Genomic DNA, 57,671 nt, shown 5'->3' with positions numbered 1-57,671 from the left:
ATCATGGAGGTGGTCATCATGGCAGAAAGGCATACTAAATCCGCTTCAGTGTTTAACTGCTTTTCTACAAATGCCTCTAGAGGTACATCTGTTCCTAAATCATGTACCTCAAAACCGGCAACATCAAACATTATCTTAACTATGTTTTTGCCAATGTCATGAACATCTCCCTGAACTACACCTATGATTGCTATTCCTGTAATTCCATACTCATTGCGATCTATATGGGGTCTAAGTATATTAAGGCCAATATACATTGCATCAGAACATAGCAGCATTTCCGGAACAAAATACTCCTGTTCTTCATACAGTCGACCAACCTCTTCCATTCCAGAAACTAATCCCTCAAAAATCGCTTCGTAAGCATTGAATCCTTCCTGTATGACTGCTTCTGCTGCTGCAGCTACCTTTTCTTCATCATAATGAATTACACCCTTCTTTAATTCCTCTAATAATTCTTTTTCTCTTCTCATAGATAACTTTTCTCCTTTCATAAAAAGAAAATACTTTTCTCAAGTAAGGTAATGTATAAAATAATTACTTTTTTAGTACTACAGAAAAAGGTTACTTATTGTGAACTACACCGCTAAGTCACGGGGACGCTATAACCGTCTGTTACCGTCCCCGTGGCACCGCTTATTTGCCAGTTTTCGCTGTAATATTAGACAATAGAAAACATACTTAACTAACAATCAGAATAAACAGCTTCTTTCGCCACTTTTAGGTTTATAAACTCTGAATTAAGATTTTTTATTTCTCCTTTAACTAAAAATACAGTTAACAGGAAAGCAAGAATATCAGCTATGGGGAAGGAAAACCATATCCCCTTGAGTCCAAAAAAAGCAGGAAGAACTAAAACAATTGGGACAAAAAAAAGGACCTGACGGGAGGTAGCAAGTAGAAAGGCTGGAACAGCTTTTCCTAAAGCCTGATAAAAGCCCGCTCCAACAAGTTGAAATCCCACTAGAGGTAGGGCAATAGAAATAATTCTAAGCGCTTCAATACCAATTATATTTAATTCTTTATCGCTACTAAATATAGAGATAAGCTGTTCTGGAATGAACATGAAGGCTAAAAAGGTAAATAATGATATAGCCGTAGTAGTCTTAAAGGAAAGCTTTACAGATTCAACTACCCGGCTAAACTGACAGGAACCATAATTATACCCTACAATAGGTTGTAGCCCCTGTACAATGCCAAACATGGGCATATACGCAAACATTACCAAGCGGTTCACAGCACCATAAGCAGCTATAGTAATATCACCTGCATAGATAACTATTATATTGTTTATTAAAACTATCATAAAACTTGCTGATGCTTGACGGGCAAAGGAACTGGTTCCTAATGACAGAATTTCTCTTAGTAAATTCCACTCAATTTTTATTTTCTCCAACTTGAGCTTTAGTGAACTTTTTCCTCCAAAAAAATAATATCCAAGGTACAGCGCCATGCTTACCTGAGCAATTACAGTTGCCAATGCTGCCCCCCTTATTCCCATTCCAAAACCAAAAATAAACAATATATCCAACACTGTATTTAATCCAGCAGATATTAACATTGTATTCATAGCAACTTTAGGATTACCTTCGGCCCTGGAAATATTATTTCCAGCAACAGCAAAAACAAAAAACGGAATCCCAATTATAATTATTTCAAGATATTCTTTTGAGTAAGGTAAAATAGTACCCGTAGCTCCAAATACTCTTAAAACAGGTATCATAAACAGTGACAATATCAATATTAAAATAGCACTCAATATAATAACTAGAGAGAGGACATTAGTAAAGGTAATATGTGCCCTATTAATATTACTGGCTCCGAGATTCCTGGAGATAATAGATGAGCCGCTAACTCCTATAGACTGGGCAAAGGCCAGTATTAACATTTGAATTGGAAAAACAATAGTAAGGCCTGCAATACCCATAATCCCAACGGTTCTACCTACAAATATAGTATCTACGATATTATAAAGAGCCTGTACCATCATGGCCACCGTAGCAGGAACCGACATTTTCATTAATAATTTTGTAATCTTTTCTGTCCCTAGATAATCACTATAATCACCCATAGTTTTGATTCTCCCACTTTTTTTTACAAAAGTTACAATTTAAATTCTCTGGCCGCTTTTATCATCGCATGTAGATTTACTGGTGGGGTAGTGGGAGATATTGTACAGGAAGGCATTAGAATAAAACCCTCTGGATTATGCATCATTTTTTTTAAAATAGCCCCCGCTTCTAGAAAAACCTGTTGAGGATTACCCATCTGAAGCAAAGATGTTGACAGATTACCACCTATGATACATTGTTCACCAAAAATATCCGCTGTTTCTTTAATATCCATTTCATGCCCAATAGTAAAAACAGTTCCGGATAGTAATGGGATTTCATTAACCCAGTAACAAAGATTTTTTTTATGGTCACCGCACAAATGAATTACCCACTTTTTAATTCCAAGCTGAATTAAGGTTTTATGTATTTCTATAACATATGGCAGGCTAAATTTTTCAAATATTATTGGCGACACTAAAGAATGACACTCCCAAGGGTAAGTAGAAAAAGCCGAACAGTTCTCAGCTCCAAATTCTTTAATTAGTTCTCTGGATATTTCTAATATATAATCAGTTGATAGTCTTAAAATGTGGTGCACCAAACTTGGTTCCTTATGAAACCAACGCAGCAATAATTCAGGTCCTAAGATAGACCCTGTTATTCCTAAAGGTGACCCGGCAGGTAATGACACGCCAAATCCCTTATCTATTGATATTTTTGAAAATTTAAACTTTCTGCTGGCAAAAGGAGCCATTTGGATTTTTGGAATTTCAAGTTTTTGAATATCATTAGCATTATTTACAGGACGCTTCACTAAATATGGGTTAGCATACTTAGGAGAGGAGGGGAATAATAACTCCCCTCCAAAATCCCATCCACCCCAATGTGGAATACTATATGATGGCTTCCCATCAATCTTATGAAGATCATAGACCCAGAGTTGTAAATCCATTGCTTTTTGTGGATCAAGGCAAAATTCCTTAAAAGGAACACCTGAAACATAAGCACTATAAGCAAAAGCAGAAACACCTACTCTAACTCTATCAGGCTTTTTTGATGACAAATTCAATTTTTCAAATGATATTGGTTTGTCCACCTACATGAAACACTCCTTATCATGTTTGCTTATTTTTATAATCCCTGTCAAAAATATTTAATTTAGTCTTCGATTTACTTTACAAAACAACCTTATATTCCTTACTCAAATTATGCAAAGCACTATTTCAAAGAACCTTTGAATATTCTGTTTATTAGCTTTTGCATTTATAAACTCTTCTTCATCAAAAAGAAATTTTACACCAACAATTTTTCTCTCAAGCTTCAAGCCATAATTTGCTTTTAATACAGCTTCTTTTACTATTTTTTTGTTCACAATATCATCCCTCAAAACACATTTAATAATTGTTTTTACAAATACTTCTTTGAATTTTGTACTTTTTTTATTAAAATAATAATTAAGATCAAATATCAAGCCCCAACAACGCCGCCCCCAACGCCCCGGTGAACTGGCAGCCCTCAGGCACTACTACTGTTCTTTTCAATTCTTCCTCCAGAGCCCTGCGGACTCCGGCGTTTTGGGCTACGCCGCCGGTGAATACTATTTTTTCCCTGGCGCCCAGGCGGCGGGCCATGGAGGCTACTCTTTTTCCTACTGACTGATGGAGGCCGGCGATTATGCCTCCTTTGGATATGTTTCGGGCCAGGAGGCCAATAATTTCCGACTCTGCAAAAACTGTGCACATACTGTTTATGGTGACCGTTTCTGATGGGTCTTCGGATGCGGCCAGTTCTGCTACATCCATACCCAAAGTGTTGGCCATAACCTGCAGGAATTTTCCGGTGCCGGCGGCGCATTTATCATTCATGGCAAAATCCAGGACCTTCCCCTTTTCGTTAATACTAATCACTTTGCTGTCCTGGCCCCCGATGTCAATGATGGTCCTGGCTTCAGGGCAGAGGGCTGCCACGCCCCGGGCGTGGCAGCTGATTTCCGTAACGGTCTTGTCCGCTTGTCCAAAGGAGACCCGGCCGTAGCCGGTGACGATAATATAATCTACCTCTTGCCGCCCTATACAGGATTCTCTAAAAAGGGTAGACAGGATTTTTTCTCCTGCATCCCGGGGGCTCCAGCCGGTGGGCAGCACAGTGGAAAACCTTTTTTCCCCGTTGAGCAAAACCCCTTTGGAAGCTACGGACCCAATGTCCACACCAACTGTTATCACTTTTCAATCATCTCCAGCATGGCTTCTATTCTTACTTTCAGGCTCTCTTCGTCAGAGGAGGAATAATCGCTTTCCAGGTGCAGGAAGGGAAGCCCTTTATCCTTAACCACCTTCTCCACTTCATGGGATTCAATGTTATAGGTATGGCAGGCCTGCCAGGTAAGGTCAATAACCGCTTCAGCATTAAAATCATCAATCATCCGGCCCAGCAGTTCCATTCTATAGGGGTTGGGGCTCATACAGGAACAGGGGATATTAAGATACTTTTCGGCTAGAGCTACAATGGGGTCATCTTTTGACCTGTCAGCCATAAGTTCCAGGGTTTTATATCCGGTGCAGTTTTCCATGGCTACCACTGTGGCTCCCAGCTCGTCCACCAGGCGGACCACCTTTTCAGAACCCAATCCAACAGGACAGCCGGTAAGTAATATTCGAGGTTTTTTGGCAGATTTCGGGTCAACCTCTCTGGATTCCAGGGTTTTTTTCAGCTCTTCCAGCATCTGAACCAATTCCTTCTTATCAAAACTAAAACCCCCGGACCAGACCACTGTTAATAGTTCCAGTCCGCTCATGGGTGGTGGTGAATTCCGGTTTAAATCGCTGATTTCCTTTAATGCTTTCTTCTCCTGGTTTACCAAGTCAACAGCTTTCCAGATATCTTCATCTTTAATTTCCAGCTGAAATTCCTCTTCTATCTTGGTTTTAAGGCTCTTAATTTCGTCTATCCAAAGGTCTAAAGAGGCACCGGCTTTATGATGGTGGGGCAGCTGCATCACATGCACGGGCTTTAATTCCTGCATGATTTCAAACATCTTCTTTTTCCCGTCACAGGTGGTTTCCCCCACGATAAGGTCGGAAAAATTAAAGAAGGGGCAGGTATCAGTTACGGCAAAACCATAAGAAGATTTAATCAGGGGACATAGATTTCGGGGTAATACTTCCTCCGCAGCGGGGATGGGTTCTTCCCGGGTACCGCACAACCCTACAGGGATTGCTCCGGCGGCCAACACCAGCTCCTGGGGACAAAAGGTACAATAAATTCCCACCACTTTCATCCCTCTTTCCTTTTCCTCCAGCATCTTGGCAACGGTAGCTGCCCGGATGTCCATAAATTGTTCCACTGTGTTATTTTCCATTTTCCTCTCCCTTTCGATATAATTTTTACTTCTAAAGCTTTTGAAGTATCTAACAATAACTTATCAATACTCATTTTTAATTTTGCAAAAAAAATCCTATTGTCAGATAGCTCCCACTTTCAACAGGCCTGTCTTATTATGGACCATATCATTTTAAATCATAACATATTTATTGTTATATCAATAATCACATTTTGTTATATTTAGACTAATTTTATATGCACTTTAGTTATACTAAATATTAAATTTTATAGTTTATGTCGACAAAAAAATCCCCCATACTGATTAACACAGGATTAGGGATTTATGATAATTATTTTTTTATTTTTAATTTTTAGTAAAGTCATACTCATGTGCTGGCTGCATTAGACATAAATTTCAAAGGAGATTCCGTAGACTTGAACTTGAATAATGCCATTTATACTATCCCAAAGTAAACACCTTATCCGCCTCTGCCATTTTTTCAGTTATGGTATACATATTACTGATACTTCCCACCGCCAGCTTCTCTTTTAATTCAAAGAACTCAAGACACGTGCCGCAGGAAAGTATCTCAACGCCGCGGCTTTCCAGGCCTTTCAGTTCATCTAACACTTCTGACCCCTGAGTGGTGAGAATAACTCCGCTGTTTAGAAATATCATACTGCGAGGGAGATCTTCCCCCTCAGACAGGGTATAAATATAACTCTTCATTAAAACTTTCCCCAGCTCTTCATTGCTTCCAAGAACATTGCTGCCAAAAACTATTACCGTTGCTTTTTCGGTGGAAAATATTTCACATAAATTCTCCCGCCGGGTAATGGTAATGTAATAAGCCCCTTCTTTCTCTTCAACCTCTGTCCCGCAGGACTTGCTGGAGGCCAGGCTGCATACGTTTCCCCTGGCTGCATCGTTATCCACGACGACCACCAGGGAACCTTCCTTTAATTCTTCCAAAGCCTTTTTGGTGAGAATGACCGGTTGTGGACAGGCAAGACCCCGGGCATCTAATGTGTTTTCCATCTCAATACCTCCCCATTATTAATCCTAAATTTTAATAATATAATTGTTTAATACTTTATCCTATAATGTCCTGATTAACAAATCAGTAAAAGAATGCTTAACAGATTATAACAATAGAAAGTAAGATTACTTCCTGCTAGTTTCTCCTAACCCTTTAAAACCAATTAATTATTTTCTTGAAATACTTTTTCCTCAAATGCAGCCAAAACTAATGAGGAACGAATATTAAACCTTATTTTTTCTCCGGGCTGGTATCCTCTATCCCCCACAAACAAGTCCATTATTATGGGATTATTTTCCGAAAAGCCTTCTACTTTAAGACGATAGCGGGTGGTGGGGCCACAAAAAAATTTCTGCAGTATTTCTGCCTCCCAGGTTCCATTTTCTTGGGGAATCACGTTTTCCGGACGGAAAAAGACTTCTACCGGTTCCTTTTCTAAGTATTTCCGTTTTTGGTCAGGCTTTATTAACATCTCCCGCCCCCAAAGGCTTACCCTTATTTTCTCCGGCGAATTGGCTATTACTTCCCCCGAAAACAAATTGCCCCAGCCTATAAACTGGCCCACAAAAGAAGTCAATGGGTTTTCATATACTTCCTCGGGAGTGCCTATCTGTTCAATCTTTCCATCTCTCATAACTGCCAGCTGATCAGCAACAGCCAAGGCTTCCTCCTGGTCATGAGTTACATAAACTGCGGTAATTTCAGTTTCCCTTTGAATCTTTTTAATTTCCTCCCGCATCTCCACCCTCAGCTTGGCATCCAGGCTGCTCAAAGGCTCGTCGAACAAAATTACCTGGGGATTAATAACCAGGGACCTTGCCACTGCCACCCTCTGCTGCTGCCCGCCGCTGAGTTCATGAATTCTTCTATCTTTTAATTCTAAAATTTTCAGCATGTTTAATACCCGAGTTACCCGCTCTTTTATTTCCTCTTTTTTGATGTGGCGGGTCTTTAACCCATAAGCAATATTATCAAAAACACTGAGATGGGGGAAAAGGGCATACTCCTGGAAAACAGTTACGGTAGGACGCTGATTGGCCGGCTGCTGCGTAATGTCCTGACTGTTTAAAAAAACCTGTCCCTGATCAGGGCTTACCAGGCCGGCGATCACTCTTAGTATGGTTGTTTTCCCGCAGCCGCTGGGCCCCACTAGAGCCACAATTTTCCCTGAGGGAACAGTTATGCTCACATCATCCACAGCCACTGTTTGGTTATATTTCTTGGTAATGTTTTTCAGGACTAGTTCCATGGTTCCTCACCCTCCTTTCCCTAATTGATTTCCATAAAACAGGGAGCTGCCAGGGAAGATTTAGTAGAAATAACCCTGCAACGGTCATTACAATCAAGATAAAAGCAAAAGCCGCTCCTTCTCCCAGGTTTCCGCGATTTATGGCCACAAATATCTCAAAGGTAAGCACCTTATTCCGTGGCGTAATTAAAAAAATAATAGCTCCTATGGTAATCATGCCGTGAATAAAGGCATGGATCATTCCCACCCGGTATGCGGGGGCCATCAGAGGAAGCACAACCCGGGTGAATGTATCCCAACTGTTTGCCCCCAAATCCCTGGAAGCCTGCTCCAGATTTTTGCTCACCTGTTCCAGAACTGCCTTGCCCGCATTAAAACTGATGGGAAGTTCCCGAATCATACAAATAATTACTATGATTAGTGAGGTTCCCGTCAACATAAGGGGTGGATGATGGAATGCCATGACATAGGCAATCCCCATAACCGGTCCCGGCACAGCATAGGGTAAAATACTCAAAAACTCAAAACCTTTGCTTAATATACTGCGGCGCCGCTTGAGATAATAGGCGGCACACATTCCCAGAAATGGACCAAAGATAGCTATCTGAACCGCAAACCTCAAACTGTTCTTAACGCTGGAAAACCCTTGAGCCCATACCGAGTTCATATGCCGCAGGCTGAAGGTAAAATCATATCCCCAGATGTTAGTAAAGGTTCCGATGATTATCAATGCTAAATGAGTAAAGGTATAAAGAGCAAAAAGCAGGCAGACCAAATATAGGGCTGCGGATACTGCCGGGTGAAACCGCAGCTCCCTGTCCAGGCTGCCTTCATCGGAAAGCACTGAGGAGGTAAAAATTCTATTCCCCAGGATCAGCTTTTCTAAAAATATTATGGATAGACAGGGGACTAACAGTATGAAGCATAACGCTGCGGCAAAACCCATGTTAAAAAGAGAAATCACCTGAAGATAGGCTTCACTGGCCAATACCCTAAATCCCCCTCCTACCAAAATAGGAGTCCCAAAGTCTGCCAAAATATTGGTAAATACCAGGAGAAAAGCTGCGGTAATGCCCGGCAGCAGCAGGGGCAGGGTAATGGTGAAAAAAACTCTTGATTTAGAAGCTCCCAGGTCCAGAGCACTTTTTTCCATGGTCCTGTCCAGCCTCTTCAACACATTGGCAATAATTAAATAAGCAATACTGGCATTCCCAATGGTCTGCAGGAAAAAAACTGCCTGCCAGCCTATAAAGTTTACATCCAATCCCAGCAGAGTATTAGTTATAAAACCCCTGCGCCCAAAAAGCATAATATAAACGATAGCTGAAACGAATGGCGGGGAAATGATATGCAGTATTGCCGCAAAGTTAAATATCTTTTTACCCGGCCATGAACTCCTCACCACACCAAGGGCCAGGATTAACCCCAGCAGGGTAGCACAAAAGGTAGACAATAAGCTCAGGTAAGCAGTATTCCAAAGCAGCTTAACCTTTTCTGTCAAAAAAAGCTGTTCATAAAACTTTAAAGTAAGCTGACTTCCGTCATAAATGCTGGACCAGGACACTTTCAATACCGGATATAAAACAAAAATTAGCAAAATAACAGGGACAGCAATGGCCATCCCCAAAAATATAAATTCTGTAAGCCGGTCTTTAGTCCTCCAAAAATTTAGTTCCATGATAAAAAACCTCATCCTCTATTAAATAGAAAGAACAATACGTCTTCTGCCCATTGTGCAGGTCCGTCATCTTCCCTAAAAACTCAAGGGTTCGCGGAGGCACTATAGGTTCTCATGATTTGGCTTTTATACTTTCACTATAAAACTCTCAAATTTAGTTGAAATAATTTTAAACAAATGACCGATTAAGGGTAACTGAATATCCCTTAACCGGTCCTTTAATTATAGTATTAGTTGGAGTACCTTTCACTCCACTGGTCAACGATAGCGTCCCTCTTCTGGGCCGCTTCATCAAAATCATACTCCACCAGATTCAAAGAATCCAGATCCGGCACATCCTCCGGCAGCTCCACGTTGGGCCGAGTGCTGGGCCGGGGGCTTTCCTTGGCCAGCACAGCCTGCCCCTCTGCAGTAAGGGTCCAGTCTACAAATTTCTGAGCCGCTTCCAGGTTGCTGGTCCCTTCTATAATAGCCACGGGGGAATGCCACCAGGCGGTTCCGTCGGAGGGATAAATCACTTCCACAGGATATCCTTCCCTCTTGGTACCTATTCCGTCGGGGCTGACTCCGATCATCACTTCTCCCAGGGCTGCCTTTTGGGGAGGCTCACTACCTCTTTCTGCATAATAAGGTGCATTTTCATCCAGCTTGTCCAGGTACTCCCATCCTTTTTCTTCACCTAATATCTGTAATATTGATGCAATAAAAGTATAGGCGGTACCTGAAATCCCCGGGTTAGGCATCAGTATTTCCCCTTCATACTTACTGTCTATCAGCTCTTCCCAGGTTTGGGGTATAGGAATCCCTTTACTTTCCGCCAGATCTTTGTTTACCACCAGGGTAACCAATACAATGGAAACCCCTGTCCAGTAACCGTCAGGATCTTTAAATTTCTCATCAATGTACTGGGCTTCCGGTGAAACATAAGCTTCCAGCAAACCATCCTCTGCCGCCACCATGAAGCTGTCCACTCCGCCTCCGAACCAAACGTCTCCCAAAGCTCTGCCCTGTTCGGCCCTCATCCTGGAAAGTACTTCTCCAGAGGACATGCTGATATATTCAGCTTCGATACCGGTGGCTTCCGTAAAGGCAGCCATTATGTTGTCCAGACCACCATAGGCAGCATAAATCTGGAGAGTTTCATATTCCTTCTGCTCCTCTTCCTGTTCCCCTACGGCACCATTTTCTGTCTCTGTATCGGTATCGGTATCACCGTCGCACCCGGCGAACATGGAGAACATCAAAGCGAACACCATAAAACAAATTATTAACTTGGCACTCCTGCTTTTCTTTAAAAACAAGTCCAGCTTAATCTTCAATTTTTCTCTTACCCCCTCAAATGATATATTATGATCTTTTAAATCAAACATTCTTTCTTCCATAGAAAACAAACTTTAACTGTTTTTTTGCTAATACTTCACCCCCTTGATGAATAGATTAAAGATGATTATAAACTTAAAGTTAATGATATTTCCTATATATCTTTAATCTTATCACAGTTATTTTAATACTTAAAATTACTTTATGTTATATTAAGAGGGGGTAAATATATAAAAATGTTATACTAAAATAGATAAGTTACAGAGTAAAAGTGTCAAAAAGACTGTCAGGCAGGTAATTGAAGAGAGAAAAATGATAACTATAACAAGATTGCACTATATCCAAACCATAGCATAACAAAAAGTAATGTTATGAATAATGATTTTAATAGTTTTTTGGTGTATACTATAATCAGTAAAATAATAAACGATTACTGAAAAGGAACTCATGAATATATGAACATTGACATGCACGTCCACACAAATATCTCCTCCGCCTGCAGCTGTATCGATATTTGCCAGATGATTGATTATGCCAGGTATATCGGCCTTGACGCTATCTGCGTAACAGATCACGATACCCTACATGGAGCCAGGGTGGCTCATAAAATTGGCAGAGAAAAAAACTTTTTAATCTTAAGAGGAATGGAAGTTAACGCTGTGGAGGGTGATTTCCTGGTTTTTGGCCTGGAGGAAGACATTGAGGAAGGAAAGTTCACTGCAAAGGAAGTACTTCAAATGGTTTCTTCTGCCGGTGGCGCTGCCATAGCCGCCCATCCCTACCGGCGTTTTGAGAGGGCTCTGGGAGATAAAATTTTCAGCCTGACTGATTATCATGCCATTGAAGTAAAAAACGGTAACACTCCGGGTATGCTTAACGAAATGGCCCGAAACGCTGCTTTACAATTAAATCTCCCCGGCATAGGGGGAAGCGATGCTCACCGGCTAAATGAAGTTGGACGTTATTATACCCGTTTTAAAACTCCGGTAAAAAATGAACGGGAACTTATTGAAGCAATTAAATTAGGTGAGTACGAAGCCATGACCAGAACTGATGAATACAGCTCTAAATTAGCTGGAGTGAAAGGGATTTCCATTCAAAAGGTTAACAAATAAACTGGCCTTATTTACCTTCTCTTTATATTAAGGGCACCTGACATAATTGTCAGGTGCCCTTAAATTTTCTCTAATTATATTAAAAACAATCTACTATTAAATGGTAACTAATGAAGTATAGGAATTTGAAAGACATGGAGACAGATCCTGCATCCCCATGTCTCTCATCTGGATAATATTAACTTTTCTTACTGAATAGTTACTGAATTGTTCCTATGATATATTTTCCTCATTCTTGCCAGATGCTTTCTTTTTCATAAATTCCCCCATAAACCCGATGGTAAGTCCCAAGGCGGCCAGGGTTTTTACCGGAGCCAGAGCCACGTTCCAGAAGTAGGTGGAAAGACTTACCTGCGGGTCAGCGGGCAGACCGTATTTCTCCGGTGCATCTGCCAGCGCATATATGACCCCAAGACCTCCCAGTTCATCCTTACCGTAAACTTGCGCATTTGAAAAGCCCATATCCTTTAGTGTATTAACTCTTTCTTCCGCCTCAGTTATTTTGTCTTCCTTTTCTCCAAAGGTTACAGCCCCGGTGGGACAGGTTTTTGCACAGGCGGGAATTTGACCATTGCTTACCCGGTCAAAGCATTGAGTACATTTCATCATTTTTGTATCGATTCTGGGAACATCAAAAGGACAGGCTGACTGACAGGCTCCACAGCCTATACATGTGTCGTAATCCACATTCACAGTTCCAAGACTGGTTATGGATATGGCATTTACCGGACAAATGGTTTTGCAGGCTGGATCTGAGCAGTGCATGCACTGGTACTTGGAAAAGTACCACTTTACACTATCTTCGTCATACTCGTTAAATTTTATCCGGCACCAGGTTTCCAGGGAAAGATCCGGTGGATTCTCGTAGGTTCCAGTAAATTTCGTTTCCACCGCAGGAAGCTGGTTCCAGTTTTTACAGGCTGACTGGCAGCCCCGACAGCCTATACATTTACTGACGTCAATGAGTTTTACTTTGGCCATTTATCCAACCCTCCTTACGTTACAGACAAAGGCTTTATACTCTGGTATAGTGGTATTGGCATCACCAATGGATGGAGTAAGATCATTAGCTGTGGGTCCTGTGGACTTGCCCATGTAACCCCAATGCCAAACAATACCGACAATTTCCGTATCCTGCCCATACACATTAAGTGGTTTTAACCGGGGAGTTACACAGGCTACCGCCTCATACTGACCCCGCTTACTGGATACCTCCACTTTGTCTCCATTTTGAACATTTATTATATCTGCCAGGGAAGGACTGATTTCCACAAAGATTTCCGGCATCAGTTCATTGAGCCAGGGAATATTTCGGGTCATGGTACCCGATTGGTAATGTTCCGTCAAACGATATGAAGTGGCCACATAGGGAAACTCTGTGCTGCCCACTTCAGCCCTTTCTTGGGGATACCATACCTGGCTGCAGGGGTTAAATTGGACAGAGGACATGATATTATCATAGGGGCTTTCCCAGGGCTCATAGTATTCGGGGAAAGGTCCGTCTGCCATACCCGGCCCAAAGAGCAGCGCCTGCAGCTCCGGCCTCATGATAAAGGGTGTGTTCACATTTTCCTCCGGGGAAACGGTGGCATTGAAATCCGGAATATCGTTTCCTGTCCACTCCCCGTTATCGTACCACATAACCGGGACATCAGGGTTCCAGGGTTTCCCATCGGCATCACAGGAACACCGGTTATAGAGAATTCTCCTGTTTACAGGCCAGGAAAAGGACCAGTCTGAATGGTTTCCAATTCCCTCAGTCTCCCGGATACGCTTCTTGCAGGGGGGATTGCTCTCATCGTTATAGTATCCGCTGTAAATCCAGGACCCGCAGGTAGTGGAACCATCATCGGCCAGGGCGGTAAAGTTATTTAACAGATTACCGGTAGCCGTTTCATACCCGTTTATCTCCTTGGCTACTTCTGCTGAATCAGCATCCTCACCATAACCCCAATGCATTTCTAAAATGGGATTGGGGAAAGGTCCGGGATCAGCCTCGTAAGCCTTCTTAACGGCTTTAAACAAGCGGTCCACAATCCAGAGATCCGGCTTGCAGTCTCCAGGAGCTTCCACAGCTTTATTCCGCCATTGTATCCAGCGTCCGGTGTTGGCTATAGTTCCATCCCTCTCTATATGGAGAGCTGCCGGCAGAAGAAAAACCTCCGTATCAATATTTGCAGGATCTGTTCCCGGGGCTTTCCAGAAGGCAGCAGTTTCGCATTCAAACAAGTCTACACACACCAGCCAATCCAGATTCGCCATACTGCTGCGCTCTTTAGAACAGTTAGGACCGCTCACGGCAGGGTTATCCGCCCAGTTAATAAATCCTTTGATTTCCCCGGCACCCATATAATTGAATATTCCAATATGGGATCGGTCTTTCTGATCCAGCTTGGGGAAATAATCATAGCAGAAATCATTTTCTGCCGTGGCATTTTCTCCCCAGAAGGCTTTCAGCAGACTCACTAAGAATTTGGGCTTATTGCTCCAGTATCCAGTGGCCGGGGTTTCTTTTTCATTGTAATCATTAAATGTAGGATGCAGGTTATCCCTGATCATTCCCAGATAACCGGGGATAATGTGATACAGGTTGCCCATATCGCAGGCACCCTGCACGTTGGACTGTCCCCTTTGAGCATTCACTCCGCCCCCGGCAATTCCCAGATTCCCCAAAAGAAGCTGCAGTATTGCTGTGGAACGAACGTTAGCAGCGCCGCAGGTGAACTGGGTCTGACCCATGGAATAGGATATGGATCCGGCTTTTCCCGGTTCCCCGGTACTGCAGAAAAGTTCCGCTGTCTCCCTAAATTTATCCTGGGGACAACCGGTAATTTCACTTACTGTTTTTATGTCGTAACGGGAATAATGCTCTTTCATTAATTGGAACACGCAGTTGGGATCTTCCAGGGTTTCATCCTTCAAAATGCTGCCATCCCCATTTCTTTGGTAAGCCCAGGTGGATTTATCATACAGCACATGTCCCTCAGAATGTTTTCCCGCACCGGAAAACAGGCCATCCTCAAATTTAAAATCGGGATTAACCAGGTAAGAAGCATTGGTGTAATTAACCACGTATTCCCTGTGATATTTTTCATTTTCCAGGGCATATTGAATCAGTCCTGAGAGGAAAGCCACATTTGTCCCGGGACGCAGGGGAGCATACAGGTCAGCCACCGCAGCAGTTCGGGAAACCCGGGGATCCGCCACGATTAATTTGGCTCCTTTGGTATCTCTGGCCCTCTGAATCCACTTCATGGAAATGGGATGCATCTCCGCCGTATTTCCTCCAATATTCATTACTACATCAGAATGCTGGAAATCATTTATATGGTTAGTCATGGCACCACGGCCAAAGGTATTGCCCAGACCAGCTACCGTAGAGGAGTGGCACAGGCGGGCACAATGATCAAAATTGATGATACCTAAAGCCCGGGCAATTTTATGGAACAAATAATTTTCCTCATTGTTGACCATGGCACTGCCCAGCCAGGCAAGAGCTTTGCAGCGGTTCACGGTAACACCATTAGAGTTGGTCTGTTCAAAGTACTCATCTCTGGTATTCTTTATTCTGTCCGCTATGGTCTCCAGAGCCCAATCCCAGTCCTTCTCCTCCCAATCCGAAGCCTTTGGCGCCCGGTAAAGGACTTTAGTAATCCGACTGGAATTAATGTCTGGTTCTCCTTTTACTTCATCGTACTCATAAGCCATATTGAACAAGGCAGATCCTTTGCTGCAAAGGGTCCCTTCATTTAGGGGATTGTCACCGTCTCCCTCGGTGCCTATGAGCTTTCCATCCTCCACAAAACATAATATTCCACATCCCACTCCACAGAAAGGACAGATGGTGGTTACAGTATCAGCATATTGAATCCGCAGCTCTACAGCGTCATCAGTTTTTGGTTGTTCGGTATCGGGTGAGGGATCGGCAATTTCCTCATCATCCGGCTGACATCCCAGTTTTGCTGCCAAAGAACCGGTAAGAGCCGCCAGGCCTGAGAGTTTTAAAAAGTTCCTCCTGGATATCTTCATTAATAAATTTACACCTCACTTATCAGGTATTTTTCCAAAAAAAAACAGTTGGTGTATCTATTCCTTTTAAATGCTTAAACCTTCTCCCCAAATGGAGATTAAATAAGTATTCACTCACCTTTTACGATTCATCTATCGTCACCCCCTCTGAAACCCTCTGCCCGTACATAAGGCGGGGCCTCTATATAAAACAGGATGTTAATTAAACATCCAAGTAAATTATAATAAACAATGGAAAATTATGAAATTCTTATTATAGATAAAGGAGATTGATACGCATAGATAGAATGAATGCATATGCATATGAGGATACAGCAATTAATGTCACTATAATTAGTTGAAGAATAATTAATTCTAAGCATGCAAATTTATAAATCTATATTTTACAAAAGCACCCCATATAAGAGGAGGTACAATAACCATGCAGTTTTATCAACTTCAAGCATTTATCAAAGTAGCGGAAAAGAGGAGTTTTTCCAGGGCGGCAGAGGACATTTTCTTAAGTCAATCCACGGTAAGCACCCATATAGGCAGCCTGGAAAAACATTTCGGGCAGAAACTATTTGACAGGCTGGGTAAAGAAGTAACCTTGACCCCTTTTGGAGAAAAGCTTTTTTACTGGGCCCGGGAAATGATAAAGATGCGTGATATGGCTTTGTGGGATTTAAAAGAATGGACGGGAAAAACGGAAGGGAACATTCATATTGCTGCCAGCACAGTACCCGCACAATTTATGGCCCCTTTTCTAATATCATATTTCGTAAAAAAATACCCAGGTATTCAGTTTACCCTTACCCAGAACAGTTCGGAAATTGTAGCTGACTGCCTGTTAAAAGGGGATGCAGACCTGGGAATGCTGGGAGAAAAATATTATTCTGAGAAGATTGAGTATATTCCCTTTTTAGATGAGAAACTAGTCCTTATCACTCCGGCAGACGTAGTTTTTAACAATCCTATATCCATTACCGAGGTTCTGGACTATCCCTTTATCTTTCGCAAGCCCGGATCCGGTACCCAGGCGGTGGTGGAGAAAATTTTTAAAAAAGAAAACATTGATATTTCTCGATTAAATGTAGTAGCTTACTTCAACAACGTTCAATCCATTAAGCAGGGGGTCAAGGAAGGGGTTGGGGTTTCTATCATTTCAGAAATTGCCGCCATGGATTACAGCCACAGCAGTTTAATTAATTACTATCATCTCAAAGAGCTAAAAAATAGAAGAAGTTTTTACTTTGCTTATAATCGCCAAAAAACATTGGCTCCTTATATTCAAGAATTTATTTCCTTGGGCAGAGATTGGCCCCTTTAAACTAATGAACTACTGCCTGTTAAAGGGGTAATTCTTTATCAATCTATTAAAACAAATTTTCATCTGAAATCAATAACTTCTTCTGTATTGACTATGAAAGTTAATAACAATCTACAAAGATAATAAGTAACAAAGTTGATGATATAGATAATATAGATTCATAACTGATAAAACTTTAACTTTTCCTAATTATTACAATATTTTTTGAATAACCCGGATTATCATAATAAAACGTTATGCTTAGTATAAAGGAACGCGGAGAAATAAGTAGAACATTACTCTCAAGAGACAAGTTCTGGCGAAGTGCATAAGTAGTAGAAGTTTAATAATTTAAATGCGCCGGAAAGAAATAAAACTTGGGAGGAAAAAGAAAATGAATGTAATTAAGCTAACGATTAACGGACAACCAGTAGAAACGACAGTGGGCACAACAATCCTGGAGGCAGCCCGGCAGGCAAAAATAGATATACCTACCTTTTGCCATGACCCGCAGTTGGTAGGAACCGGTGCCTGCCGTATTTGTGTGGTAGAAGTAGAAAATATGAAGAACCTGCCGGCTTCCTGTGTAGCTCCAGTATATGATGGAATGGTGGTACATACTGAATCGGAGCGAGTGGTTCAAGCCAGAAAGGCAAACCTTAACCTTCTCTTAGCCAACCATCCCCTGGACTGTCTCACCTGTGAAAAGAACGGAACCTGTAAACTTCAGGATTACTGCTACCGGTATAATGTAAAAAATACCGATTTTATTGGAGAAAAAAAGAATCTTCCCCGGGAGACAAGTAACCCATTCTATGAGAGGGATATGAATAAATGTATTCTCTGTGGTAAATGTGCCAGGATCTGCCATGAAATAAACGGTGCTGGAGCCATCGATTATGCTAATCGCGGGTTTAATTCCACCATATCTACGGCCTTTGATGAACCTTTGGAAAACTCCACTTGTGTTTTCTGTGGTATGTGTGTGGATATATGCCCAGTTGGTGCACTAACTTCTAAAATAGGCCTGGGAGCAGCTCGGGCCTGGGAAGTTAAAAAAGTCAAAACTACCTGTCCTTACTGCGGAACCGGATGCAGCTTTTACCTGCATGTAAAAGAAGATAAGATTGTTGATGTTTCCCCTAATTATGAAAGTCCGGTAAACCGAGGAAATCTTTGTGTAAAAGGCCGGTTTGGTTGGGACTTTGTACACAGCCCGGAACGGCTGACCAAACCCTTAATCAAAAAAGATGGAAAGCTGGTGGAGTCTACCTGGGAGGAAGCCTTGAGTTTTGTGGCTGATAGAATAAAAGATACAATTAAAAGTCATGGCCCGGATGCCATAGCCGGAATCAGTTCAGCCCGCTGTACCAATGAAGACAACTACCTTTTACAGAAACTGTTCCGTATGCTGGGCACCAACAACATAGACCACTGTGCCCGCCTCTGCCATGCCCCTACCGTAGCTGCTCTGGCCACCGCATTTGGCAGCGGGGCCATGACCAACAGTATCTCCGAAATTGAATTTTCTAACTGCCTTCTGGTCACCGGTTCCAACACCACGGAAACCCATCCGGTAATCAGCTATCGCATACTGAAAGCAAAAAACCGGGGAACCAGTTTAATAGTAGCTGATCCCCGCCGTATTGGCCTGGCGGAAGTGGCAGATATTTTTCTCCAGCACCGGCCCGGTTCCGATGTAGCCCTATTTAACGGCCTTCTTCACGTAATTATTAAGGAAAATAAATTGGACCAGGATTTCATTAAAAATCGAACTGAAGGCTTTGAAGAAGTAAAGAAAACTGTGGAGAAATATACTCCGGAATACGTAGAAAAAATCACTGGAGTGCCCGCTGAACTAATTATAGATGCAGCGTTAATGTATGCTGAAGCGGAAACTGCTTCCATTCTATATACTATGGGAATCACCCAGCATACCTCCGGTACAAATAACGTAATGTCCATAGGCAACCTGGCTATGGCCACCGGGAACCTTGGCAAATTAAACTCTGGCGTGAACCCTCTCCGGGGTCAAAATAACGTTCAGGGAGCCTGTGATATGGGAGCTCTACCAGGAGTTTTCCCCGGATATCAGGGGGTAACAGATCCTAAAAACATAGAAAAGTTTAACCGCTCTTGGAATGCGGTTCTCAGCAGTAAACCGGGCCTTACAGTAACAGAAATGTTCGATGCCGCTGAAACAAGGGAAATAAAACTTATGTATATAATGGGAGAAAACGTCATGCTCAGTGATGCCAATGTTAATCATGTGGAAAAAGCCATAAAGAATCTTGACCTTCTGGTGGTGCAGGATATCTTCCTAACAGAAACTGCACAAATAGCTGATGTCGTTTTCCCAGCCGCTTCCTTTGCGGAAAAAGACGGCACCTTTTCAAATACTGAGAGAAGGGTACAACGAATTAGAAGGGCCGTAACAACCCGGGGGGAAAGCCGGCCGGACTGGCTGATCCTCAGTGACCTGGCCAACAAACTGGGATTTTCTTGGGACTACCCCCACCCGTCTTATATCATGGAGGAAATTGCATCCTTGACTCCCAGTTATGGTGGCCTCAGTTATTCCCGTATTGAGAATGAAGGGCTGCAGTGGCCCTGTCCCTCCCCAGAACACCCGGGCACGCCCTGTATGCACATTGACAAATTTGTAAGGGGCCTGGGCAAATTTCATGCAGTGGAAAATGAACTCCCCGCAGAAGTGCCAGATGAATCCTATCCCCTGGTTTTAACCACAGGAAGGATGCTGTACCACTACCATACCGGGACCATGACCCGTAGGAGCAGAAGCCTGGAGGAATTTAAGCCTGAGGATTTCTTGAAAATTAATCCCCAGGATGCCGAGAAACTCAATATAACTCAGGGAGAAAATGTCAGAGTATCCTCCCGCCGGGGTGAAATTGAAACCCGGGTAGAACTAACCGATATGGTCCCCCAGGGAGTGGTTTTCATGACCTTCCATTACCATGAATCCCCAGTAAACAAATTGACCAATAGTGCCATAGACCCCATAGCTAAAATACCTGAACTTAAGGTTTGTGCGGTGAAAGTGGAAAAGATAGAAACAGATGACCCTGGACCGATAATATCAAATACGAAATGCTGCTGACCTGTCAAATGGTGAAAGGGCGCCTGCTAATAATAAGCAGACGCCTTTTTTAAAATTACCCTGCTGGCCTGTTCGAGCCTTCTATGCCGGGAGGGTTAATAATGAATGGTTTTAAAGTTTTTAAAAACAAAAAGCCCTTATGTAAAGGACTTTCCATGAACCGCAGTAGTTCCCATTAATCCCGTAATGTAGAGGGGATTATCTCAAAAACATCGGGGCGAACGGTGCAAGATTATTTCATCCCCACTTGAGCCAAAGTCTGCCTTAATGTGTCCAGTTCTACGGGTTTAGCAAGTTGTCTGTGAAAACCCGCCTCCTTTGCCCGCTGAACATCTTCTTCTCTCGCATACCCTGAGAGAGAAATCAGATATGTTCCTTTCATTTCTTCAACTGCGCGTAAGGCTTTGGCCACCTGGTAGCCATCAATATCGGGTAGTCCAATATCGCAAATCACAACTTCGGGTCGAAACATCTTCGCTTTTGCAATACCCTCTTTTCCGCTATTAGCTACCATAACCTGGTGGCCTTCGTGTTCCAGCAGATTTTTAAGAATCTGTGCCACATCACTGATATCATCAATCACTAATACACGCCGACTTATCTTATGAAGAGTATCTTGAAAAACCTCGGTAGCCCCACCATCAGTTTGGTCGCTTGCAAGCGGCAACCTAATAACAAAGCGTGAACCTTTACCCAAGCCGTCACTGTGAGCAGATACTTCTCCCCCATGCAACTCAGCCAAACCTTTAACCAGCACCAGGCCCAGCCCAAGACCCCCATCCTCATGTTTAATAAATTCTTTTACCTGCACAAAGGGTTGAAATATGTTAGACAACGTTGCAGATTCCAGGCCAATCCCGTTATCTACAATATGTATAACTGCAGATTGCTCCACGCTATCCTTTAAAACAACAACCTCAGCACTGCCACCGCTATTAGTGAATTTAACGGCATTATGAAGCAGGTTTCCCACCATCTGTGTCAGGCGCGCTGCATCCCCTTCCACATAGGTCTGAATATCAGCAAGTTCCAATTCCAGATTAACCCCTTTTTTTTGAAATAAGTCCATGTAATCCTCTACAATTCGCTTAATCAACCCATTAAGTTCAAGCCGCTTTATTTTAAGGTCGATTTTATTCTGGTTGATACGGGTAACATCCAGCAAGTCGTCTATAAGACGGGATAATTGCACAACCTGGCGGCTCATAATTTCTCGGGCCTGCACAGCCTTTCCCCCACATGGATCCACACTGCTTAGGAGCGACAACCCCATCATTATGGAGGCTAGGGGATTGCGAATTTCATGGGAGAGAAGGCCGATAAAATCATTCTTCTGGCGGTCGGTGTCCTGAAGTTTCTCAACAAGGACCCGGTATTTCTCTTCACGCTCTCTTAGGGCTTCCTCTGTCTCCTTGAGGTCTGTAATGTCCACAATCACCGCACGGCACACAAAGCCCTCCTGACTATTCACCACCGTCATTTCCAATCGCACCCATAAGCGATCACCGTTTTTATGAATAATCCTAACTTCAAAAACCGATGGCTTTTGTGTCTCATACATTTTTTTTAAATTAAAGTAATAGACTTCCTGATCTTCCTTGAAAATGAAATTAGTGAAGGGCTTACAGGTAAGGTAACTCCTATCCACGCCAAGCAGATTAGCAAAAGTCATATTCGCTTCCTCAATCAATCCTTTGGCACCAAGGGTCACATAACCAACGGGTGCCGTATCGAACAAATCAAAATACTGGGTGCGGGATGCATCCAACTCCAATTGTGTTTGGCACAACTCATCATTTTGCATCTCCAACTCTACCTGGTAAACCTGGAGCTTGTGGAGCAGCTTATGCGCCTCTTCCAGCGATAAATCCTTTATGGTAACACTGGGTTTTCCCTTTACTTCATCCTCTGCCCGCTTGCGCAGGTTCCGTAAATCTGTCACCTTCATTCTCCTCCAATCCCAAACTGGCCTCAGTCGCTTTCCCTCACAGTGGTGGCAATGGCATAGGGTTCATCATCCTTAACCAATAATGTGGCATTCATCCATACTTTCACGGTTTTACCCTGCTTTGTAAGGCGTTGGGTTTTAGCAGGTTCTAAACTCTTTCTTTCTGTTAGCTCCTTTACCGTTTTCAATGCATCTGTACGCAGCTCTTCTGGTATGGTGTCCCGTATATTCATTGCCAAAGCCTCGTTCTCGCTCCAACCATAGAGCTTTTCCGCTCCCGGGTTCCAGGCCAGGATTTTACCTTTAAGGTCCTGCAAAATGAAGGCATCGAGAGAATCCTGGACGACTACGGCCAAGCGGCTTAGTCTCTGTACGTTTTTCTGCTCTGTAATGTCAATAAAGTTAACAACCGCTCCTTCAATGGCATTGCTTAATGTGCGGTATGGCAGGATGCGCATCAAGTACCAATTGCCGTTCTTGCTTTGGACTTCTACCTCTTTCGGTACCAGGGTGTCCAGAACCGACTGCACATCTTCCACCAGGTTAACATAGTCGTTCAGGTTGGAAGCAATGTGGTTGACCGGGCGGCCTACGTCGCTAGCAATCAGGTTGATGATTTGGGTAGCGGTGGGTGTAAATCGTTGGATACATAGATTGTGGTCAATAAAAATCGTGGCCACACCTGTTCCAGCCAGCAAGTTGTTTAAATCATTATTCGCTTGAGTTAGTTCTTCGATTTTTTGCTGCAACTCGGTATTGACGGTCATCAGTTCTTCGTTGAGTGATCCCAGTTCCTCCTTAGAAGTCTCCAGCTCCTCGTTAGTAGACTGAAATTCTTCGTTGGTGGACTGCAGTTCTTCGTTGGACGTTTCCAGTTCCTCTATAATGGTTTGCAAGTATTCATCTTTGTTTTGGAGCTCCTGTTCTATGGCTGCCATCTTTTCGTCTATGCCATATTGGCTGGTAGCGGCTATTTCATTCAAACTCACTGACTCCGGGAGAACAACGTCTTCAAAGGACACCATAATTAGTTCAGAGTCTTCATTGACCGGTGTTACTTTCAAGTTGATGGTGGAGGTTTGACCGTTATCCGATACGTGAAGCCCCTGGAAGTATGAGGACTCTTTTTGTACGGTTGCTTTGCGGATAGCGGTTGCCAGTTCCACTTTGAGCCCTTTACGGGCCATCTGAAAAATGTTCATGTTGGCGTCACCCTGCACCGGTTCCAGGTATTTCCCCGTACGCCCATGAAAATAAAGGATGTCTCCGTAATTACTGGTGATTACACTGGCAGGGGCATAGTCTCTCAACAAGGTTTTTTCAGCGATCTCTCTGATGCTGACCATTTTTTCTTGCTGATGATGGGTATTGATTCTCAAAGGGACTCTTTTAATGTAAGGTGCCGAATAGTTTTTCAATGTTTGGTAAAGGGCTGCATTTCCTTTGCTTTGGTAAATTCTCCATTTACGGTCCACGACGTTGAAAAAGTCCATAAACTCTCCTGTAGTTTCCGATGTGCCCAGAAAGAGGAATCCATTATGCTTTAAGGCATAATGAAATAGATGCAGTACCTTGCTTTGCAACTCTCTGTCCAAGTATATTAACACATTGCGACAGCTAATTAGATCAATGTTGGAAAAAGGGGGATCCCCTGTGATGCTCTGCTCTGCAAAGATAACCATTTTCCGGATTATACTATTAATATGGTAGGTGTTACTATCTGTGCGAGTAAAAAAACGCTTTAACCGTTCCGGGGAAACATCCGAAACGATGTTGGCGGGGTAGAGGCCGTTTCGGGCATACTCAACGGCCCGCCTATCGATATCAGTGGCAAAGACTTTTACCTGGAGAGGTTGTCTTGTTTTTTCCATATGTTCATGGAGGAAGATGGCAAGAGAATATGCTTCTTCTCCGGTGGAACAACCGGGCACCCATACCCGAATGGAATGACTCTTGTCTTTCCCTGCAAATATTGAGGGGATGACTGTTTCCTGAAGTTTTTCAAAGGCTTCTGCATCGCGGAAAAAACAGGTTACTCCCACCAGCAAATCTTGAAAGAGGGCCTTGACTTCCAGGGGGTTTTTTTGTAGATAGCGGAAATAATTACTCGAATTTTTAATTAGATTGAGGTTGAGGCGTCGTTCAAGGCGGCGGGTTATGGTATTCAGCTTGTAGCCGGAAAAATCATGGCCTGTCTGGGTGTGAAGTAAGGCTAGAATTTTTTGCATTGAGGCATTATCTTCGGGAACGGAGGGAGCCAAGAAACGTCGTCTTGTTCCAAAAGCATGGCCGATATATTTCATTAAAATTCCCGGAATTTCCTTTGGCGGCAGAATATAGTCCACCATTCCTGTGGCAATAGCACTGCAGGGCATACCCTTATGTTCGGCCGAATCAGGATCCTGTACCATGGCCATCCCGCCTTCGCCTTTTATCGACTTTAGACCTAAGGTTCCATCGGTGCCAGTTCCGGAAAGCACAATGCAGATAGAACGGTCCTTTTGGTCATCAGCTAGAGAGCGGAAAAAACCGTCAATGGGCAGGTGCAAACCTTGAGTTTTTCTAATCTCCCTTAAAAGCAACCTGCCCTGGGACATTGTCATGTCCCGATTAGGAGGGTTAATGTAAATTACATGAGGCTCTACTTCCATCCCATCCCTGGCCTCGCAGACGTGTAAATGGGTATACTTCTTCATTAAATCACACAAGTGGCTTTTGTGTTCTGGGTGCATATGCTGAACCAGGACAAAAGCACTGGGCACGTCGGTTTTTACAGGCAAATGAGTGAAGAACTCTTCCAAGGCCTTCAACCCGCCGGCAGATGCACCTATCCCGATGATAGGAAATTTGCCCGGAGAATCGAGTTCTTTCGGGGTTCCATGGTCTTTTGGGTGTGGGGGGTTGACAGATTTCTTTTGTAAGTTAATTGTTTGTCACTCCATTCCAAGCCTACACTGGCATAAATACTGTTTTTGGGAAAAATGCAGTTTAGGTTGTAAAATTAGAAGCTTCGAAAGTGTAGTTGTACCTATACCTGCGGCTTCCATAAACTCTATTTTTTTCATTTTCTTATCTATTAGAATTTTCCAAAGCTTATTATAGCTAATTGCCATATAACTACACGTCCCTCTGTCATTTTTTCATTTTACCATGATATACGTGGCATTACAAGAAATATACTTATTTTAACTTATTTTAGGAATATTAATTTGTATTATAGAAATGGAATAGATAATTCAGAAAGGTCGTGTACAGGCTTTTGCATTTTATTTGACGACTCTTCCGCTTCTCATCTATTTCTGCTAAATTGTTTGTATTCCGGCGCCATTCCTAGAATAATTCGTAGCTTTCAAAATGGTTTTTCCAAATTGAATATTCACTTATTTTCTTCCCGATACATACTTACTAGGACAGCTTAATTACACCCAAGAAACAATATAATCTAACCCAGTTAGATCTAGCCCGGGAGTAACCTCCTGCCACCGGCCTTTTATCCCCAGCTGGCCGGCTGCCAATTCAAAATGGCACATGGCAATCCCCATGTCAATATTTTGTAATCTAATTTTACCCAGGGCCCTGTTATAGAAGGAATTCTCCTGCAGGTACAAATGGTACAGGCCCTTATTATCTTTAATCACCCGCCAGGGCTGACGGTTGGTAGCCGATGGCCCCAGACGAACCGCCTCCAAGACCTCCTTATAATTACCTGCATCCTCTTTCCTCAAGGGTGTTTTTCCATCCTCTTTAAAAAAGAGTTCTTCCCAGGGCTTCCTATGGCGTGCTTTCACCCCAAAACGCATCATTCGTTCCACCAGGGCTGCCTTCTCTGCAGGATAACCCACCGGAATAATGGCCGGGAGAAGTTCATCTTCCGACAGCTGCATCTGTTCAGCAAAACTGCTTCTTTTAAAAGTTCCCGCCAGCCAACAGGTTCCCAGTCCAAAAGAGGTGGCTTTTAGGATAATGTGTTCCATACAGTATCCCACATCTTCCATACATCGTGTTCCTTCTTTTACCGCTGCCAGGATATAAAGTTTGGCGCCCTTTATCACACCATAGGTGCCCAACTTCCGCATCTCGCCAATTTCCAGGTTTCCCAGGTCCAGCAGTCTAAATCTCATTATGTTATTAAAGGGGCCTTTTTTGTGTTCCTCAAATATTTTCTCCAATTTTTCCTTAGTCTCGGTGCCAACGGAAATATTGGAATACGTGCGAACAGACCTTCTCTTTTGTATTATTTCGATGGCTTTCATCAAAAAACTATCCTCCTTATTTCTGCATTAGATAATAATAGTAGGATTTCCTGACTTCTTTATAATATAATGAATGTAGAAACAACATCTTATTTGCCAGGGTAGGGAGGTTTTAAGCTTTGGCTAATGCGCTGAAAAAAGAAAGATTTCAGTCTGCTTGGTACGGACTGTTAAAAAAATCAATAAGACTTCCCGGGACCAGGGTGAACCGGGAAGAGTTTTTGAAAAAAGAACTCCATCACTTTTACAAAAGTGATATGGTAGAGCAGGCAGCAGCTGCCTATCCACAACATACGGCCGTTTCCAGTGAAGTCCTGGAACAAGTAGCCCGGCGGTGCATAAACCGGCATGCTGTAATGATTACATTTCTGTCTTTTTTAGCGGGTATGCCAGGGGGATGGTGGATGCTGGTAACCATACCCATGGACCTAACACAGTTTTATTGCCAGACCCTCCGGCTTTCTCAAAAGCTGGCCTATTTATACGGATGGCCGGACATTTTCGAAGGATCCGGATCAAAAGAACCGATGCTGAAAATGAACCTTCTTTGGGGAGCAATGTTTGGTTCCAGGGAGGCTGCCCTTCTGGCAGGAAAGCTGTCCAAGCGCCTGACAGTCCAGGCAACCAAGGAGATAACACAGAGGTTTGCTGCCCGGGTTGGACTATATAACTTGTTTGTTCAGGGGGCCAAGTGGATTGGAGTAACCTTCACTCAAGAATCCCTGGAAACCGGATTTGTCCGTACAGTTCCTCTTGTAGGTGGTTTTGTTTCCGCTGTGATTTCCCTTATTTTAATTAAAACCATGTCCTACAACCTGCTAAAATTTCTCAGAGACAAATAGGGACAAAAGGTACAGGCCGCTTGTCCCGCTTCATCGGCTGCTCCCCTATATTTTTCCCTTGTTCAATTGTACTACTAATCATATTAAAACATCTATTTGAACCTCTTATTTAATATATATCCAACAAAAAAATAAAATGCTGTTCCAAATAGTGCTGCATTAACAGCTGCCCCTAAAAGAAAAGTGGAGCCGAAAAAATCTAGAAAACCAAAAAGCTTTTCCTGGATATTTCCCAGTTTTAAAATTATTGAGTACTGGCTGATCACAAATTCAATAATGTTTTCTTTACCTGAAACCGGAGTCAGAATAAATCCTCCAATAACCAGGTTTAGAGCGTACATTAAGGGAATTAAAGGTCCGGTAACGAGACTGGTTACAGCCGCGCTGGCCCGGTTAACCCTAAAAAGCACTGCCAGTACAAAGGCAAAAATAAAACCAATACCAATAGTAGGAAAGAAGTTTATTCCTATCCCAAGAGCGCACCCCAGCGCAACTTTATATGGTTTTTCGTTAATCTCTAGAATCTGTTTCTCAATAGTATCGTAGAATCGACTTTTAAAGTTTTTCCATTTTGCCAAGTAATTTTGTCCTCCTATTACCACTATCTTTAGGCGGTTAATCCTTTATATCCTATATTATAACAGATATGAGCCAAAATTTTTATATTTACCCTTCTTTTTAGCTCTCATAATGGAAAATTGCATTATCATAGCAGGGAAACGCATATTAAAAATTTTGGGAAGTAGATTCTTTGGAAAAATATATGCCATACTTATATTTCTAAATGCTCCCATGCCCTTTTAAAAATTTTTCTTGCTGCAAAAGAAGCTGCCAATACTGTTGCAACAGAAACTGCAACTGTAACAGGAAGGCTTAACAATCTACTTATGCCCGACAAAATCCGGACATCTGAAATAAAATCTTCAGCAAAAAACAAAGCTATGGTTCCTGCCGATAAAACCCCATAAAATACAGGAAGAATTATGGTAAGAAGATTCCCAAGAAACGCATTCTTCTCAAAAAATTCTGTTAATGCTAAGAGTTCAACTGAATTGTATATTGCTGAGCTGCCATAAAGTATGGCTTTTAAGACCAATGCTGACAAAAATATTACAGGAAAGCTTAGACCATTAATTATTGAATAACATATAATACCTGCCAGACTTATTATATAACCGGGAATAAGAAACATAATACACTGTATGTCAAATACTTTTCCCCCTTCCAAAGGCATAACCTTAAGAAGCCACAAACGGTTTTTCCAAAGACCCTTATCCGATGCTATTTCTATAGGCAAAAAAGGTATTGAGACAGCCATAATATTGAATATAGAAGCAACTGATATGAGTATATAAAGGCCCAACATGGGTTCAGTAGAAAAATATCCTTTATATACAAATATAAAAGTGGTAAATAAAAAAAACATCAGCATAAAAACACAACCCATAAGCATTTCCTGATTTCTGATTGCCATTCTCCATTCACCTTTTATCCATTGAAATATAACACTGCTGTTAGATTCTTTATTGTATTTTGAAGCAGTAGTGCTTTTTCTGTGAACTGCAGCAACAGCAGTTTGGTTTTTCACCCACACCTCAAAAAATAACTTCTTTGATAAAACAAAAGCCGCTGCAACAAAGAATGCTGAGATTATCAATAGAAAGACAAGTGCTTGCAGAAAATTCTCTCCAAAAACCGTAGAATAAAAAAGCCTTGTCCCTGCTGTAACAGGAATCAAATCAGACATCAATGGTTTTTGCATGAATTCAACTATCCTTATAATATGGTCTGGAGAAATCTCCTGTACTCTTGAAAAAAGAACTACAAATACTATATTTATAACGAATGAAATAATTGATGAAATTATTCCAAATGCTTTGGACGATAAAATTCTCACTCCTACCATGGCAACACCAACACCAATTGTACACGGAATAACAGATACAATAATATAAAATGGTATTAAGGCCGCATAGTAAAACCATGGGGCTTTTACCGACAGTCCTATTGCTGCAAGGAAAGGGAAAACTACAAAAATTATGCCTTTGATGCTGTTTATAATATACTCAGAATATTTAAATAAAAAAACATAGTTTAAGGGAACAGGTATTGAGATGAGGTAATTTAAATCAGGTGATTTTAAAAAATGGCGGACAAAATTGCTAATACTTTGAAAAAATGCTATAAAATAGATCCAAATTACAGCAACAAAGAAAAGTATAAGAAGCACAGGTCTCACTTGTGCATCATTTGCTGGTATTACGCTGCTGAAAATATACTTTTTTAATAAGTAGGCCAATAAAAACTGGGCACATAAGATAAGGGCTGCAATTATCAGAGTCCTCATGATTGTCTTTGCATCTTTCCATAAACTGTTTTTAAGGGTTAAGAATCTCAGTTTCAAAAACCACAGGATATAATTCATCTTATATCACCCCTCTGCCCTGTTCTTATTGGTTAAATTCAAAAAAATGTCTTCAAGTGTAGTGCCGGGATATTCAGATCTTTCTTTAAGCTCTTCAAATGTGCCTTCAGCAATTAATTCACCCTGATATATAATACCTATTCTATCGCACAATCGCTCCGCAATCTCTAATACATGAGTTGTAAATAAAATTGCTGAACCTTCATCGGCATGCTTTCTGAACAAGTCTTTAGCTGCTTTCGCACTAGAAGCATCAAGACCTGTTGTAGGTTCATCAAGAAAAATAACAGATGGATTATGTATAAGCGCAGCACATATAGTAATCTTTCTACGCATACCATGTGAATAGGCCCCAATGAGTTTATCTGCTTCATCTGTCATCTGCAGCTCTTTTAATAATTCATCTATCCTTTTTACTGCACTATATCTTTTGTCTTTCATATAAATACCTGAAACCATATCCAACAACTCTCTTCCTGTAAGCTTATCAAACAAATAAGGGTTTTCAGGTACATACCCGAAGTTTTTCTTAGCTTCCAGCGGCTCACTCACTATATCATATCCACATATTCTAACACTTCCTGATGAGGGTTTTAAAAGACCAGTACATACCTTTATAGTCGTAGTCTTACCCGCTCCATTGTGTCCTAGAAACCCGTAAATTTCTCCCGGTTTTACTGACAGGCTTATTTTTTTTACTGCTTCCTTCTTACCGTAATTTTTTATAAGATTATTTATCTCAAGCATTATTTCTTCCTTTCTCATCAAGTATTATTTTTTTTAGATATATGCCTAAAAGGCATGTAATCTCTATGTAATTTAAATATTATGCTATTCTATATTTTTTCTTTCCCAGAAATATAAAATGGTTTTATAAAAAATAAACAGAAAAAGAGTACTGAAATACGCTCTGCCAAATACAAGTAATAAATAATTAAAGCCATCTACCAGCTTGAAGAAGAAAGAAATCATAACAGCCAGGAGCCCTGAAAACAAAGGAACTAATAAAATAAAATACAGCTGTTCTTTTTGGTTCATTGAAACAGGATATGTAATTGGAATACCACTGACCGCAAGAGTAAAAAACTGAACCAGCGATGCTATTACCCATACTAAAAAAATATCAAGAGTATTCATAAGTGTTTCATTGACATAAAACCACCGATATAAAAGTGACGCAAAAATACCAAACCAAAATATTGTGTAACCAAGGCTTTTAGCCTTCTTAACATCCATATTTATTCTTTCATCATTTTCCATCGTCATCCTCCTCTAACCAGAAAAGTTGATCAAGAGATTTATCCAAAACTTGGCATAGCTTAAGACACAGTGCTATCGTAGGATTATATTGCCCCTTCTCTATAAGCCCTATCGTCTGCCTTGTTACACTCACCTTTTCAGCAAGCTCCTCCTGAGTTAGCTTTTTTTCAACACGATTTAACCGAACACTGTTTTTTACTATCGAAATCACCTCAGCTTATAAAGCTAAATATGCAAAATATATATTGCATATTAATGTAATATATATTTTGCATATTGTCAAGTAAAAATTTCAGGTGGTTCAGGGGCACCCTCAATTAAAAAGTGTTTTACACAACTCCCTGAGTGCATTACTTTACAACCTGCAAAAGCATTGTAACTCCAGATATTTCGTTTTCCAGCTCATCACATTCAGCTTGCTGGCTCTGAACATAACTTTCAAAAAGACTCGCCTTTTCTGGATGAATTTTCTTTAATTCATTGGCTCTCCTTAATATGAATGCCTGCTGCTCAACATTTATACTGCGTAATTCATCGTCATCAATCAGCTTTTCATCAATTAACCTCAATCCTGAATTTTGAAAAATCATAAGCCATTTTGCCCTTGTAGGATACCTTATATCAGAATCGTCCTTCCCATAAACATCATCAATAAAAATGTATCCACTGTTTTTAACTGTACTCTTTAGCTTAATTAATGTTTCTTCCGGACTCCCCAGCACATTACCGACTGCTCCAAGAATAACGATATCGTAATCCTTTTCATTCTCTACTGCCACATTGATATCACCCACCGTAAACTCACAGCAGGTTTCAACACCATATTCTTGAGCTTTTTTATCGGCAAAGACAATAAACTCAGAAATTATATCAATTCCTTTTACCTTGCAGCCCAAATCCTTAGCTAAATGGATGCTTACAGCGCCTTTACCGCAAGCCAAGTCCAACACCTTAGTTTTATTGGATGTATTTATGTGTTTTGAAACCATGTAAATAATATCCTTAGGTGATGAACCAAGCTCCCATAAATCCTGCAGCAAATACGGGAGATAGGGTATCAATTCGGTGGATTCAGCTGTTAATGACATTGCTAGCTTTTCTTCAACATTTGACATAAGATAATCATCCTTTCGTGAACCTTTCACGACTAAAGTCGCGAGCTTTCTAGAAGCTTCTAGTATCACTACTATAATTTCCTGTTTCTTAGACCGACCTTGCTGCATCGTATTCTCCACAGTCGTTAATTAGTGTCTTCCCTACCATACATTTATCTATCGTTATGCTAACATTCGCATTCCTTCTTGTAAGAAAGCTGGTAGATTTTGATGCCTTCTCCATGTCTTTCGGCAACTGTTTTGTAACCAGACTTCTCATAAATCAAAAAAGGAACCTTAGAAAGAGGGGGTCGGATTTCGGCTCCCATCCACCGCCAGGGTGCATTTTAATCTAAATATGTGATTTTAAAGGGCCTGTGTATGCCAACCGAAACCGGCTATTGAAAGCCAAGTTACCCCAACACAAGACGATGGAAGGCCTTCTTCTACCTTCTTCTACCTTCTTCTACTGATTATGTAGAATGCTAAACACTCTAATCTAAGCAAGCATTAAACATGTCTACACTTTCCATGTCCAGTGCTAGGATTAAATAGTTTTACCTGTTATAGAAATAATGTTCATGTACCTTCCATTATCTACAGCAATCATTTCTTTATCTTCTATCGCATAGGGATTTTCAGTAGATAACCAATCACTCCACGCTTTATCAAAGCACTTCATCTCTTTAATTTCAAAATCTTTCACTTTATTTTCAAGTTTTCCTTTCCACCAATCAATAGAGTGCCACATTTCTAAGGCTTCATTATCCCAATATTTCTTCATTTCATCAGGTATATCCTTATGCACCTCATACTTCATTCCGGGAAAGGCTAACGCAACTAATGCATCTTTCTTTAATAAAGGTCTAAGTTTTTCAGAATAATATTCATCATTATTTCCAAAGTAATGATATGCATCAATACTTATGACTGCATCAAAATAATTCTCAGAAAAAGGTAGTTCATGAGCATCTGCATGTATGGGAATCACCAAGTCATCAACATCCATTTGTTGCAATCGCTTATAATTATCAGTTGCAGATACCCATAGATCAACAGCAAAAACTTGAACCCCAAATTCCCTTGCCAAGAAAATTGAACTCAATCCAGTACCACAACCTAAATCCAATACTCTCATACCATTTTTGATTGATACATTTTCCAAAAGCTCTTCAATAACTATCATTGAATTGGGACCCATCATATTTTGAGCTATAAAATTACTATCGTAACTTTCAGCTTTATAATCCTTGTTCATATTAATATCCTCCAATACTTCATTAATTTCAAAATATTTTAATAAGATGTGACATCCTCACGGGGTCAATAGACCCCGTGCATCCTGGTAGTTCAGGATGACAGATCGACTTTCGATCCTTTGGTTTGCGCCAGTTACAGGGTTAAAACGATAACTGACGATACTGAGCACTTCGCCCAGGCCATGCCACATGGCATAATTATCGTTTTTTAAAAAATTAAGCACCGAGTTAATATCACGTTCCACCTTAAAGCCACACTTTGGACAAAGGTAAACCCTTTTGTTTGGTGGCATCTGCTGTTGGCTGCCGCAACCGGAACAGGTCCTGGTTGTACCCCTCTCATCGAATTCTTCGACCTGCTGAGCGTTCATAATGGCTTTGTAACACAGGTATCCGATGAGTTTCTTGACAGGGTTGTTATTTTAAACCTGACAGTTGATGCGCTTGTCTACGATAACGATGCCCGTAGCAGCAAGGGTCTGCCCTTTGTTCCAGTTACCTATCTTAAAGTTTGTATCCGGGTGGTCTTTTAATATCTGGTTAGCCAGTTTGTGCAGGTAGTGTTTGGTCTGGGTGCGTATTTTGCGGTACAAGCCGCTGATTTTCTTGTTCAGCCTGCGCCAACGCCCGGAGTGTTTCTGTTTTTTATCTCTTAGAGACTTTAGGTGATCGATTAGCAGGTAATGCTTTAAGTTTAGCTCTCTTAAGGGGTTGATGTCATACTCTACAACTGAATAATCTGTCTTTATACCGGTCAATGTCATCTTGCAACCTGGGTCAAAATAGATAGTATGGGCATTGACCCGTTTTTCGGGCAGCTGGACATGACGATTCAGCGATACGTACCATTTCTTGTCCCGCTGGTCATAAGAAACAACAACATTCTTGACCGCCTGGAAATCATACTCCGGTTGTGGTAATTTAATCTCGATCCAACTGGATTTATTCTTACCGTAGGCCAGGCGCAAGATGCCGCAGTGGATTTCAAAGGAAACACCCTGCTGTGGGTATTTCTGGGTGAAGAAATATTTGTATGATTTGAACCTCGGAGGCTTAACACATGGATCACCTTTTTTATGCTTGGTGAAATACATCTGCCAGCTGGCATTGAGGGATTTGACTACTTCCTGTAAACCTGGGAAGAGGGCACTTTCAATGCAGGGTGTTGTTGTTTTAGCAGTGGAAGCTGTTTTTTCTGATGATAGTAGTTGGTTTTCTTATCCCTATCATAACGCTCTCCGTTCAATCGGTTCCAGACGTCTTTGCAAGCATAAGAAACCGCCCAAAGTTTGTCTATAGCTTTTTTGTTCGGGGTAATGCGTATTTTGTCTGATAAGTAAAAGGCACTCACTATTTCACCTGCTTTTTGATTTTCAATATATCTTTGGATAGTTTCCTGTGTAATACATCCTGCAGTTCCATAATACGTTGATGGGTTCCATATTTGATTTTTCCAATATACTTTCCTTAACTCAAGGGAACTGTATGAAAAGCTTCCTGCCAGAAATTCCTTTTAGTTTTTTTACAATATCTCCAGGCGCTTTTTTGGGATGTGCAGTCACAAAAAGATGTATATGATCCGGCATATTTCCATGTTGGCTATTTGAAACTCAAACTCATCAGCGATTTCATAAAATAGCTGATGACAGTAATCGGCTATTTACCGGTTAAGATCTTTTTACGGTATTTAGTTGACCAAACAATATGATACCAGATGTTGTAAACGCATGTCCTGGAACGTATGTTCTCCCTACAAATAGTATAGCATGCTCATGATGCAAATGCAAGTGTTGTATCCATTCATTTTGCGACATATAGTAGCTTTTCCGGCTTTCATCTCGGGGTCAATAGACCCCAAGGATTCCCGCCGGTATTTTCTAAACTTTCCTTTATCTAGAAACGATCTCGTGCAAATATGCAGAAAGCCAAATTATAGTCACTGATGCAGATTATTTTATTACTGTGAATTATACATTTTGCTAAATCATTCAACTATCCAAGCAAAACTCCACACCATAAATCAATATATAAAATCTCTTTTTTTTAGGGTATACGTCCCCACCCCTAAGCGTTAGCGTAGGTGGTGCTTTTAATCAGGTGGAGTAGAGTCTCCACCTGATCCGATGTTTTAGCTTGCTGAAACGAGTTCACTTTTATTTCCAGCACCTCTAATATGTATTTTCCCGCTCAGCCTCACTAGTACAAGTATTTAATAGTAATTTCTAGTAATTTATAAAAATTCCTTTTATAAAATTAAATGGCGGCATATAACCGCATTTATAAAAGTCGAATTCTTAGTAAATCAATGACCAGACAAGTCCCTGTCCCCTTGTTTGAGAGGTATCTTTCCGGCAGCTTTCAGGATTTCACGGTGATGTCGGATGTCCATACCGTCGGAGTGGATTGTGCTGCCAAAAAAATGAATGCAGAAATGCCCTGGGAAATTATTGTCATCTATCTTGCCGCTCCCATGTGGCATACCGTTCATAGATGCCGCAATCCGGTAACCTCTAACCTCAACAATTATCCCTTTGCGCTCCCAACTCCACTGACCGTCATATATTTTTTTCATGATTGCCGTATCTTCTGCCGTCAAGGGTTGGGCATCCACATGGCTACTACCTTCTCTACGCTGTACATAAAAAGACCCGCCAGTATATATATCCGTTATCTTGGCCGTGGCATACATAGGAAAAATTTCGTCCACTTCCTCCCAGACGATCAATGCACCATAAGTATTGTAAATTTCCTGCCTGTATAACGCTGTAAGGTCCAATAACACTTCTTTTAAATAAGATGAAGGTTCAAGCATGTGATTCTTATTATATATCTTATTTAAGGCAGGGCTGTAATATATAATAACCTGCTGCTCATCTTCATATAAAAACATATACGTATAATAATCATAATGAGGCATATCGATTATTGGTGAGGTGGTTTTATAAAATAGAAGCTTTTCCTTAAAGATAGTAGAATATGGTTTGTCGAGAAAATAGGAGAAATATGGATATTCGGTGGAAGAAATTTGTACGTCCCGAAGTCCTTCTATTTTTATATGTGTGCTGATTCGCTCTTCCTGAAAGCTTTTTAAAAACCAAAGAAAAGTTAGAAGGAGAACTACTAGACACACCAGTTTAAGCGTGGTTCTCTTTACCAAAATGATCTTTTTTGTTGAAAAGAACATACTAATTTGCATATAGGAAGCACCTATTTTAGAATTTTATACCTTTTAACATTAACACTACAACGAAAGTTATTTTGCTCTAAATTTCTAACAATAGTTACAAAATGTCTCCTTTAATGGTTATTTCGTTACTGCTTATTTTATGCTAGAGAAACAACCTCTGACTCGCTCTTGCAAAATCTCGTTTAAAGCATAAGCTATAATTAGTAAAGTTTTGTTTTTTTGAGAACAATCGAATTAATGAATATATTCTCTGGGATGAATAATAGAGATGAAGATAAAGAGCAGTAGTAATTCCCAGAATTGAAGCTAACAGCATGCTAATTCTTTTTAAAAGCATGTATGATTAGGTAGTTAGGCAATATCAAATATTGATAAGTCAAACAAAACGTCCCTCTGACTTCCCTGACTTCCCTGACTTCCCAGTGTATCAATTTTTTAGGAAGCAAGGTTATAAACTGCTGAGCATTTCCATCGCATTTTTTTCTATTTCGGCGGTTTCACTGCAAATTGTCGACGCTTTTTCAAGATGTATTCTTTCACCTGTCAGACCAGCTTTATGAATAAGAGCTGCAATCTGGACCCAGTTTGAAGCCGCAAGTTTGTAAAGCTCAAATGCCTTTTCTATTTGTTGGTTACCCGGTAAATATTCCAGGCTTTCCTTTAAAAAATCTCGATAAAAGTTACGGAACAATGCTCCTCCGGTTCCTCCATTTTCCATTATATCTGCTGAAGCAATAAGATCCTCTTCCGGATTGGGTGCCATGTCAATCCATTTTACAACCTCACTACTCAATTTATGGATGCCTTTGTAACCAAAGTTTTTTATAGGTGGATTAAGAAATTCCATAGCAACAGCTTTGATAGCTCTAGGAATAATATCCTGCAAGGCCGGTTGTTTTTGGTCTAACTGCAGGGTCCATGATCTGGCTTTTGCAGACATGGGGCCTTTTTCAAAGCGGGCGTTTTCTAGGTTTTCCAATGCAGTTTTATAGAATGCTCCCGTATCAACAAGGTATGCATGAGTGTCGTCATAGCCATATACACAAACAAAATGTCCGGCAAAATGAAAAGCTCTGTTAAAATGCTCTAAGTGATAACAATCAAGCTGCAGAGCTACAGGAATATTCTGATCAATAAAATCTGTAATATTTGCCCATGCTTTCTTCTTTGAACCGGTTTCCCTGGCATCCAGGGTAATATTGAGGTTATCACAGAAAGTATGGGTAAGCTCAAAGGGCTTTGAACGGCCTCCTAAAAAGGGCAGATTCATTATACTCATTTTCCAGTATATAAAACCGAAGCTCTGTCCAAGACCGATTAACATTGGTTCACTCATTTCAGTTCCTGCATGCTTTAACAAGCACCCTGTGGCAGTGGATTCACAATGGTCACCGTTAATTAACTCAAAATTTTTTATGATCATCATTTACCGTCTCCTTTTCCCAGTTATTTATTAGATTATTAAGAAAGGTGATTTCACTCTTTATGAAATGAAGAGTATGTTTAAATAAGAGTGCGCCCTGAAACGATATTTGTTGCTGCTGTCCAGAATACACCTTTGAAATTCTTTTTTGCTCCGATTCTAAAAATTGCATACGTTTGAAAAATAAGGATAGTGCTGTTTCTGAGGATAACACATCCATGGTTGAAAGGGCTAAATCGAACCTGCGGTCTCTTTCCCTGGTTTCAGACAATCCTTTTCCCGTTTCCTCTTTCAACATATTTACTCCTTCATCTGTTAAAAAGTATTCTTTTGCTGCTGGGCCCTGGATAGTTTTATTAGTCGTGAGCTGCCCCTGAATCAGCCCCTTTTGTTCCAGTTTTTTTAAGCCTCTATAGATTGAAGTCATACCAACATCCGCCCATTGGCGGTAACCCCGGTTTTTGATAATAGTATTTAATTGATAACCGGAAGCCGCTTTTCTTTCTCGGATTAATGAAAGAAGCATAAACTCGGTATTGCTTAAGTTGAACATATTATTCCTCCAGTTCATTAATATTGCATATACACATTATTACACATGCGAAATATTAATGCAAGGGCAGCGAAAGTACTGTGATTCTAATTCCAGTTTATAATTAAAGCCTGATATCATGCTATTTACGTTCTAGCAGAATCATAATCTCGACATGAAATCTTCAAGTACCATCATTATTCTTTCACCGTCAACTAATTAACGTTAAAAAGTATGCACCGCAGGGTGCAAACCTTATAGCGTTAATACGCGCCAAAAAACGTTCTTTTTAAGTATACTTTTAAGCTAAAACAGCAAAACCCCTTGAAATTAAAGGATTTCATCGTAGCAATATTAGAGTTTAGATTTTGCGGAAGCGATGGGTGTCGAACCTATCATTTTAATATTCATCTACCCACATCTATCCTGTCTCCACAACCTATACAAAAATGACCGTTATCTAGTCTGTCAACTCAACCCTCTCTCATTTAACACCGTTGACCTATTCCCACATAAACAAAAATAGGGCTTTCCAGTTAATCTGCTGCCAGCTATTTTTATAGCAATAAGCAGCAAACGCTGGAAATCCCTTTATTACTGGGTTTCTTCGTCTATTATGTATCCACCCTTGACATCAATACTACGTACTCAACGTGGCTCGAGAGGATAGCATTGATGTCAAAGGGCCATTTTTGCACACGACGTATGCGGGAACATATCAATCGGTTTTCCTGCTTTATTAATTTTTAATTTATGTCGTAACTACTAAAATTAAAAAGGTTATTAACCCTTAAAGTAATTACCTATATTTTAACACAGGAGTCTATCAATTTAATCCTTTGAAATTCTCTGCTTATAAGTATTTTCAAAATTAGATTGCTGTTGTTTACTTTTCTACCATCAATCTGTCCACTTTCTCTTTCAGCACGTCTACTTCTTTTTTCAGTGCTCCTGCCTGCGCTATTGCCGCCAGTGCAAAAACAAAAGCTGTGGGTGCCAGTAGTCCTACAAATCCAATGTATTCCATATTTTTTCATCCTTTCATTCATTTTCAGGAGACAGCCTATCCTTCAGCTATCTCCTGAAATACTAAGTTTAATCTTCCAGGAAAGAGGAAATTAATTCCTGCCGGCATTCCATCCTCTGTCAAACCTTATAATCTAATACAATATATCTTTTTTCTTAAAAGTCATGAAGTTTATCACTGTAAACACCAACATGTAGGCGCCGATTACAGCTAAATTGCCCAGTAGTTCTTGCCAATCCAGCGCAGGCGTCAAAGCCATCCCGCCCATATAGTAGTAAGTATTCAGTATGGCCGGCTGCAGTTTCTCGAAAAAGCCCCCGGTGAACAGCGGCATAAAATGGACTCCTATGGCGGCCCCGGTGGCCACCCCGCTGTTGGCAAACATCATGGAAAAGAACAGGATGATAAAAGCATAAGCAATGAAAGGAATCATGGTTAGCAGGTAGAATCCCAAGACTTGAGTTACACTTTTCACCATAAACATCTGCTCCCCAATAATAACCTCTTGTTCCCACCCGAAGATCAGTGTCCCTGCGGCATATCCCCCCAACAGGGTAACAGCCATCAAAACTACCACCATCACCACTGCTGCTGCCATTTTCCCTACCAACAGTTCCCCACGGCTGATGGGCATTAAAAGGGGGAGTTTTAACGTTCCGTCCCTGTATTCATCAGCGATCAAACCAACCAGGAGTACTACCAGCATAATGGGAAGAAGGGTATCTGAAAGGTTGACTAATAAAAACACTGGGAAAATTTGACCGGTCATGTGTAACTTGTGGGCCTCCTCCCATGCTGTTCATGAGATTAATCCCCACCGCCAGCATTAGACTGATTCCCACTGTCTCGCCTCCTATATTTAATGCTGCTCTTTGGCCTTTTCAATTACTATTATAATTTCCAGTCCTTACACCCCGCTTATAAAGTTATTAACAAATTATTAAATGGAGTAACTAACCTGCAATTCTAGGAAAAAACTGTCCTTACGGATAGATTAAAGTTATAATTTCATCATATTCCTCCTGTGTCTTTTCAGAATTTTAAAATTAAGAATGATTGTCTGCTCATCTGTATGCAGGTACAGGTAGGGCCCATCATTAGCATGAAGATATAACCGGGCCCTATCAAATTCATCTATAGAAAAAGTACCTTTTTTTATATTTAAAAAATTAAGAGCATTTATTTTTCTATGAACCTTAGGGATGCTGTTCCTGATCTCCACATCCTTCATATCTTCTAAGTTGATTTCTGTACTATATAATCCAGTAATTTTTATAGACTGCTTATCCTTTATAATACTACTCTCCCGGCTTCCTATAAAGAAAACAACAACTACCGCCAGGATAACAATTCCACTTAACAGATTTTTTTGGATATTTTTATTCATTAATCTTCCTCCCTCCATAATTTTATATAGTGCTTATTAAAGCATTTGACATCTGCCAGCTCTTTGAACGCGCTTTTCCCCTCCTTTAACTTTAAGCTCTAAATATATCATAACTGTAACTGTATATTTTGAGACCTAACGAAAGTTGGGTTGGGGGTATTTCATTTAAGAGCCTGACTTTTAAAAACCCCTCCCCACTTACACTTTTAATTTAAAAGTAGGGGTTTTAAGGAATTATCATTGGGATAAATTTTACCTTTCGGTTCAATTAAATCAATACAAACTAAAAAAGTATTAATTTAATGATTTGTTAATAATTTGATAAGAGGTGTGTAAGGATTAAAATTTATAATGAGTTATGAAAAGGAAAAAATATTAATAATTAGAAATAAAAAGAGGGGGAAATTATTTGAGTGAAAAACCGTGCTGAAAGTCTTTAATCTCTGTAAATCATTTAAGCGCAGGATTAAGTAAAAAATATTCCAAGGATGAAGAACGTAGACCTACTGAAAGAGGAAGTTGCTAGGCTGATGGAAGAAAGATAATGTGCAGAGGAGTGATTTTAATATGAGGAAAAGTTATGGTAAGTGGATTTTGTTAATACTACTGACGGTGCTGCTTCTAACGGGTACTGTATTTGGTCAGGGTACGGTAATTAATGAAGACATAAACAAGGCCGCCGGAAGCCTGGAAATCCCTAGAAATACTACTGTCAATGGAAATGTCACTGTAAACATGGGAGAAATAGAAATTGAAGGTATCATCAATGGAGATGTGGTCTCCAATATGGGAACGGTTTCTGTGTACGGGGACGTAAACGGTAATGTAACCGCAAACATGGGGGAGGTAGTTGTGCCCGGTAGAGTCTCCGGAAACGTCAATGCCAGTATGGGATCGGTTTCGGTGGATGGAGACGTAGGAGGAAACCTGAAGGCAGGCCTGGGAGCCATCAAAATCAGAGGAACTATAGGCGGTGACGTGAACCTGGATTTGGGAGATTTACAGATCATGGGCCATGTGCTGGGCAATGTGACCAGCCAGGGTAAAATGATCTGCATCACCGGGCAGGTGGACGGTGACGTAACCATGCCCCGGGGAATCGTTGAACTTGGACCTGATGCAGTAGTAGGCGGCAGCGTTTTAGTTGAGCAGGGGTTGGTTCAGGCCGATGCTGGAGCCCGGGTAGGTTCCATTGTAGTGGATGAAGAACTGAGCCGGAGAGAAGTCGATGATATGTTCTCCCGGGGATATAACTTCAAAGGCATAGACCACTTAATTAATATACTTCCCTTTACCGACGGTGAGTTTTTCCGAAATTTTGACTTTACCATTCGTCCCGGAAACCACCGAATGTTTCCCTTCTATACCCCCTTTACCGGATGGTCCGGTCGAGCAGCATCTCGAGTCTTGGGGATGGTAGTGATCTTTGCCCTGGCCGCCCTGGTACACACCCTGTTTCCCAGGAATACCAATAATATTATGCGGGCGGTGGAACAAAAAACCGGCTCTGCAATTCTCTGGGGAGTGCTGGCGGTTATTCTGGCGGCACCTCTAGCCATACTCCTGGCCATAACTGTTATAGGAATACCTCTGATCCTGGTGGAATTACTGCTTCTGGCCATAGCCTGGATCATGGGCTACACTGGTGTGACACTGTGGTTAGGCAGTCGGGTTCTGAAGCCCTCTTCTACCGAAGAAGCAAATCCTCTAGGAAAAATAGCCCTGGGTGTTCTGCTTTTGGGCATCATTGGATTTATCCCGATACTGGGAGGACTGGTGGGAATCGGTGCATTCATGTTGGCCGTAGGCACTGCCCTGTCCACCCGTTTTGGGACAGAAAATCTTACGGAAAGTTGAGGAAAACTCAAATTCCAGCAGCCGGTGAAAAAAAGGCCCGTTCTCAGTAATTTTAACTGATTCCGGGCTTTTATCTTACCTGTTTATCAACTCTTCAACCCTAGGAATTCTGCTAAAAAGTGCACCCTTGGAGTTTAATGGTAATGCTTGTTATGCTGTGCTAATTATTGAATCACAATATATCTTGTAGCAGTTTCTTCCACTGTCTTTTGCCAGGTATAAAGCCTTATCACTATTGTTAATAAATTCTTCTTTTGTTAAGTTTTCTTCCGGGCTTTTTGTGGCTATCCCTAGGGAGACCGTTACTATTTTTTGCCAGGGAGAGGCCACATGCTCTATGTTCATCTTTCTTACTAAGGCAAGAATGTATTTACCAATGAATGTAGCTCCGTTTATATCTGTTTCAGGCAAGAGAACAACGAACTCCTCACCACCAAAGCGAGCCACCAGGTCTCGAGGTCTTCTGACGGCTGATTTGATAACTTCAGCCACAGCCTTTAAGCATTCATCTCCTTGAAGATGTCCATAGTTATCATTGTATTTTTTGAAGTAATCTATATCCACCATGATTAAAGAAAGCTTGGTTTTGTTTCTTATTGTGCTGTTCCATTCTTTAGCATAAACTTCATTGAAATGTCTGCGATTATAAAGACCTGTTAAGGAGTCTATGTGGGATAATTCATCTAACTTTTTGAAAGCATTTTTTAATTCTAATTGAGTGATATCTGCAATTTTAACTATCTTAGTCATCTGGCGTAATAGAGCCTTATATTTTTCCAGCAAAGCTCTGTAGACTTCAGCTTCTTTTTCCGAATGAAAGGTATTGGATGCTAAGATAGCTTCAGCTTCAGAAATGACTTTTTCTTCTGCAGAGAAAATATTTTTCATGGTATACCTCACTTTAGAATTCTATTATTTTAAAAGGTAAATTGGACAAATCTTCTTCGAATTCTTCACCGCACTCTATTGCCGTTTCATTATCTTTATCGCAACGCCAGTGTACCTCGATTTTTTTCCCCTTCCTAACTTCTTCATCCAGTAAATCAAAGATGATCATAAATATTTTGGAAGTACTGCTGTTAAAGTAAATTATCTCAAACTCCATGATAATCTGCTTCTCTGCTTGTTCAATATATTCTATAAGCCACTGGATAACAGGCTCGTAGAACTTTATGGCATTTTCCGGGAATGATTCTCCCCTAATTGTTAAGAGTCCTGATTCTACATCAAAGTTGATGTAAGGTGTAGAATTTGTTTGTTCCATTACTAGATTTTGCATAACTAAGACCTCCGTACTACGGCTTTGAGACTGAAAAAGGAGAATTGATGATCAATGTTTACAAAAGAATACTCTATCGGTTTGCCGGCCTTTCTAGCCATTTCAATTAATCCTAAACCGGCTCCTTTACTGTTTCCTTCCGATTTGGCACTTCGCCGCCGTTCTTTATATAGGGCTTTTAGCTCCTCTTTGCCTAGAGTCTTTATTTCCTCTATTTTGTTTTTGAGAAGAGGAATATCTTGACTATAAATTCTATTACCACAATAAACATAATAGTCGCCATTATTCTCCCGGCCAATAACTACTATACCGAAACGAAGTTCCTTGTCCTGGCTTTCTTCTTCCACAGGTGTTAGCTTTTCTGCCGAATAGCTTAAAATATTATGTACCTGTTCTACAAAGATAGAAAAAACCGAGAGAGAAGCTTTGTTCCCAGCTTCTTCATACTGGAGGTTTCGGCGCAGGGTATTGCCCATACCTTCAAGGCTTGCTTGTGATATAGGGCCGCTATAGCTGAAAATAATTCTTTTATCTTTAAGTTCCTGATAATAATCATATAGTGAAAATTGCATATGGGCTCAACTCCTTTGTTTGTTTATAGTAAAGCCAATTATGGTTATATCGTCACGAATAGTTTGATTTTCAGAATGTTTTAAGAATAACTCCTCAATCTTCAGCCTTTGCTCCTCCATGGGTAAGTGGTTTATTTCTTTAACTATATGCATTAATTTCTTTTTCCCCATGGGCAAGCCTTTATCTCCTCCCGGTTGGTCTGTGTAGCCGTCGGTAGTTAAGTATAAGGAAATCCGCTTATGGTACTTTATTGCCTTGTTGGTCAACTCACCTTTCTTGCCATATTCTTGTCCGTCAATAGTAACTCTATCTCCCTTTATCTCTTTAACTCCCTCCTCATCTATAACGATGGCTGAGAGTCTAGAACTGCTTAAAAAAATACTACCCTCTTTGGTTATAAAAAGTATGAGGGCATCCAACCCTGGATTTATATGTTCATGATAGTTGCTGCCTGAAAAAGAATTCTTCATTCGCCGGTTAAGTTCCTTTAGGATGAAGGCAGGGTCATCATGGCCAATATCTTCTACTATGTGGTTTAACATGGAGTTTACAGCCATGGTCATGAGAGCACCAGGGACTCCATGCCCGGTGCAATCCCCTAATAGAAGGAGAAAACCATCTTTATAACTTCTTAGCCAATAAAAATCTCCTCCTACTATATCCCTGGGCTTCCAGATAACAAAATGGTCCTGTAATAGTTCCTTGAGTTCAACCTGGGAGGGTAGAATTGTTTCCTGTATAAGTTTTGCATATTCTATGCTTTCTTGAATTTCTAAGTTCTTTTTCTTAAGCTCCTTTGTACGTTCTGCAACTTGTTCTTCTAATTCCAGGTTTAGTTCTAAGGTTCGCTTGTATGGATTTGCGATTTTTTTTGTTATTCCATAAAACATAGCCATCATCAAGGTTACTATTATTAAGCCGGCTATTATGGTGTTAATCAAAATTACATTAAGAAAGCCCAGGCTTTCAGAACGCGGTATTTGAATTATCAGCTTCCAGTCTGTATCCTTAATGTTTTTGTAAACCACGTCATATAGTTTTCCTTCATGGTTATGATATTCCGCAACCTGAAACTTGGTAACGGGTAGGTTTTGTTCTGTTATATTATCTACCAAGTCCTGGGATAAGTAGTTATTTAGTTCTCGTTCCAGATGACTTTTGTTTTTTGAAAGATGTATTGTACCTGAATTGTCTACTAGCCAGATATCGCTATCCAACTCTTGTTCCGCTTCTTCTTTAATAAGGTCATTGATGAGGTGGCTTAAGTTTAGCCCTACGCCAGTTATTGCTATAGGATTTTCTAAGTCCCCTACTAGTACATTTATCCAAACAAAGGTTTCTTGTAAGACCTCATTGGGGTCTATGTTTATAGCGTATTTTCTTTGCATCTCTAAGGTATCAAAAAACCAACCATCGGCAGGGTTATGGGGTGAGACAACATTTAACAACTTAAATTCCCCACCTGTATATGACCAGTAATTATAGCTGATGGCACTGGTTAAAAAGGCGGTATCATAACCAAAATCCGCTACTAACTCCTTGAGTTTTCCTTCTACTATCTCCCTAGATGCCTCATCTTGGTCATTACTACGAATCCAATGTTTTAACATGGGGTCTTTGGATAGAAGTAAAGAGGCATCCACAGCCTTTTCAATTCTACCTTCAATTGTTGCCGAGATTGTTCCGGCCATGTTTTGCAAGTCACGGGTTTTAAGTTTATGTACTACTGCATTTTTTGTTATTACCATGCCGGTTATACTCATTACCAATAATGCCAGCAAAATAGCTATGCAGCCAAGCATAACTATTCGTATAGTGTCTCGACTCACATTTGTAAAGGCAGTGAACTTATTGTCTTTAGCTGAAGAGTTTAGATTATTTTTGATAGACATTGTCATTGTTTCTTTCCTTTATCATTAGAATAGCAGTAAGTATTCAGTGAAACCGCTTTAAGCGGTGCCATGGGGACGGTTCCTGCGTCCTCGGAGCGAAGCGTATTTCAATGGGGACATTTCTTGAAGAGATGTGTCCCCATACTTTAGCCGGGGAGGCGATGGGTCGAGTAGGCGGAATCTTACGATTCCAACCCCTCACAGAACCCGCCATGCGCTATTAACGCAACGGGCTCTTCACTTCACCTTTTACATCAAGTAGCTACCGCCTGCTCCTAAATCAAATATCCTTACATGAGGTTTTCCCGTTAAACCGGAAACTATTAAGTTAGCTATTCTCCTAAATTCAGCCAATTGCTAATTATTTCGAAAACATTTGGGGAATTTTTCTCGAACATCTTTAAGTAATTTATCCAATCCATATATGCCGTTGCTTTCATTGTAGCTTTCTTGGGCAGTTTCAAGTATTTTCTGATTTTTAAGATTTATTACACACTATTAGCTGGTTTTCCTTCTTTATTCTTCAATTTATTTAACCGAGTAGGAGGTAGATAATTATTTTATCTACCGACCTCTCACACCACCGTGCGTACCGTTCGGTACACGGCGGTTCCTTAGTTTATGCTTTAACAGTTTTGTAGTAATCCATGAAAAATAAGTATCCTGTTGCTTTTAACCGATTGTTGGTTATTGAGCAGGATAAGATTTGGCTATTGGCTATGTGCCAGTAGCCTTTTCTTGTGTTGGAATATTTTATTGCATTTTCATGATTGTATCCTAGTTTCTTCAGCATTTTGTATCTTGTTATGACTTTCTTCCAACGCTTCCATATAAACATTCGCAGTCTTCTGCGTAACCATTGGTCTGTATTCAATAAAAGTCGTGATTTAATGTTACAATGTAATTGACTCATATGCTATTCATCCTAATGTTTTGTCTAATTCACTTAACATTATATAGAGGTTTTAGCTGTGAGTCACTTTTTATCTATGTTTGGGCACTTAATTATACAACTTACCGCTTTTTATATACCCTCATTGCAAAGATATATGCTACAATCATAATTGCGACACACCATGCAAGGGCGACCCAAATATCGTTACCCGTCGGTTGATTGGACAGTAATGCACGGATAGCTTCTACGATAAATGTTACTGGTTGGTTTTCAGCAAAGGCGCGTACTGCTGAAGGCATAGTTTCCGTTGGTACAAAAGCAGAACTGATAAAGGGCAAGAAGATGATTGGGTAAGAGAATGCCCCTGCACCATCAGGTGTTTTAGCAGCAAGTCCCGCAATTACAGCAATCCAAGTCAAAGCAAGTGTAAATACTCCAAGAATTCCAAATACTACTATCCACTCTAAGATTCCTACTGAAGAACGGAAACCCATTAATAATGCAACAAGTATAATAACTACAACAGAAATTCCATTAGAAATTAATGAAGTTAATACATGTCCCCATAATACTGTGGAACGAGCTATAGGCATGGAATGAAAACGTTCAAATATACCACGGTTTTTATCTGTAAATAAACGGTAAGCTACATATGCAATCCCACTACCAATAGACATTAACATAACACCTGGTAATAAATAATCAATATAATTTTCTGTACCTGTTTCAATTGCACCACCAAATACATAAACGAATAATAACATAATCGCAATAGGTGTGAGACTAACTGTGATGATCGTATCCATACTTCTAAAAATATGACGCATAGACCGCCCAAACATAACACTCATATCTTTGAAAAAATATTTATTTGTAGATTTCATTTATTTCTCCTCCTTTTTACCAATGATTGCTAAGAATATTTCTTCTAATGTAGGTTGTTTCTCAACATATTCAACTTTTGCAGGCGGAAATAATTTTTTCAATCCCTCTAGTGTATCTAGAGCAATGATTTTTCCTCCATGAAGAATAGCGATTTTATCTGCAAGCTGTTCTGCTTCCTCTAAATGCTGAGTCGTTAAGAATACTGTAGTTCCTGCAGCTGATAACTCCTTTACAATCTTCCAAACTTCTAAACGTGCTTCTGGATCAAGACCTGTTGTTGGCTCATCCAGGAAAATAATCTTTGGATTTCCCACAAGACTCATTGCAATATCAATTCTTCTTTTCATACCGCCAGAGTAAGTACCAACTCTTCGATCTGCAGCCTCTGACATACTAAAACGGTTAATTAGCTCATCTGCTACTTGATCTGGATTAATAAGATGTCTAAGTTTTGCTATCATTTGAAGATTTTCACGTCCAGTCAATATTTCGTCAATAGCAGCAAACTGACCTGTAAGACTGATAGAATTTCTAATCTCCTCTGGATTTTTTTCAATATCAAAGCCATTGATCACAACACTTCCAGCATCTGCTTTAAGTAAAGTAGCCATGATTCTGATCATCGTTGTTTTTCCAGCTCCATTAGAACCTAATAATGCAAAAACACCTCCCTGCTCTACTTCAAAATCTACTCCTTTGAGTACGTGTACATCCTTAAATGATTTTCTTACTCCTTTAATTTGTATGATATTTTTCTTCATCTTCTTATCCTCCCTCCAAAAATAAAGAGCCGACAACTATGATTTAAATCACGGTTATCGGCTCTGCGTCTTAGCGTCTGGCTCTTTAATAACTGATATATTCAGTTGTTTTACATTGATAATTGTTTCCTGTTTACACTTGGGACAAAATATTGGAAAGTTTTCAAGTACCGTATCAACACCTATCTTGACCCGTGTTTTGTTGCCACAGACCGGGCATAATATCCACTCGTAATTCACACTCTACCAATCCCTCCCTTTTACTTTGTATTATCCTTGACAACCTTTTTTATTGCCTTGTTGACTTCTTGATTAGCAGATTCTTGACAGATGTCAGCGTAAGTTTTTGATTCTTTGATTAGATCGTCGCAGAAAACCGCTACGTCACTTCCCGTAACCTCAAGCACGCCTTTCCCTAAAGCTGCGCCTTCTTCAAAGAGATCGACAATCCCTGAGAGTAAATCCGTCCCGTCAGTTAGCTCAACAGGGCCGACTTTGAATAGATACTTTTGAATCTCTTTATAAACAATCTGATACTCGCTCGGGAGCGCTTTGACACGTGCCTTGTGCGCTCGCCACTCTTTTTTTCCTTCAATGATATCTCGTATTCCCATTTTCACCCTCCTATTTGTCTAACTTTTTAGCAACATTATAGTTGAGCTGTTCGCGCCACTTATCACGAAAAGACTTTGCCCCTTCTTCGCCGGCCAGCGCTGAACAAAAGCCTTCGATATCATCGCCTAAAACCTCTTGAACACTTTGTCCCTCCACCGCCGATTCTTCAAGTAAACCAAGCACACCGTCAAGAATTGGCATGATGTTGCGGCCTGTGAAATCTGAATAAACCCAAATGTTGGCATTAATTTCGTCCCATGCTGCTCGATAATCAGTTGGCAGCTTTTTAGCACGAGATTCAAACCCTTTCATTTCTTTCGTCATATCGTTACCGGTGATTTTTTCCCAAAAATTCATTTTTCCCCTCCTTCAAATATTTTATTTTTGATGCAACAAATTCCCATTTTTCCCAAAACATCCGTAAATCTTCACGTCCCGCATCGTTGAGTACATAAAACTTTCGCGGAGGTCCTTTGTCAGATGGCTTTTTCGTTATCTCCACCAGCCTGTTTTTCTCTAGGCGCACCAGGATGGTATAGACTGTCCCATCCACGACATCTGTAAAGCCAAGATCATTCAGCTGCCTCGTTATTTCGTAACCATACGTTTCTTTACGGTTTATAATTTCAAGGACGCAGCCCTCAAGCACGCCTTTGAGCATTTCTGTTAGATGTACCAGGATATTCACTCCTTCCTATTTAGTATCACCGGTATGCAGTATTACTTATTACGCCTATATAGTATCACACAGTAGATAAATCTGTCAATGGCGATCATGATTTACGCGGAGTAAACAAGGAATACCATGACAGACTATAAATTAGGCACTTTGTTGCCCGGAGATTCAGGCACTTGCCTCCGGTAATTCCTCAACGTGGCTCTTACCTTGAGTATGTGACGCGAAGCCTTTTGTCTGGGTATGGGTGTAGAATTCTAGCTTGACCAATCGAAAAAACCTCTTGAAAGCTTCTGAAGAGGACAGCTTTTACAAAAATACTTTCACTCATTAATTATCCTAAGCCAAACAAAACGTCCCCTTGGCACTCGTCCCCTTGGCACTTGGCACACTTTCTTTGAAACTACCACAAAGCAATAAAACCGCTCTTCTATAATAGAGGAATGGCTTTATTGCTTGTTATTCGCCTATTCAGGCAAAATAAAAACCACCCACCGATAAACTCTTTTTATCAATAGATGGTAGATTATTTGGTGGAGGCGGCGGGATTCGAACCCGTGTCCGAAGGTGTACCCACACCAGTTTCTACGGGTGCAGCTTCATGGTTAGTCTCGCCCTATATTTCCTCTACAAAAGAAATAATAATATCAATTACCTCTTCAACAAGATCTTTAGGAACCTTCTCGAAAAAAATGACATTTCTTGCTATTATATCAAGGGACTTTACTTGCTCACACATGATAACACCATGTGTTTTCGTTCGCTCATCCAATTCTATGTGCAAGGGGAAATTTCTTTTCGTATTGGTTATAGGACACACCATGGCCAGTTTAGTAAATTGATTGAATGTATTGTTACTAACAATCAATGCAGGTCTCTTCCCTTTTTGTTCATGACCTGCCTGTGAGTCAAACTCCAAATAAACAATATCACCTTGCTCCGGGATATAACCCATTACCACACCTCTTTACCGGTTGGTTTTCCTGTCTCCCATTCGCTGCATTGATAATCACCCCTATATTCTGATATACGCTCCTGCAATGTTACATGTTTTTTCACCGGGATAATTATCAAATTGCCTTCCTCTACTCGGATTTCAACCTTATCATTTTCTTTTAGAGATGCCTTTTCAAGGATGGCTTTGGGTAACCTGACTGCTTGACTATTCCCCCACTTTTGAATCGTAGTAAACATTCGAATCACCTCTTGCCTTAAGTATATACGGTGTTTACACAATTGTCAAGTGGGGATAACCAGGGTTAACGGTTGTGTTTTTGCATTACATAATATATTCCAGTTTGACTTTTTTCCTGAAAGATCATGGCATTTTTATCACCTCAATTTATTCTAACAATTTGGTAATAATGGCAAGTAAAACAAAACGTCCCCTTGACTTCCCGGGGCTTTACGTGTGCCCGAAATATCTGCGATCATATCCCCATAGCAGTAAATAACCACATTGTATGGATTAGAAGAAGCTCTTACTTTTTCTACCCATTTTTTATAAAGCAATGTAATATATAGTTAACATCGCTTTAAATGTAATATATAATTAACATATAGCTATTACTTACAATCTCTAAAAGGTAGGTGGTCATTTGAATAATAATGTTAAGTTATCCCGTATTAATAATAATCTAACACAGCAGCAATTAGCAGATCTGGTAGGCGTTACTAGGCAAACTATACATTTAATTGAAAAAGGCAACTATAATCCTTCATTAAAGCTATGCTTAGAAATATGTTATTCTTTAAATAAAACCTTGGATGATTTATTTTGGGTAAAGGAGAATGAAAAATGAAAAACCATATTCAAGATGAAAGAGTTATTCAAGAAAAGCGTTTGCAAAGAAGCACAGCATTTACAATTTTATATTTCGGAATTTTGGTAGCTTTACTATATAGACAGTTTATTCTTCAAGACCCCGTTTCCAGCTATTGGGATCTGGCGATACTGTTTTACGGTGTAACTTTTTATCTTGCGGCAAAAAATGTAGGTTCCGGTTTTTTTGTTACTGCCTCGAAACGTATAATACCTACATCTATTGTTGCTGCTATCGTTTTTTTATTCACTAACTATTGGTGGTTCGACAGAACATCCCCAACTGAGCTTATAATAGGAGGTATCACCTTCTTCGTCGGTTTTTGTGCGTTTTTATTATTAATGAAGTATCTTTCAAAAAAAACAAATGAAAAACTATTAAAGGATTAGTATTTACGCAGAAGCTATTGTTGATTTCCCTATATACTCTACTAAAACGTCTTCGCATTATATTGACATAATTAGCAGCCTCATTACAGATATTTCAAACTCTTTTACAAATTGTTTAAGATGGCAAACCGACCAAAGTTCAACCTGATAATCCAATACCCGATTTTTCTATACCCTTACATTTTACATGATACTCTACTTGCATAGTGACATTCAATGAAATTAAGTAACAACTTTTAATTTTCTCAATTTCTTTCAGAGCCGGGGTGTGCATACATTTTGGCAGAAAGGTGCATATATGCCAGTGCTTTAGCTGATTATTCCTCCAAAAAACCTGAAAAGCCCTTGCAGCAAGGACTTTTCATTGTATCAAAATTTGAGTTTAAATTTGGTGGAGGCGGCGGGAATTGAACCCGCGTCCGAAAATGTACCAGCAGAAGCGTCTACGAACATAGTCTTGATTTTTCTTTTCGTGCCGTTTTACCTCAAGACAGGGAATAGACGGTCACTAGCTCGGGTAATTTCCCTGGTTCTGAATATGAGCACCTTCAGACAGGTAGCCTGCTACTTGTCGCCCAGCACCGGTTTCACAGGCAAAAACCGGGTGGACGGCTGCTTTATCTAAGCAGCTAAAGCGTAATTATCGTTTGCAGTTGTTTTATTTTCCATGTTTTGACCGGGTCACGGTCCCGGGCTCGCAACTTCTACCTATACCACCCTCGTCGAATCCTTACGCCCCCAAATATAATAAACTTTTTTTAGTTGTTCTTACTTCTGCCTTTCCCTAAATGCCCTTTCAATCTCCCGCTGAGCAGTTTTTTCATGAAGCGTCTTTCGCTTATCATAGAGTTTTTTCCCCTTGCCCAAACCCAGCTCTACTTTTATTTTGCCATTTCTAAGATATAATTTCAAGGGGATTATTGTATAGCCTTTTTCCTTAATGAGACCGATGAACCTTTTTATCTCCATTTTATGCATTAACAGTTTTCGTGTGCGCAAAGGATCATGATTTGCTATATTTCCCTGCTCATAAGGGCTGATATGCATATTGTATAAAAATAGTTCTCCCCTATCAACCCGGGCAAAACTATCTTTTAGATTTACCTTGCCGGCTCTAATAGACTTCACTTCGGTGCCCTGCAGCACAATGCCTGCTTCATAGGTTTCTTCAATATGATAATCATGTCTTGCTTTTCGATTTTTGGCAAAACTGTTCTCACTCATTTCATCTCTCCGGGGAAAAGTTAACCCTACCTGTCTTTTCCCGGACAAATAGGGCAGCTTTCTTTTCTGTGAACTAAAAATATTATTTAAATCACTACTTAAAAGATTGTATCATCATTTCAAGTCCATGTCAATGGCTGTAGTTTGTGCCGATATGTACTGCGTGTGCTATCTTGTGGTTATGTCACCTTATGAAGCAGGAGAACCAAGTTCATATTTCCTTTTAATCTGCTAATAAGAAATCAATATTCCTCTCTTCCCGATTTACTTTACTGACCAATATTTTAACCGGGTCGCCAATACAGTAGGTTTTTTTGGTTTTTTCCCCTACCAGGGAAAATTCTTTGCCGATGAAATGATAGTAATCATCGGTCATACTGCTTATATGAACCAGTCCCTCAATGGTATTCTCCAGCATCACAAACATACCGAAGTTCATTATGTTGCTGATAATAGCAGGAAATACCTGTCCCACCTTTTTCTCCATGTACTCTACTTTCTTCAGATCCTGGCTCTCCCTTTCCGCCTCCATGGCCATCCTCTCCCGGGTAGAGCAGTGCTCTGCGATATTGGGAAGGTCTTTTTTTAATTTCTTTATTTTTTTACTAGAAAGTGCACCATTCTTCACAATTTCCCTGGTTATTCTATGTATTACTAAGTCAGGATAGCGTCGGATAGGTGAAGTAAAATGTGAATAAAATTCAGAAGCCAACCCAAAATGCCTTTCCCTCACCTCGTAGTAACGGGCCAGTTTCATAGACCTTAAAAGAATGGTATGAATAATCTTTTCTTCCTTCTTACCCTGAGCCTGCTCTAAAACATTCTGCAGCGTGGATGGGTGTAGATTTTTAAGACTCCCCTTTAAGGTATACCCAAAGTTGGTTATATAGTCTCTAAAATTTATAATTTTTTCTTCATCAGGGTCCGGGTGAATCCTGTATAGGAATGGAGCTTTTAGATGATAAAAGTGTTCTGCCACCACTTCATTACAGGCTATCATAAATTCTTCAATCATACTCTCGGCAACGCCCCTTTTCCTTTCCTCAACATGAATAGGGTGTCCCTCTTTATCCAGTTTCACATAGGTTTCCGGAAAATCAAAACCCAGTGAACCTCTGATCTGCCGATTTTTCTTTATAGTTTTGGCCAGCTCCTGCATGTTCTGCAGCATGGGAAGAATTTCCTGATATTTTTCCTTTAATGCCGAGTCGTTCTCCTCAATTATCTTATTTACATTCTGGTAGGTCATTCTCTCGTTAATATTAATTATACTGACATACATTTCATAATTTATTACTTTTCCATCATTGCTCATGTCTATTAACACGCTTAAGGTTAACCGGTCAATATTGGGATTTAAACTGCATAACTCATTGGAAAGCCGAGGAGGTAACATAGGAATTACCCGGTCTACCAGATACACACTGGTCCCCCGCTGAAATGCTTCCCGGTCTAAAAAACTTCCCTCTCTGACATAATAACCAACATCGGCAATATGCACTCCCAAACGATAACCTTCCCCCGTTTTCTCAAGGGATACAGCATCATCTAAGTCTTTAGCCTCCTGGTCATCAATGGTAATTATCAGCATGTCCCTCAGATCTTTCCTCTGCTCATATTCCGAATCATCAATCTCGTCGGAATACTTTTGTGCTTCCGCCAAAACCTCTGAGGGAAACTCCTCCGGAAGATTAAATTTCTTAATAATGGAGGTAATATCTACCCCGGGCATACTTTTATGACCCAGTACCTCGATAACGTTCCCCTGAGGGTTTCTTCTTTTTTCCGACCATGCGGTAATTTCCACCACTACTTTGTCCCCATTCTTTGCCCGGCGGGAACAGCCCTTAGGTATAAATATATCTTGTATAATCCGGTGTTCATCGGGCACCACAAAACCATAGTTCTGGGAAGACTCATAAGTGCCCACCAGGGTTTTATTAGCCCGATCTAATATACGGATGATTTCCCCTTCAGGCCTTTTATCATCTGATTTTTTTAATAGACGGCAAATTACTCGATCCCCGTGCATGGCGCCGTTTATTTCATTGGGACTTACAAAAACGTCTCTCTGATCCTTTTGTTCCGGAAGAATAAATCCGTAACCTTGAGGATGAGCCTGCAGGTATCCAACTACTAAATTCATTCTTTCGGGAACCCCATAACGATTAAACCTGGTCTTGACTATTTCTCCGTTCTCTTCCATGTCTTTCAACAGTCTGGTAAATTTTTTAATATCTTTTTTCTCTGTATTCATCAAGGTGACTAACTCTTCAAGATTTAAAGGCTTATAAGCCTCTTCTCTCATATAATCTAAAAGCTTTTCTTTGATGGACATATTTTTCCCCCTTCTCCAAAGGATAATATAACATTATCCCCACAATTAGCCAAAAGTATGATTAATTATTTATTTCGATCCTGCAAAGAGATAAATTTTTACAGTCTTACTCTATTATATAGAAAAATTGGTAAAAGAGAAACCTTCTGGGTATTGAAATATGTTAGCTCCCATAAAATAGAAGCCTGCGAGTCACCCAGTTCGGAAAAAAAGTACAATGAAAAGGCAGGCAAAGAACTTTGCCTGCCTTTTTAATAATCTGTATATTTAGAACAATGGTGCAAATACCAAGGCTACAATACTTACCAGCTTGAGCAGAATGTTCAGTGAAGGACCGGAGGTATCCTTGAAGGGGTCACCTACAGTGTCACCAACAACGGCTGCAGCGTGAACTTCTGTTCCTTTGCCGCCATGGGCTCCACCTTCAATGTACTTCTTAGCGTTATCCCATGCACCACCGGCGTTAGCCATGTTGATAGCCATACAAACACCAGTTACCAGAACACCAGCCAAAAGTCCGCCCAAGGCCTGTGCTCCCAACACAAAACCGATAAAGAGGGGAACTACAACGGCCATGATACCGGGTACGATCATCTCTTTCAAAGCAGCCCCGGTGCTGATATCAACACATTTTGCATGGTCGGGCTTAGCTGTGTAATCCATGATACCAGGATTTTCCCGGAACTGACGCCGCACTTCTTCAATCATCATGAAAGCAGCTTTTCCAACAGCTTCCATGGTCAAAGCGGAGAACAAGAACACCATTAAACCACCAATTAACAGACCGGAAATAACTTCTGCACTGGTGATGTCAATAACATCCAGGTTAGCTGCCTGAGTAAAGGCCGAGAACAAGGCCAGTGAAGTTAGAGCAGCAGAACCAATAGCGAAACCTTTACCAATAGCAGCAGTGGTGTTTCCTAAGGAGTCCAGCTGGTCGGTAATCTTACGAACTTCTGGACCTAATTCTGACATCTCGGAAATACCACCGGCGTTGTCAGCGATAGGACCGTAAGCATCAACAGCAATGGTCATACCGGCGGTAGACAGCATGCCCACAGCAGCAATAGCAATTCCATAGAGGCCCGCAAACTTAAAGGCCACCAGGATAGCAATTACAATCACAATAATAGGAAGGGCGGTAGATTTCATACCTACAGCCAAACCAGCGATAATGTTGGTTGCCGGGCCGGTTTTGGAAGCTTCAGCAATTCCCTTAACGGGAGGATAGTGGTCAGAGGTAAAGTATTCGGTAATCTTACCAATAAGAACCCCTGCCAGAAGGCCAGCAATAACAGCAATAAAGACACCCATTCCATCTTCTGCACCCAGCAGAGACCTGGAAAGGAAGAAAGTAGCAATGACAACAATAACAGCACTTACATAAGTGCCCCGTTCCAGAGCTGCGCTTAAACTGGCTCCCTCTTTAACCCGCACAAAGAAATATCCTATAACAGAAGCAATAATTCCTGTGGAAGAAACCATCAGGGGCAGCACTACCCCTTCCATTCCAAAAGCTAAAACACCCAGGGTTAAAGCAGCAATAATAGAACCTACATAGGATTCAAAGAGGTCAGCACCCATTCCGGCTACGTCACCTACGTTGTCCCCT

General features: G+C 40.7%; 54 protein-coding genes, 1 other RNA gene and 1 pseudogene (2 of these 56 only partly in view). 7 read left to right on the top strand and 49 right to left on the bottom strand.

The annotated features are described in order from the left end of the window. From HUE98_RS01325 to HUE98_RS01280, 10 genes are all read right to left on the bottom strand, one after another. Nucleotides 1–473, bottom strand: the 5' portion of a protein-coding gene (locus tag HUE98_RS01325; protein WP_241422102.1) for a corrinoid protein. 205 nt of this gene lie to the left of the window's left edge; 473 of the gene's 678 nt are visible here — the first part of the coding sequence; it begins with the start codon at nt 471–473; the stop codon falls past the left edge of the window. Nucleotides 474–685: 212 nt separating this feature from the next. Continuing rightward, nucleotides 686–2,071, bottom strand: a complete 1,386-nt coding sequence (locus tag HUE98_RS01320; RefSeq protein ID WP_241422101.1) for an MATE family efflux transporter — start codon at nt 2,069–2,071, stop codon at nt 686–688. Nucleotides 2,072–2,103: 32 nt separating this feature from the next. Then, on the bottom strand, nt 2,104–3,150 hold the full coding sequence (locus HUE98_RS01315) for a uroporphyrinogen decarboxylase family protein (RefSeq protein ID WP_241422100.1): 1,047 nt from the start codon (nt 3,148–3,150) through the stop codon (nt 2,104–2,106). 105 nt (nt 3,151–3,255) lie between these two features. Next, nucleotides 3,256–3,525 carry a hypothetical protein gene (locus HUE98_RS01310; protein WP_241422099.1) on the bottom strand — a complete coding sequence of 90 codons (270 nt, stop codon included), beginning with the start codon at nt 3,523–3,525 and terminating at the stop codon, nt 3,256–3,258. Further along, entirely contained in the window at nt 3,515–4,276 is a 762-nt protein-coding gene (locus HUE98_RS01305) for an acyl-CoA dehydratase activase (protein WP_241422098.1), read from the bottom strand. Before HUE98_RS01305 ends, HUE98_RS01310 begins: the two co-directional genes overlap by 11 nt. Next, nucleotides 4,273–5,412, bottom strand: coding sequence for a double-cubane-cluster-containing anaerobic reductase (locus HUE98_RS01300; protein ID WP_241422097.1), 1,140 nt, complete (start codon nt 5,410–5,412; stop codon nt 4,273–4,275). Before HUE98_RS01300 ends, HUE98_RS01305 begins: the two co-directional genes overlap by 4 nt. Before the next feature lie 423 nt (nt 5,413–5,835). Next, nucleotides 5,836–6,414, bottom strand: a complete 579-nt coding sequence (gene yedF / locus HUE98_RS01295) for a sulfurtransferase-like selenium metabolism protein YedF (protein WP_241422096.1) — start codon at nt 6,412–6,414, stop codon at nt 5,836–5,838. 164 nt (nt 6,415–6,578) lie between these two features. Continuing rightward, complete coding sequence (locus HUE98_RS01290) at nt 6,579–7,664, bottom strand: ABC transporter ATP-binding protein (protein ID WP_241422095.1); 1,086 nt, start codon at nt 7,662–7,664, stop codon at nt 6,579–6,581. Further along, complete coding sequence (locus HUE98_RS01285) at nt 7,627–9,342, bottom strand: ABC transporter permease (RefSeq protein WP_241422094.1); 1,716 nt, start codon at nt 9,340–9,342, stop codon at nt 7,627–7,629. Before HUE98_RS01285 ends, HUE98_RS01290 begins: the two co-directional genes overlap by 38 nt. 230 nt (nt 9,343–9,572) lie before the next feature. Continuing rightward, nucleotides 9,573–10,661, bottom strand: a complete 1,089-nt coding sequence (locus HUE98_RS01280) for an ABC transporter substrate-binding protein (RefSeq protein WP_241422093.1) — start codon at nt 10,659–10,661, stop codon at nt 9,573–9,575. A gap of 456 nt (nt 10,662–11,117) precedes the next feature. On the opposite strand from HUE98_RS01280, the gene HUE98_RS01275 reads away from it, so the two are divergent. Then, entirely contained in the window at nt 11,118–11,777 is a 660-nt protein-coding gene (locus tag HUE98_RS01275) for a PHP domain-containing protein (protein ID WP_241422092.1), read from the top strand. A 213-nt stretch (nt 11,778–11,990) separates the two neighbouring features. Here HUE98_RS01275 and HUE98_RS01270 read toward each other — a convergent pair whose 3' ends face one another. Together HUE98_RS01270 and fdnG are read right to left on the bottom strand one after the other, a co-directional pair. Continuing rightward, nucleotides 11,991–12,758: a 4Fe-4S dicluster domain-containing protein gene (locus HUE98_RS01270; RefSeq protein WP_241422091.1), complete on the bottom strand. Its 768-nt coding sequence runs from the start codon at nt 12,756–12,758 to the stop codon at nt 11,991–11,993. Next, nucleotides 12,759–15,806 (bottom strand): formate dehydrogenase-N subunit alpha, encoded by a 3,048-nt coding sequence (fdnG, locus tag HUE98_RS01265; RefSeq protein WP_241422090.1) that lies wholly within the window; start codon nt 15,804–15,806, stop codon nt 12,759–12,761. It lies immediately after the preceding gene. 421 nt (nt 15,807–16,227) lie between these two features. Here fdnG and HUE98_RS01260 point away from each other — a divergent pair, with 421 nt between their 5' ends. Both HUE98_RS01260 and fdhF read left to right on the top strand, forming a co-directional pair. Beyond that, the gene (locus HUE98_RS01260) at nt 16,228–17,115 is read left to right on the top strand and encodes a selenium metabolism-associated LysR family transcriptional regulator (protein WP_241422089.1); all 888 of its coding nucleotides are present in this window, start codon (nt 16,228–16,230) and stop codon (nt 17,113–17,115) included. Between the two features lie 373 nt (nt 17,116–17,488). Then, complete coding sequence (gene fdhF, locus HUE98_RS01255) at nt 17,489–20,215, top strand: formate dehydrogenase subunit alpha (RefSeq protein WP_241422088.1); 2,727 nt, start codon at nt 17,489–17,491, stop codon at nt 20,213–20,215. 232 nt (nt 20,216–20,447) lie between these two features. Here the strand turns inward: fdhF and HUE98_RS01250 are convergent, their stop codons facing one another. The 4 genes from HUE98_RS01250 to HUE98_RS01235 all read right to left on the bottom strand — a co-directional run bounded on the left by HUE98_RS01250 (nt 20,448) and on the right by HUE98_RS01235 (nt 26,416). Further along, a complete protein-coding gene (locus tag HUE98_RS01250) occupies nt 20,448–22,157 on the bottom strand; it encodes a hybrid sensor histidine kinase/response regulator (RefSeq protein ID WP_241422087.1) in 1,710 nt (569 codons plus the stop codon). A gap of 29 nt (nt 22,158–22,186) precedes the next feature. Then, nucleotides 22,187–24,994: a CheR family methyltransferase gene (locus HUE98_RS01245; protein WP_407080288.1), complete on the bottom strand. Its 2,808-nt coding sequence runs from the start codon at nt 24,992–24,994 to the stop codon at nt 22,187–22,189. 102 nt (nt 24,995–25,096) lie between these two features. Further along, nucleotides 25,097–25,276 carry a helix-turn-helix domain-containing protein gene (locus HUE98_RS17890; protein ID WP_407080271.1) on the bottom strand — a complete coding sequence of 60 codons (180 nt, stop codon included), beginning with the start codon at nt 25,274–25,276 and terminating at the stop codon, nt 25,097–25,099. Nucleotides 25,277–25,582: 306 nt separating this feature from the next. Then, nucleotides 25,583–26,416 (bottom strand): nitroreductase family protein, encoded by an 834-nt coding sequence (locus HUE98_RS01235; protein WP_241423477.1) that lies wholly within the window; start codon nt 26,414–26,416, stop codon nt 25,583–25,585. Between the two features lie 119 nt (nt 26,417–26,535). On the opposite strand from HUE98_RS01235, the gene HUE98_RS01230 reads away from it, so the two are divergent. Continuing rightward, entirely contained in the window at nt 26,536–27,258 is a 723-nt protein-coding gene (locus tag HUE98_RS01230) for a hypothetical protein (protein ID WP_241422085.1), read from the top strand. A 92-nt stretch (nt 27,259–27,350) separates the two neighbouring features. On the opposite strand, the gene HUE98_RS01225 is transcribed toward HUE98_RS01230, so the two are convergent. The 17 genes and pseudogenes from HUE98_RS01225 to HUE98_RS01145 form a co-directional block, all read right to left on the bottom strand. Further along, complete coding sequence (locus HUE98_RS01225; protein ID WP_241422084.1) at nt 27,351–27,836, bottom strand: DUF2062 domain-containing protein; 486 nt, start codon at nt 27,834–27,836, stop codon at nt 27,351–27,353. A gap of 194 nt (nt 27,837–28,030) precedes the next feature. Further along, nucleotides 28,031–29,683 carry a putative ABC transporter permease subunit gene (locus tag HUE98_RS01220; protein WP_241422083.1) on the bottom strand — a complete coding sequence of 551 codons (1,653 nt, stop codon included), beginning with the start codon at nt 29,681–29,683 and terminating at the stop codon, nt 28,031–28,033. Nucleotides 29,684–29,689: 6 nt separating this feature from the next. Then, nucleotides 29,690–30,430, bottom strand: a complete 741-nt coding sequence (locus HUE98_RS01215; protein ID WP_241422082.1) for an ABC transporter ATP-binding protein — start codon at nt 30,428–30,430, stop codon at nt 29,690–29,692. A gap of 84 nt (nt 30,431–30,514) precedes the next feature. Next, nucleotides 30,515–30,943, bottom strand: a complete 429-nt coding sequence (locus HUE98_RS01210; RefSeq protein WP_241422081.1) for a hypothetical protein — start codon at nt 30,941–30,943, stop codon at nt 30,515–30,517. Further along, nucleotides 30,933–31,154, bottom strand: coding sequence for a helix-turn-helix transcriptional regulator (locus HUE98_RS17885; protein ID WP_407080270.1), 222 nt, complete (start codon nt 31,152–31,154; stop codon nt 30,933–30,935). Before HUE98_RS17885 ends, HUE98_RS01210 begins: the two co-directional genes overlap by 11 nt. A gap of 139 nt (nt 31,155–31,293) precedes the next feature. Then, nucleotides 31,294–32,058 carry a class I SAM-dependent methyltransferase gene (locus tag HUE98_RS01200; protein WP_241422080.1) on the bottom strand — a complete coding sequence of 255 codons (765 nt, stop codon included), beginning with the start codon at nt 32,056–32,058 and terminating at the stop codon, nt 31,294–31,296. 526 nt (nt 32,059–32,584) lie between these two features. Beyond that, complete coding sequence (locus tag HUE98_RS01195; RefSeq protein WP_241422079.1) at nt 32,585–33,295, bottom strand: SAM-dependent methyltransferase; 711 nt, start codon at nt 33,293–33,295, stop codon at nt 32,585–32,587. Nucleotides 33,296–33,352: 57 nt separating this feature from the next. After that, nucleotides 33,353–33,694 carry a zinc ribbon domain-containing protein gene (locus tag HUE98_RS01190; protein WP_407080287.1) on the bottom strand — a complete coding sequence of 114 codons (342 nt, stop codon included), beginning with the start codon at nt 33,692–33,694 and terminating at the stop codon, nt 33,353–33,355. 24 nt (nt 33,695–33,718) lie between these two features. Beyond that, the gene (locus tag HUE98_RS01185) at nt 33,719–34,390 is read right to left on the bottom strand and encodes a transposase (RefSeq protein ID WP_241422078.1); all 672 of its coding nucleotides are present in this window, start codon (nt 34,388–34,390) and stop codon (nt 33,719–33,721) included. Between the two features lie 26 nt (nt 34,391–34,416). Continuing rightward, nucleotides 34,417–34,647 carry a hypothetical protein gene (locus HUE98_RS01180; protein ID WP_241423606.1) on the bottom strand — a complete coding sequence of 77 codons (231 nt, stop codon included), beginning with the start codon at nt 34,645–34,647 and terminating at the stop codon, nt 34,417–34,419. A 12-nt stretch (nt 34,648–34,659) separates the two neighbouring features. Beyond that, a pseudogene (tnpA, locus tag HUE98_RS01175) lies at nt 34,660–35,054 on the bottom strand (IS200/IS605 family transposase); the annotation flags it as partial. 544 nt (nt 35,055–35,598) lie between these two features. Further along, nucleotides 35,599–36,492, bottom strand: coding sequence for a hypothetical protein (locus HUE98_RS01170; protein WP_241422077.1), 894 nt, complete (start codon nt 36,490–36,492; stop codon nt 35,599–35,601). A gap of 439 nt (nt 36,493–36,931) precedes the next feature. Then, the gene (locus tag HUE98_RS01165; protein WP_241422076.1) at nt 36,932–37,909 is read right to left on the bottom strand and encodes a BtrH N-terminal domain-containing protein; all 978 of its coding nucleotides are present in this window, start codon (nt 37,907–37,909) and stop codon (nt 36,932–36,934) included. Continuing rightward, nucleotides 37,887–38,459 (bottom strand): PadR family transcriptional regulator, encoded by a 573-nt coding sequence (locus HUE98_RS01160; protein WP_241422075.1) that lies wholly within the window; start codon nt 38,457–38,459, stop codon nt 37,887–37,889. The genes HUE98_RS01165 and HUE98_RS01160 overlap by 23 nt, the downstream gene beginning before the upstream one ends. 865 nt (nt 38,460–39,324) lie before the next feature. After that, entirely contained in the window at nt 39,325–39,465 is a 141-nt protein-coding gene (locus HUE98_RS01155) for a hypothetical protein (protein WP_241422074.1), read from the bottom strand. A 133-nt stretch (nt 39,466–39,598) separates the two neighbouring features. Continuing rightward, nucleotides 39,599–40,234 (bottom strand): ABC transporter permease, encoded by a 636-nt coding sequence (locus HUE98_RS01150; protein WP_241422073.1) that lies wholly within the window; start codon nt 40,232–40,234, stop codon nt 39,599–39,601. 231 nt (nt 40,235–40,465) lie between these two features. After that, complete coding sequence (locus HUE98_RS01145; RefSeq protein ID WP_241422072.1) at nt 40,466–40,852, bottom strand: hypothetical protein; 387 nt, start codon at nt 40,850–40,852, stop codon at nt 40,466–40,468. Nucleotides 40,853–41,419: 567 nt separating this feature from the next. On the opposite strand from HUE98_RS01145, the gene HUE98_RS01140 reads away from it, so the two are divergent. Beyond that, a complete protein-coding gene (locus HUE98_RS01140) occupies nt 41,420–42,709 on the top strand; it encodes a polymer-forming cytoskeletal protein (RefSeq protein ID WP_241422071.1) in 1,290 nt (429 codons plus the stop codon). 150 nt (nt 42,710–42,859) lie between these two features. On the opposite strand, the gene HUE98_RS01135 is transcribed toward HUE98_RS01140, so the two are convergent. The 12 genes from HUE98_RS01135 to HUE98_RS01080 all read right to left on the bottom strand — a co-directional run bounded on the left by HUE98_RS01135 (nt 42,860) and on the right by HUE98_RS01080 (nt 51,479). Continuing rightward, entirely contained in the window at nt 42,860–43,597 is a 738-nt protein-coding gene (locus HUE98_RS01135; RefSeq protein ID WP_241422070.1) for a GGDEF domain-containing protein, read from the bottom strand. Between the two features lie 13 nt (nt 43,598–43,610). Next, entirely contained in the window at nt 43,611–43,988 is a 378-nt protein-coding gene (locus HUE98_RS01130; protein ID WP_241422069.1) for a DUF1987 domain-containing protein, read from the bottom strand. Between the two features lie 2 nt (nt 43,989–43,990). Next, nucleotides 43,991–44,560, bottom strand: a complete 570-nt coding sequence (locus HUE98_RS01125; protein ID WP_241422068.1) for a SiaB family protein kinase — start codon at nt 44,558–44,560, stop codon at nt 43,991–43,993. Between the two features lie 6 nt (nt 44,561–44,566). Beyond that, nucleotides 44,567–46,459: a SpoIIE family protein phosphatase gene (locus tag HUE98_RS01120; protein ID WP_241422067.1), complete on the bottom strand. Its 1,893-nt coding sequence runs from the start codon at nt 46,457–46,459 to the stop codon at nt 44,567–44,569. Nucleotides 46,460–47,467: 1,008 nt separating this feature from the next. Continuing rightward, nucleotides 47,468–48,232, bottom strand: a complete 765-nt coding sequence (locus HUE98_RS01115; protein ID WP_241422066.1) for an ABC transporter permease — start codon at nt 48,230–48,232, stop codon at nt 47,468–47,470. Further along, nucleotides 48,233–48,994: an ABC transporter ATP-binding protein gene (locus HUE98_RS01110; RefSeq protein ID WP_241422065.1), complete on the bottom strand. Its 762-nt coding sequence runs from the start codon at nt 48,992–48,994 to the stop codon at nt 48,233–48,235. Between the two features lie 54 nt (nt 48,995–49,048). Further along, nucleotides 49,049–49,234 (bottom strand): cysteine-rich KTR domain-containing protein, encoded by a 186-nt coding sequence (locus tag HUE98_RS01105; RefSeq protein WP_241422064.1) that lies wholly within the window; start codon nt 49,232–49,234, stop codon nt 49,049–49,051. 20 nt (nt 49,235–49,254) lie between these two features. Then, nucleotides 49,255–49,608 carry a DUF1048 domain-containing protein gene (locus HUE98_RS01100; protein ID WP_241422063.1) on the bottom strand — a complete coding sequence of 118 codons (354 nt, stop codon included), beginning with the start codon at nt 49,606–49,608 and terminating at the stop codon, nt 49,255–49,257. Between the two features lie 10 nt (nt 49,609–49,618). Then, nucleotides 49,619–49,966: a DUF1048 domain-containing protein gene (locus HUE98_RS01095; protein ID WP_241422062.1), complete on the bottom strand. Its 348-nt coding sequence runs from the start codon at nt 49,964–49,966 to the stop codon at nt 49,619–49,621. Next, a complete protein-coding gene (locus tag HUE98_RS01090; protein ID WP_318036533.1) occupies nt 49,938–50,291 on the bottom strand; it encodes a PadR family transcriptional regulator in 354 nt (117 codons plus the stop codon). Before HUE98_RS01090 ends, HUE98_RS01095 begins: the two co-directional genes overlap by 29 nt. Before the next feature lie 610 nt (nt 50,292–50,901). Beyond that, nucleotides 50,902–51,240 carry a type II toxin-antitoxin system PemK/MazF family toxin gene (locus HUE98_RS01085; RefSeq protein ID WP_241422061.1) on the bottom strand — a complete coding sequence of 113 codons (339 nt, stop codon included), beginning with the start codon at nt 51,238–51,240 and terminating at the stop codon, nt 50,902–50,904. Next, nucleotides 51,240–51,479: an AbrB/MazE/SpoVT family DNA-binding domain-containing protein gene (locus HUE98_RS01080; RefSeq protein WP_241422060.1), complete on the bottom strand. Its 240-nt coding sequence runs from the start codon at nt 51,477–51,479 to the stop codon at nt 51,240–51,242. The genes HUE98_RS01085 and HUE98_RS01080 overlap by 1 nt, the downstream gene beginning before the upstream one ends. 404 nt (nt 51,480–51,883) lie before the next feature. Between HUE98_RS01080 and HUE98_RS01075 the strand changes: the two genes are divergently transcribed. Together HUE98_RS01075 and HUE98_RS01070 are read left to right on the top strand one after the other, a co-directional pair. Continuing rightward, nucleotides 51,884–52,087, top strand: a complete 204-nt coding sequence (locus HUE98_RS01075) for a helix-turn-helix transcriptional regulator (RefSeq protein WP_241422059.1) — start codon at nt 51,884–51,886, stop codon at nt 52,085–52,087. Further along, the gene (locus tag HUE98_RS01070) at nt 52,084–52,497 is read left to right on the top strand and encodes a DUF6773 family protein (RefSeq protein ID WP_241422058.1); all 414 of its coding nucleotides are present in this window, start codon (nt 52,084–52,086) and stop codon (nt 52,495–52,497) included. The genes HUE98_RS01075 and HUE98_RS01070 overlap by 4 nt, the downstream gene beginning before the upstream one ends. A gap of 389 nt (nt 52,498–52,886) precedes the next feature. On the opposite strand, the gene ssrA is transcribed toward HUE98_RS01070, so the two are convergent. The 4 genes from ssrA to HUE98_RS01050 all read right to left on the bottom strand — a co-directional run. Beyond that, nucleotides 52,887–53,237, bottom strand: a transfer-messenger RNA (tmRNA) gene (gene ssrA, locus HUE98_RS01065). A gap of 28 nt (nt 53,238–53,265) precedes the next feature. Beyond that, complete coding sequence (gene smpB, locus HUE98_RS01060) at nt 53,266–53,721, bottom strand: SsrA-binding protein SmpB (RefSeq protein WP_241422057.1); 456 nt, start codon at nt 53,719–53,721, stop codon at nt 53,266–53,268. A gap of 223 nt (nt 53,722–53,944) precedes the next feature. Further along, a complete protein-coding gene (gene rnr, locus HUE98_RS01055) occupies nt 53,945–56,059 on the bottom strand; it encodes a ribonuclease R (protein ID WP_241422056.1) in 2,115 nt (704 codons plus the stop codon). Between the two features lie 267 nt (nt 56,060–56,326). Then, a protein-coding gene (locus HUE98_RS01050) for a sodium-translocating pyrophosphatase (protein WP_241422055.1) crosses the window boundary here: on the bottom strand, nt 56,327–57,671 show its 3' portion. Its footprint extends 626 nt past the window's final position; only the last 1,345 of its 1,971 coding nucleotides appear in the window; its start codon lies off the right edge, out of view — the gene reads right to left on this strand; the stop codon is at nt 56,327–56,329.

The sequence above is a fragment of the Candidatus Contubernalis alkalaceticus genome, from assembly GCF_022558445.1.
Taxonomy (GTDB): domain Bacteria; phylum Bacillota; class Dethiobacteria; order SKNC01; family SKNC01; genus Contubernalis; species Contubernalis alkaliaceticus.
This window is presented reverse-complemented; position numbering and strand designations above follow the sequence as displayed.

Excerpts from the sequence above, each read along its gene's own strand:
- HUE98_RS01145 (WP_241422072.1), bottom strand. The coding sequence starts at position 40,852 with ATGAATAAAAATATCCAAAAAAATCTGTTAAGTGGAATTGTTATCCTG.
- HUE98_RS01070 (WP_241422058.1), top strand. The coding sequence starts at position 52,084 with ATGAAAAACCATATTCAAGATGAAAGAGTTATTCAAGAAAAGCGTTTG.
- HUE98_RS01085 (WP_241422061.1), bottom strand. The coding sequence starts at position 51,240 with ATGGGTTATATCCCGGAGCAAGGTGATATTGTTTATTTGGAGTTTGAC.
- HUE98_RS01235 (WP_241423477.1), bottom strand. The coding sequence starts at position 26,416 with ATGAAAGCCATCGAAATAATACAAAAGAGAAGGTCTGTTCGCACGTAT.
- HUE98_RS01195 (WP_241422079.1), bottom strand. The coding sequence starts at position 33,295 with ATGAACAAGGATTATAAAGCTGAAAGTTACGATAGTAATTTTATAGCT.
- HUE98_RS01260 (WP_241422089.1), top strand. The coding sequence starts at position 16,228 with ATGCAGTTTTATCAACTTCAAGCATTTATCAAAGTAGCGGAAAAGAGG.
- HUE98_RS01215 (WP_241422082.1), bottom strand. The coding sequence starts at position 30,430 with ATGCTTGAGATAAATAATCTTATAAAAAATTACGGTAAGAAGGAAGCA.
- HUE98_RS01170 (WP_241422077.1), bottom strand. The coding sequence starts at position 36,492 with ATGCAAATTAGTATGTTCTTTTCAACAAAAAAGATCATTTTGGTAAAG.
- HUE98_RS01200 (WP_241422080.1), bottom strand. The coding sequence starts at position 32,058 with ATGTCAAATGTTGAAGAAAAGCTAGCAATGTCATTAACAGCTGAATCC.
- HUE98_RS01220 (WP_241422083.1), bottom strand. The coding sequence starts at position 29,683 with ATGAATTATATCCTGTGGTTTTTGAAACTGAGATTCTTAACCCTTAAA.
- HUE98_RS01275 (WP_241422092.1), top strand. The coding sequence starts at position 11,118 with ATGAACATTGACATGCACGTCCACACAAATATCTCCTCCGCCTGCAGC.
- HUE98_RS01120 (WP_241422067.1), bottom strand. The coding sequence starts at position 46,459 with ATGACAATGTCTATCAAAAATAATCTAAACTCTTCAGCTAAAGACAAT.
- HUE98_RS01135 (WP_241422070.1), bottom strand. The coding sequence starts at position 43,597 with ATGAAAAATATTTTCTCTGCAGAAGAAAAAGTCATTTCTGAAGCTGAA.
- HUE98_RS01115 (WP_241422066.1), bottom strand. The coding sequence starts at position 48,232 with ATGAAATCTACAAATAAATATTTTTTCAAAGATATGAGTGTTATGTTT.
- HUE98_RS01100 (WP_241422063.1), bottom strand. The coding sequence starts at position 49,608 with ATGGGAATACGAGATATCATTGAAGGAAAAAAAGAGTGGCGAGCGCAC.
- HUE98_RS17890 (WP_407080271.1), bottom strand. The coding sequence starts at position 25,276 with ATGGCAATTAGCTATAATAAGCTTTGGAAAATTCTAATAGATAAGAAA.
- HUE98_RS01320 (WP_241422101.1), bottom strand. The coding sequence starts at position 2,071 with ATGGGTGATTATAGTGATTATCTAGGGACAGAAAAGATTACAAAATTA.
- HUE98_RS01285 (WP_241422094.1), bottom strand. The coding sequence starts at position 9,342 with ATGGAACTAAATTTTTGGAGGACTAAAGACCGGCTTACAGAATTTATA.
- yedF (WP_241422096.1), bottom strand. The coding sequence starts at position 6,414 with ATGGAAAACACATTAGATGCCCGGGGTCTTGCCTGTCCACAACCGGTC.
- smpB (WP_241422057.1), bottom strand. The coding sequence starts at position 53,721 with ATGAGTGAGAACAGTTTTGCCAAAAATCGAAAAGCAAGACATGATTAT.
- HUE98_RS01155 (WP_241422074.1), bottom strand. The coding sequence starts at position 39,465 with ATGGAATACATTGGATTTGTAGGACTACTGGCACCCACAGCTTTTGTT.
- HUE98_RS01080 (WP_241422060.1), bottom strand. The coding sequence starts at position 51,479 with ATGTTTACTACGATTCAAAAGTGGGGGAATAGTCAAGCAGTCAGGTTA.
- HUE98_RS01210 (WP_241422081.1), bottom strand. The coding sequence starts at position 30,943 with ATGGAAAATGATGAAAGAATAAATATGGATGTTAAGAAGGCTAAAAGC.
- HUE98_RS01270 (WP_241422091.1), bottom strand. The coding sequence starts at position 12,758 with ATGGCCAAAGTAAAACTCATTGACGTCAGTAAATGTATAGGCTGTCGG.
- fdnG (WP_241422090.1), bottom strand. The coding sequence starts at position 15,806 with ATGAAGATATCCAGGAGGAACTTTTTAAAACTCTCAGGCCTGGCGGCT.
- fdhF (WP_241422088.1), top strand. The coding sequence starts at position 17,489 with ATGAATGTAATTAAGCTAACGATTAACGGACAACCAGTAGAAACGACA.
- HUE98_RS01125 (WP_241422068.1), bottom strand. The coding sequence starts at position 44,560 with ATGCAATTTTCACTATATGATTATTATCAGGAACTTAAAGATAAAAGA.
- HUE98_RS01185 (WP_241422078.1), bottom strand. The coding sequence starts at position 34,390 with ATGTATTTCACCAAGCATAAAAAAGGTGATCCATGTGTTAAGCCTCCG.
- HUE98_RS01300 (WP_241422097.1), bottom strand. The coding sequence starts at position 5,412 with ATGGAAAATAACACAGTGGAACAATTTATGGACATCCGGGCAGCTACC.
- HUE98_RS01110 (WP_241422065.1), bottom strand. The coding sequence starts at position 48,994 with ATGAAGAAAAATATCATACAAATTAAAGGAGTAAGAAAATCATTTAAG.
- HUE98_RS01290 (WP_241422095.1), bottom strand. The coding sequence starts at position 7,664 with ATGGAACTAGTCCTGAAAAACATTACCAAGAAATATAACCAAACAGTG.
- HUE98_RS01130 (WP_241422069.1), bottom strand. The coding sequence starts at position 43,988 with ATGCAAAATCTAGTAATGGAACAAACAAATTCTACACCTTACATCAAC.
- HUE98_RS01140 (WP_241422071.1), top strand. The coding sequence starts at position 41,420 with ATGAGGAAAAGTTATGGTAAGTGGATTTTGTTAATACTACTGACGGTG.
- rnr (WP_241422056.1), bottom strand. The coding sequence starts at position 56,059 with ATGTCCATCAAAGAAAAGCTTTTAGATTATATGAGAGAAGAGGCTTAT.
- HUE98_RS01095 (WP_241422062.1), bottom strand. The coding sequence starts at position 49,966 with ATGAATTTTTGGGAAAAAATCACCGGTAACGATATGACGAAAGAAATG.
- HUE98_RS01165 (WP_241422076.1), bottom strand. The coding sequence starts at position 37,909 with ATGATGATCATAAAAAATTTTGAGTTAATTAACGGTGACCATTGTGAA.
- HUE98_RS01160 (WP_241422075.1), bottom strand. The coding sequence starts at position 38,459 with ATGTTCAACTTAAGCAATACCGAGTTTATGCTTCTTTCATTAATCCGA.
- HUE98_RS01150 (WP_241422073.1), bottom strand. The coding sequence starts at position 40,234 with ATGACCGGTCAAATTTTCCCAGTGTTTTTATTAGTCAACCTTTCAGAT.